Source organism: Rhizobium changzhiense (genome assembly GCF_013087625.1).
In the GTDB taxonomy this organism is placed as follows: Bacteria; Pseudomonadota; Alphaproteobacteria; order Rhizobiales; family Rhizobiaceae; genus Rhizobium; species Rhizobium sophorae.
This window is the reverse complement of sequence record NZ_JABFCQ010000006.1, coordinates 342,747-400,417: the sequence shown is the minus strand read 5'-3', so window position 1 is coordinate 400,417 and position 57,671 is coordinate 342,747. Positions and strand designations below refer to the sequence as shown.

At 61.4% G+C, this 57,671-nt stretch carries 51 protein-coding genes (2 of these 51 cut by a window edge); 28 read left to right on the top strand and 23 right to left on the bottom strand.

Going from position 1 to position 57,671, the window contains the following annotated elements:
- On the bottom strand, window positions 1-245 hold the 5' portion of the coding sequence (locus G9X68_RS27170) for a polysaccharide deacetylase family protein (protein ID WP_171605017.1). Its footprint begins 508 nt before the window's first position; only the first 245 of its 753 coding nucleotides appear in the window; its start codon is at window positions 243-245; its stop codon lies off the left edge, out of view.
- Entirely contained in the window at window positions 245-1,333 is a 1,089-nt protein-coding gene (locus G9X68_RS27165; RefSeq protein WP_171605016.1) for a glycosyltransferase family 4 protein, read from the bottom strand. Before G9X68_RS27165 ends, G9X68_RS27170 begins: the two co-directional genes overlap by 1 nt.
- A 179-nt stretch (window positions 1,334-1,512) precedes the next feature.
- Between G9X68_RS27165 and G9X68_RS27160 the strand changes: the two genes are divergently transcribed.
- Together G9X68_RS27160 and G9X68_RS27155 are read left to right on the top strand one after the other, a co-directional pair.
- A complete protein-coding gene (locus G9X68_RS27160; RefSeq protein ID WP_171605015.1) occupies window positions 1,513-3,231 on the top strand; it encodes an adenylate/guanylate cyclase domain-containing protein in 1,719 nt (572 codons plus the stop codon).
- Window positions 3,231-4,109 (top strand): FkbM family methyltransferase, encoded by an 879-nt coding sequence (locus tag G9X68_RS27155; RefSeq protein ID WP_171605014.1) that lies wholly within the window; start codon window positions 3,231-3,233, stop codon window positions 4,107-4,109. Before G9X68_RS27160 ends, G9X68_RS27155 begins: the two co-directional genes overlap by 1 nt.
- 48 nt (window positions 4,110-4,157) lie before the next feature.
- Here G9X68_RS27155 and G9X68_RS27150 read toward each other — a convergent pair whose 3' ends face one another.
- The 9 genes from G9X68_RS27150 to G9X68_RS27110 form a co-directional block, all read right to left on the bottom strand.
- Window positions 4,158-4,685 (bottom strand): hypothetical protein, encoded by a 528-nt coding sequence (locus G9X68_RS27150; RefSeq protein ID WP_171605013.1) that lies wholly within the window; start codon window positions 4,683-4,685, stop codon window positions 4,158-4,160.
- Window positions 4,686-4,773: 88 nt separating this feature from the next.
- On the bottom strand, window positions 4,774-5,673 hold the full coding sequence (locus G9X68_RS27145) for an RDD family protein (protein WP_171605012.1): 900 nt from the start codon (window positions 5,671-5,673) through the stop codon (window positions 4,774-4,776).
- Window positions 5,670-6,746: a stage II sporulation protein M gene (locus G9X68_RS27140; RefSeq protein WP_171605011.1), complete on the bottom strand. Its 1,077-nt coding sequence runs from the start codon at window positions 6,744-6,746 to the stop codon at window positions 5,670-5,672. Before G9X68_RS27140 ends, G9X68_RS27145 begins: the two co-directional genes overlap by 4 nt.
- Window positions 6,746-8,065: a DUF58 domain-containing protein gene (locus tag G9X68_RS27135; protein ID WP_171605010.1), complete on the bottom strand. Its 1,320-nt coding sequence runs from the start codon at window positions 8,063-8,065 to the stop codon at window positions 6,746-6,748. Before G9X68_RS27135 ends, G9X68_RS27140 begins: the two co-directional genes overlap by 1 nt.
- On the bottom strand, window positions 8,066-9,022 hold the full coding sequence (locus G9X68_RS27130; protein WP_171605009.1) for an AAA family ATPase: 957 nt from the start codon (window positions 9,020-9,022) through the stop codon (window positions 8,066-8,068).
- Window positions 9,023-9,080: 58 nt separating this feature from the next.
- The gene (locus G9X68_RS27125) at window positions 9,081-10,391 is read right to left on the bottom strand and encodes a hypothetical protein (protein WP_171605075.1); all 1,311 of its coding nucleotides are present in this window, start codon (window positions 10,389-10,391) and stop codon (window positions 9,081-9,083) included.
- A gap of 4 nt (window positions 10,392-10,395) precedes the next feature.
- Window positions 10,396-11,151 carry a hypothetical protein gene (locus tag G9X68_RS27120; protein WP_171605008.1) on the bottom strand — a complete coding sequence of 252 codons (756 nt, stop codon included), beginning with the start codon at window positions 11,149-11,151 and terminating at the stop codon, window positions 10,396-10,398.
- A 3-nt stretch (window positions 11,152-11,154) separates the two neighbouring features.
- Complete coding sequence (locus G9X68_RS27115) at window positions 11,155-11,601, bottom strand: DUF805 domain-containing protein (RefSeq protein ID WP_171605007.1); 447 nt, start codon at window positions 11,599-11,601, stop codon at window positions 11,155-11,157.
- Window positions 11,602-11,843: 242 nt separating this feature from the next.
- On the bottom strand, window positions 11,844-12,749 hold the full coding sequence (locus G9X68_RS27110; RefSeq protein ID WP_171605006.1) for an NAD(P)/FAD-dependent oxidoreductase: 906 nt from the start codon (window positions 12,747-12,749) through the stop codon (window positions 11,844-11,846).
- A 129-nt stretch (window positions 12,750-12,878) separates the two neighbouring features.
- Between G9X68_RS27110 and G9X68_RS27105 the strand changes: the two genes are divergently transcribed.
- Together G9X68_RS27105 and G9X68_RS27100 are read left to right on the top strand one after the other, a co-directional pair.
- Window positions 12,879-13,334, top strand: a complete 456-nt coding sequence (locus G9X68_RS27105; RefSeq protein ID WP_171605005.1) for an Rrf2 family transcriptional regulator — start codon at window positions 12,879-12,881, stop codon at window positions 13,332-13,334.
- A 356-nt stretch (window positions 13,335-13,690) separates the two neighbouring features.
- The gene (locus tag G9X68_RS27100; protein ID WP_171605004.1) at window positions 13,691-15,481 is read left to right on the top strand and encodes an ABC transporter ATP-binding protein; all 1,791 of its coding nucleotides are present in this window, start codon (window positions 13,691-13,693) and stop codon (window positions 15,479-15,481) included.
- Window positions 15,482-15,514: 33 nt separating this feature from the next.
- Here the strand turns inward: G9X68_RS27100 and G9X68_RS27095 are convergent, their stop codons facing one another.
- Window positions 15,515-15,994 (bottom strand): class I SAM-dependent methyltransferase, encoded by a 480-nt coding sequence (locus G9X68_RS27095; RefSeq protein ID WP_171605003.1) that lies wholly within the window; start codon window positions 15,992-15,994, stop codon window positions 15,515-15,517.
- Between the two features lie 73 nt (window positions 15,995-16,067).
- Here G9X68_RS27095 and G9X68_RS27090 point away from each other — a divergent pair, with 73 nt between their 5' ends.
- A complete protein-coding gene (locus G9X68_RS27090; protein WP_171605002.1) occupies window positions 16,068-17,294 on the top strand; it encodes a DUF3095 domain-containing protein in 1,227 nt (408 codons plus the stop codon).
- Window positions 17,295-17,364: 70 nt separating this feature from the next.
- On the opposite strand, the gene G9X68_RS27085 is transcribed toward G9X68_RS27090, so the two are convergent.
- From G9X68_RS27085 to G9X68_RS27070, 4 genes are all read right to left on the bottom strand, one after another.
- On the bottom strand, window positions 17,365-17,739 hold the full coding sequence (locus G9X68_RS27085; protein WP_171605001.1) for a tudor domain-containing protein: 375 nt from the start codon (window positions 17,737-17,739) through the stop codon (window positions 17,365-17,367).
- 260 nt (window positions 17,740-17,999) lie between these two features.
- The gene (locus G9X68_RS27080; protein WP_171605000.1) at window positions 18,000-18,272 is read right to left on the bottom strand and encodes a Txe/YoeB family addiction module toxin; all 273 of its coding nucleotides are present in this window, start codon (window positions 18,270-18,272) and stop codon (window positions 18,000-18,002) included.
- A 1-nt stretch (window position 18,273) separates the two neighbouring features.
- Window positions 18,274-18,525 carry a type II toxin-antitoxin system Phd/YefM family antitoxin gene (locus G9X68_RS27075; protein WP_171604999.1) on the bottom strand — a complete coding sequence of 84 codons (252 nt, stop codon included), beginning with the start codon at window positions 18,523-18,525 and terminating at the stop codon, window positions 18,274-18,276.
- Window positions 18,526-18,600: 75 nt separating this feature from the next.
- Window positions 18,601-19,938, bottom strand: a complete 1,338-nt coding sequence (locus G9X68_RS27070) for a nucleotide sugar dehydrogenase (RefSeq protein WP_171604998.1) — start codon at window positions 19,936-19,938, stop codon at window positions 18,601-18,603.
- Window positions 19,939-20,637: 699 nt separating this feature from the next.
- On the opposite strand from G9X68_RS27070, the gene G9X68_RS27065 reads away from it, so the two are divergent.
- The 10 genes from G9X68_RS27065 (at window position 20,638) to G9X68_RS27020 (ending at window position 35,275) form a co-directional block, all read left to right on the top strand.
- Entirely contained in the window at window positions 20,638-21,981 is a 1,344-nt protein-coding gene (locus G9X68_RS27065; protein ID WP_129419344.1) for an adenylate/guanylate cyclase domain-containing protein, read from the top strand.
- 154 nt (window positions 21,982-22,135) lie between these two features.
- A complete protein-coding gene (locus tag G9X68_RS27060; RefSeq protein ID WP_171604997.1) occupies window positions 22,136-24,025 on the top strand; it encodes an ABC transporter ATP-binding protein in 1,890 nt (629 codons plus the stop codon).
- Window positions 24,025-25,932, top strand: coding sequence for an ABC transporter substrate-binding protein (locus tag G9X68_RS27055; RefSeq protein ID WP_171604996.1), 1,908 nt, complete (start codon window positions 24,025-24,027; stop codon window positions 25,930-25,932). Before G9X68_RS27060 ends, G9X68_RS27055 begins: the two co-directional genes overlap by 1 nt.
- Before the next feature lie 3 nt (window positions 25,933-25,935).
- A complete protein-coding gene (locus tag G9X68_RS27050; RefSeq protein ID WP_028755865.1) occupies window positions 25,936-26,934 on the top strand; it encodes an ABC transporter permease in 999 nt (332 codons plus the stop codon).
- Window positions 26,934-28,106: an ABC transporter permease gene (locus tag G9X68_RS27045; protein ID WP_171604995.1), complete on the top strand. Its 1,173-nt coding sequence runs from the start codon at window positions 26,934-26,936 to the stop codon at window positions 28,104-28,106. Before G9X68_RS27050 ends, G9X68_RS27045 begins: the two co-directional genes overlap by 1 nt.
- Before the next feature lie 96 nt (window positions 28,107-28,202).
- Entirely contained in the window at window positions 28,203-29,411 is a 1,209-nt protein-coding gene (locus G9X68_RS27040; protein WP_171604994.1) for a glycosyltransferase family protein, read from the top strand.
- A gap of 9 nt (window positions 29,412-29,420) precedes the next feature.
- Window positions 29,421-30,668 (top strand): glycosyltransferase, encoded by a 1,248-nt coding sequence (locus tag G9X68_RS27035; protein WP_171604993.1) that lies wholly within the window; start codon window positions 29,421-29,423, stop codon window positions 30,666-30,668.
- On the top strand, window positions 30,665-31,810 hold the full coding sequence (locus G9X68_RS27030; RefSeq protein ID WP_244956253.1) for a glycosyltransferase family protein: 1,146 nt from the start codon (window positions 30,665-30,667) through the stop codon (window positions 31,808-31,810). The genes G9X68_RS27035 and G9X68_RS27030 overlap by 4 nt, the downstream gene beginning before the upstream one ends.
- Before the next feature lie 182 nt (window positions 31,811-31,992).
- On the top strand, window positions 31,993-34,707 hold the full coding sequence (locus G9X68_RS27025) for an ABC transporter transmembrane domain-containing protein (RefSeq protein WP_171604991.1): 2,715 nt from the start codon (window positions 31,993-31,995) through the stop codon (window positions 34,705-34,707).
- Window positions 34,708-34,807: 100 nt separating this feature from the next.
- Window positions 34,808-35,275: a cyclic nucleotide-binding domain-containing protein gene (locus G9X68_RS27020; RefSeq protein ID WP_171604990.1), complete on the top strand. Its 468-nt coding sequence runs from the start codon at window positions 34,808-34,810 to the stop codon at window positions 35,273-35,275.
- A gap of 7 nt (window positions 35,276-35,282) precedes the next feature.
- Here the strand turns inward: G9X68_RS27020 and G9X68_RS27015 are convergent, their stop codons facing one another.
- The 3 genes from G9X68_RS27015 to G9X68_RS27005 all read right to left on the bottom strand — a co-directional run bounded on the left by G9X68_RS27015 (window position 35,283) and on the right by G9X68_RS27005 (window position 37,494).
- The gene (locus G9X68_RS27015) at window positions 35,283-35,573 is read right to left on the bottom strand and encodes a type II toxin-antitoxin system mRNA interferase toxin, RelE/StbE family (RefSeq protein ID WP_171604989.1); all 291 of its coding nucleotides are present in this window, start codon (window positions 35,571-35,573) and stop codon (window positions 35,283-35,285) included.
- Window positions 35,570-36,028, bottom strand: a complete 459-nt coding sequence (locus tag G9X68_RS27010; protein ID WP_171604988.1) for a hypothetical protein — start codon at window positions 36,026-36,028, stop codon at window positions 35,570-35,572. Before G9X68_RS27010 ends, G9X68_RS27015 begins: the two co-directional genes overlap by 4 nt.
- A gap of 134 nt (window positions 36,029-36,162) precedes the next feature.
- Complete coding sequence (locus G9X68_RS27005) at window positions 36,163-37,494, bottom strand: MFS transporter (protein WP_171604987.1); 1,332 nt, start codon at window positions 37,492-37,494, stop codon at window positions 36,163-36,165.
- A gap of 378 nt (window positions 37,495-37,872) precedes the next feature.
- Between G9X68_RS27005 and cyoA the strand changes: the two genes are divergently transcribed.
- From cyoA to G9X68_RS26980, 5 genes are read left to right on the top strand one after another with little or no spacing between them, the layout of a single operon-like run.
- Window positions 37,873-39,021 carry a ubiquinol oxidase subunit II gene (gene cyoA / locus G9X68_RS27000; RefSeq protein WP_171604986.1) on the top strand — a complete coding sequence of 383 codons (1,149 nt, stop codon included), beginning with the start codon at window positions 37,873-37,875 and terminating at the stop codon, window positions 39,019-39,021.
- 42 nt (window positions 39,022-39,063) lie between these two features.
- Entirely contained in the window at window positions 39,064-41,067 is a 2,004-nt protein-coding gene (cyoB, locus tag G9X68_RS26995) for a cytochrome o ubiquinol oxidase subunit I (RefSeq protein WP_171604985.1), read from the top strand.
- A gap of 6 nt (window positions 41,068-41,073) precedes the next feature.
- The gene (gene cyoC, locus G9X68_RS26990; RefSeq protein WP_171604984.1) at window positions 41,074-41,694 is read left to right on the top strand and encodes a cytochrome o ubiquinol oxidase subunit III; all 621 of its coding nucleotides are present in this window, start codon (window positions 41,074-41,076) and stop codon (window positions 41,692-41,694) included.
- Entirely contained in the window at window positions 41,691-42,092 is a 402-nt protein-coding gene (gene cyoD / locus G9X68_RS26985; RefSeq protein WP_171604983.1) for a cytochrome o ubiquinol oxidase subunit IV, read from the top strand. The genes cyoC and cyoD overlap by 4 nt, the downstream gene beginning before the upstream one ends.
- The gene (locus G9X68_RS26980; RefSeq protein WP_171604982.1) at window positions 42,089-42,880 is read left to right on the top strand and encodes an SURF1 family cytochrome oxidase biogenesis protein; all 792 of its coding nucleotides are present in this window, start codon (window positions 42,089-42,091) and stop codon (window positions 42,878-42,880) included. The genes cyoD and G9X68_RS26980 overlap by 4 nt, the downstream gene beginning before the upstream one ends.
- Here G9X68_RS26980 and G9X68_RS26975 read toward each other — a convergent pair.
- The 3 genes from G9X68_RS26975 to G9X68_RS26965 all read right to left on the bottom strand — a co-directional run bounded on the left by G9X68_RS26975 (window position 42,861) and on the right by G9X68_RS26965 (window position 47,623).
- Window positions 42,861-44,789, bottom strand: a complete 1,929-nt coding sequence (locus G9X68_RS26975; RefSeq protein ID WP_171604981.1) for a hybrid sensor histidine kinase/response regulator — start codon at window positions 44,787-44,789, stop codon at window positions 42,861-42,863. The genes G9X68_RS26980 and G9X68_RS26975 overlap by 20 nt on opposite strands.
- Before the next feature lie 70 nt (window positions 44,790-44,859).
- Window positions 44,860-46,266, bottom strand: a complete 1,407-nt coding sequence (locus G9X68_RS26970; protein WP_171604980.1) for an FAD/NAD(P)-binding protein — start codon at window positions 46,264-46,266, stop codon at window positions 44,860-44,862.
- Window positions 46,267-46,726: 460 nt separating this feature from the next.
- A complete protein-coding gene (locus tag G9X68_RS26965; protein ID WP_171604979.1) occupies window positions 46,727-47,623 on the bottom strand; it encodes a LysR family transcriptional regulator in 897 nt (298 codons plus the stop codon).
- 114 nt (window positions 47,624-47,737) lie between these two features.
- On the opposite strand from G9X68_RS26965, the gene G9X68_RS26960 reads away from it, so the two are divergent.
- The 4 genes from G9X68_RS26960 to G9X68_RS26945 are packed head-to-tail and all read left to right on the top strand — an operon-like array spanning window position 47,738 to window position 51,470.
- Entirely contained in the window at window positions 47,738-48,820 is a 1,083-nt protein-coding gene (locus G9X68_RS26960; protein ID WP_171604978.1) for a 4-oxalomesaconate tautomerase, read from the top strand.
- A 48-nt stretch (window positions 48,821-48,868) separates the two neighbouring features.
- A complete protein-coding gene (locus G9X68_RS26955) occupies window positions 48,869-49,870 on the top strand; it encodes an ABC transporter substrate-binding protein (protein ID WP_171604977.1) in 1,002 nt (333 codons plus the stop codon).
- A gap of 12 nt (window positions 49,871-49,882) precedes the next feature.
- Window positions 49,883-50,713, top strand: coding sequence for an ABC transporter ATP-binding protein (locus tag G9X68_RS26950; protein WP_171604976.1), 831 nt, complete (start codon window positions 49,883-49,885; stop codon window positions 50,711-50,713).
- Entirely contained in the window at window positions 50,697-51,470 is a 774-nt protein-coding gene (locus G9X68_RS26945; protein ID WP_171604975.1) for an ABC transporter permease, read from the top strand. The genes G9X68_RS26950 and G9X68_RS26945 overlap by 17 nt, the downstream gene beginning before the upstream one ends.
- A 267-nt stretch (window positions 51,471-51,737) precedes the next feature.
- On the opposite strand, the gene G9X68_RS26940 is transcribed toward G9X68_RS26945, so the two are convergent.
- The gene (locus G9X68_RS26940) at window positions 51,738-52,355 is read right to left on the bottom strand and encodes a flavodoxin family protein (protein ID WP_171604974.1); all 618 of its coding nucleotides are present in this window, start codon (window positions 52,353-52,355) and stop codon (window positions 51,738-51,740) included.
- Between the two features lie 121 nt (window positions 52,356-52,476).
- On the opposite strand from G9X68_RS26940, the gene G9X68_RS26935 reads away from it, so the two are divergent.
- The 4 genes from G9X68_RS26935 to G9X68_RS26920 form a co-directional block, all read left to right on the top strand.
- Entirely contained in the window at window positions 52,477-54,438 is a 1,962-nt protein-coding gene (locus G9X68_RS26935; RefSeq protein WP_171604973.1) for an ABC transporter ATP-binding protein, read from the top strand.
- A gap of 92 nt (window positions 54,439-54,530) precedes the next feature.
- Entirely contained in the window at window positions 54,531-56,429 is a 1,899-nt protein-coding gene (locus G9X68_RS26930; RefSeq protein ID WP_171604972.1) for an ABC transporter ATP-binding protein, read from the top strand.
- Window positions 56,430-56,532: 103 nt separating this feature from the next.
- Entirely contained in the window at window positions 56,533-56,847 is a 315-nt protein-coding gene (locus tag G9X68_RS26925) for a hypothetical protein (RefSeq protein WP_129419325.1), read from the top strand.
- Window positions 56,848-57,056: 209 nt separating this feature from the next.
- Window positions 57,057-57,671, top strand: the 5' portion of a protein-coding gene (locus G9X68_RS26920) for a LacI family DNA-binding transcriptional regulator (protein WP_171604971.1). The gene runs 426 nt beyond the window's last position; only the first 615 of its 1,041 coding nucleotides appear in the window; its start codon is at window positions 57,057-57,059; its stop codon lies beyond the right edge, outside the window.

Here is a 57,671-nt window from a genome sequence, read left to right as displayed (position 1 = left end):
TGCACCGCGACAGCGACGGCTGCGTCTTCCACCAGCCGCGCGGCCAATGCCTCGCCGGTCAGGCCGGGAATGACGGCGAGCGTCAGCGGAACCTCGCTTTGACGGGCGAGCGTCATCAGCGTCTCCAGCGCCTGTGTCGGCTCGACGGCGTCGTCATCGCGCAGCCAGAACCGCGCCACGCGGCCGGCGGCCTGCCAGCGGTCAAGCTCGCGGCGCAGGGGGTCCCAGACTATCCCGTCGGTCATCACGTCACTCCTGTTGCTGCGCTGTCCCGCAAAATTCCGTTCAATAGCTGCGCCGCCATCGCAAGCGAGCGTTGCCCAAGCACGAAGCGCCGCGCCGCCTGTCCCATGGCGTCGCGCCTTTGCCTGTCGCCAAGCAGGCCAGCCACGGCCTCGGCGTAGGCGACGACATCGCCATCCGGCGTCAGCAGGCCGGTCACGCCAGCCTCGACCACCGTTGGCACGCCTGCCGTTTCCTGCGCGACGACAGGCAGGCCGGCGGCCTGGGCCTCCAGATAGGCAAGGCCATAGGCCTCGCCGCAGCCGGGCCAGACATAGATGCCGCCGCGTCCGAGCAGTTCGGCGATCTCGCCGGCATTGCGCTCGCCCAGCCATTCGATGCGGCCGGGAAAGTCGGCAAACAGCGCCTGCACCTCCTGGCGCATCGGACCATCGCCGATGACGGCAAGCGTCCAAGGCCGGTCTTCGATCAGCCGCAACGCTTTTGCAAGCATGACATAACTGTCCATCTTGTCGCCGGCCCGCATCATCGCGACCGTCATCAGCCGGCGCGGATCGGGCGCCGGCGACACCCTCTCGAACAACGCCGTGTCAATGAAGGGTTTCAATCTGGCAAGCCGCGCCTGCGGAAAGGCGGCCTCAAGCCCAGCCTGGTCACGCTCGGTGAAGCTGATATTGACCGCCGCCCGCATGATCGCCTCGCCAACCAGCTTCTGTGACGCTGCCCAGCCGGTTCGATCGCGTTTTGCCGCATAGGAGGCTTCGGCAGTGACATAGGGAATAGCGAATTCGGCTGATATCGCCAGCCCGAAGGGATCGGGCGATTTATAATAGGGGTGATAGCAGAACCAGAGTTCCGGTCGCGGCGCGGATTTCCATCTCAGCCACAGCCGTTCCAGCTCAGCGCCGATTACGGGTTCGAGCGCGGCTGCCGCCTCCGGTGTCGAGGCATAGGTGCGGAATTCGGAGACAATGTCGACCTGATGCCCGCCAAGCTCCAGCGCCCGGATCAACAGCCGCGCCATCAGCCGATCGCCTGACGGCACCGGATGGTTCGGCGATTTCATCGGCGCGTAGAAAGCCACCCGCATTGGGACACCTCAGGTAAGACACACTGTTTACAACTTTCGCGCCTGTCGGGAAAATTCCGCTATTGTCCCTTTGCCGAAAACTTGCGCATAAGCATATGGAATGTGATCGCGATTGAAGCAATTCCGCCTCTTTCCCAATCTCTATGGGCCTGCGGTTACATCGACAAGAACGGGAATGAATGACGACGGTCTCGGCCACAGGGATTTTTTCGGAGCGTACGATCAGAAGCGCGAGGCTCGGTTCCGGCCTCGTCATTTTCATCTTCGTCGTGCTGCATTTGTCGAACCATGCGATTGGCCTGATTTCCGTCGCCGCCGCCGATAAGGCCGCCCACCTCTTTCTGGGGATCTGGCGTAATCCTCTGGGGACCGCCATCTTCTATTCGTCGGTCCTCACACATATCGCGCTGGTACTGCGCGCCATCTATATGCGTCGCAGCCTGGTCATGCCGAAGGGGGAAATGGCGCAGATCGTGCTCGGCCTGATGATTCCGCTGCTGCTTATGGATCATGTCATCGGCACGCGCATCGCCCACGAGTTCTACGGCTACATCGATGATTACGAGACGGTCGTCAGCATGCTCTGGATCCGGAATCCGGCGAACGGCGCGCGGCAGGCGCTCGCCGTCGTCGCCGTCTGGATCCACGGCTGCATCGGCATTCATTTCTGGCTGCGCTACCGCTCCTGGTATCCGGACTTCGCACCGCTCATGCTGGCGCTCGCCATCCTCGTGCCGGTTCTCGCGCTGCTCGGCTTCGTCGAAATGGGCCGGACGCTCGCCGACCCTTCCTACCAGCGGTCAATGACGGTCAGCGCTTACAAGGAGGGCGTCAACACCCGTTACGCCTCGAACCCGGACGTTCGCCGGCAGGTCGCCATGATCCGCGCCGGGCTCTACGGCGCCTTCTCGGCTTCGCTGCTCATCGTCGTCGTCGCCCGCGCCCGGCGCAAGCTGAAAGAGCGGCTCGACCAGGTCGCCGTGCATTATCCGGGCGGCGAGGTGATCCGTGTGCCGCGCGGCTTCTCGGTGCTGGAAGCGAGCCGGCTCGGCGGCCTGCCGCATTATGCCGTCTGCGGCGGCAAGGGCCAGTGCTCCACCTGCCGGGTGCAGATCCTTGGCGATTACGAGAGCCTGCCTGCCCCCGACAAGATGGAACAGACGACTCTGAAGCGCATCAATGCCGGCCCCGATGTCCGGCTCGCCTGCCAGCTTCGTCCGAACCGTGACGTTGCCGTCGCGCCGCTTCTCGTGCCGGCGATCGAGGCGGCGCTTCCGGCCAACAGCCAGGAGACCAGCCCCGGGCGCGAGCGCGAGATCGCCGTGCTCTTCGTCGATATCCGCCATTTCACCACGCTGACGGAAACTCGCCTGCCCTTCGACGTCGTCTTCCTGCTGAACCGCTATTTCGCCATCATCGGCAAGGCGGTGGAGCAGTCCGGCGGTCGGCTCGACAAGTTCATCGGCGACGGCGCCATGGCGCTCTTCGGGCTCAACACGGCGCCGGAGGAAGCCTGCCGCCAGGCGCTTAACGCGGCCGCGGCGATCGTCGCCGAGATCGAGAAACTCGCCGCCGAGCTGGCCGACGAACTGGCGCTGCCGCTGCGCATCGCGATCGGCATTCACACCGGCCCTGCCGTCGTCGGCACGATGGGATATGGCCGGGTACGCAGCATGACGGCGATCGGCGATACCGTTAATGTTGCGAGCCGGTTGGAAAGTGCTGCCAAGGAGTTCGAGGCGGCGATCGTCATCTCCGAACCGGTGGCGAACCTTTCCGGTGCTAATCTCTCCGGCATCGAAAGCCGTGAAATCAGTGTGCGCGGCCGGGCCCTGCCCTTGAAAGTTTATGTCATTCCGAGAGAGAAAGCAGCAGAACCGCTCGAAGGAAAAGTCTGATGCCCGGCAAGCCCTGGTTGACCGCCAAATACTGGAGCCGCCGGCTGCGTAAGGCGCGCAATGCCGCCGCTTCGCGCTTCTTCGACACCCGCTTCGGCCGCCGCCTGCTGATCGAGAATGTCGGCCCGCGCGTCGTCTCGATGACGGTCGATACCGGCGACCACCTGATGACCTTCTCGCCCGCCGACTATATCGGCCGCAAGGTGTTCCGGAAGGGCCATTTCGAGCGCGACGCCGTCGACCGGCTGATCGTCATCCTGCGCGAGCGCGGCCTCTTGCGAAAGGACGCGACGCTGCTCGAGATCGGCGGCAATATCGGCACCCAGACCGTCTATTTCGCCCTCAGCGACACCTACGCCCATATCGTCAGCATCGAGCCAGATCCGCGCAATTTCCCGCTGCTTCAACTTAACATCCGCCAGAACCGGCTGGGGGAAAAGGTCCGGCTTGTCCATTGCGCCGCCGGCGAGAGCGAAGGCGAGATCGACTTTTTCCTCAACCTCAACAATCACGGCAAGAGCAGCGCCATCCGCCAGAGCCCGAGCGACAGGAAGATCAGCGTGCCGGTGAAACCGGTCTCCGAGATCCTGGCCGGGCTGTCGATCGACCCGGCCGCAATCGGCCTCGTCTGGATGGATATCGAGGGCTACGAGCCGGTCGCCTGCCGGTCGATGCAGCCGCTGCTTGCTCGCCGCGTGCCGCTCTACATGGAATTCACGCCGCTCTTCTACGGACCGGAGGGAACGAAAGCCTTCATATCCATGCTGTCCGGCTTCTACGAGGATTGCCTCGTCCTCTTCGAGGACCGCGAGGTGGAGATGAAGGTTCGCGACCTGCCGGGCGAGTTCGATCAGTACAACGTGCTGTTTTTGCCTTAGCTGTTTGATCGCGACGATGACATCTGTTCGCAATGTGCAGGACCGTTGTTAAAATTCTTCGCGCTCCCCCCAACGTCCCCTGACGGCATATAGAGCCAGGAGAGACATTGAGCCTATCAATCCGCTCCACACGCAAGCAAACCAGAACGCGGCATAGTCGAGAGGCCCGAATAGGCTGACGCCAACTTCGCATTTTTGGTTGGAGCAATGGGCGGGGACGTAGGCTGCGCCGCAAATTGCCAACGATGCGGCAGCGAGCCCGCAGATCCCGTATAGAAAAGCTTTTGCGCTAGAGAATTTTGGGTTGCCGATATACTTGACGCGCAGCCTCTGCATGAAAAATAGCGACAAGCAGAGGCAAGGAACTGCTGTTGCCAGTACAGCCACGGACACGGAAGCCGGTGACCTTTTGAAAAAGATGACAAAAATATTGGCATAGAGGTACGCTAAAGCAGGAACGCATGTGACTGCGGAAAACCAGGTCCTTGGATTTTCACGAAACATGATCCAAAGAGCGCCAAGCGCGAAAAACACCGGCACGGGCGGGAAATGCCAATTCAAAAGCAACTTCAACAAGGCGAACCTGATCCTATCTCGGCGTATAAGTCTTGTGCACTCAGGAACGAATGGCCGCTGTCCTAACGAGGCCACCATACAGCTCGCATCAAACGAGTTTCTTCGCCTCTGATCGCGAATGCTCATGATATTTGTTTTCGCGAAGCGTGCCGAAAAGCTTCAAGCTTTCCAGATGCTCGCGCTGGGCGCGGTAGAACTCATTCAGGAAAACCAGTTCCTGGCCGCGCTTCACGGTGTCTTCATACCGGATCCTTCGGGTAATGGTTCGCGCGATCTGTTCGATCTCTTTGTGATTGGACGTCTTTGTCGAGTCGCGAAGCACGTCCTCTAGCGTCTGCAGCTCATATTTGCCGTAGACATCGAGATGCTCGGCCAAGAATTCGAATTCCGCCTGCGACGAGACGGCGGCAGGAGCAGACAGCGCGAGGTCGGAGAGCAGCACGGAGCGCGGAGTGTCGACCACCAGGGTGCCGGCAATGATGTCGCCAAGCCTTTGCCGGCGTCGGTTGGTGAAGGGGACGATGACCACCACCAGAAGCCAGAGGCTCGTCAGACCGTTTTCCCAGGCCGACTGCGTGCCGACCGAAGCCAAAAGGCCCATGGGGGCAAAAATCTCCACCTGTTTCATCAGGTTGCGTGCGGTCACCTGGTGCGGCGTGAGCCGCCGTCCGTCCATGTTGATAACGCGGATGCCCGTGATTCTTTTTCCGAGCGTGCGTCCGTTCCAGATGAGCTCCGAGAGAATGTAATAGGGGGTTTGCACCAAAAAACCGAGCATCATCAAGAGCATCGCCTCCGCCGTCATGGGCAGCACGCCTGTAAAGAGGATGGCGATAGAAACGATGAATATGATGATCGAGGTAAAGACGATGTCGAGGAATTGCGCGCCGAAACGGGTTCCGATCGAGGCAATGGCGAAGGTGATCGGGACGCCCTCCGGCGGGATGAACTGCTCGACCCGCTTGCCGTCCTTGTCTGTCCGGTTCATCGCACGGCCTCACGCGAAGCTGTGCTTTCGCGGCCTCCAAGCAGCAGCCAGCCCACCCAGAAGAGGCCCATCCCCCAGCCGATGACGATGCGCCAGAGCGGATCCTGTATCAGCTGGCGTAGGAACCCTTCGATGAAGGCTGCCACGACGAGCATCAGTGCTGCGAGGATGGCGAGCTTGACGGCATCATGCGCCTGGTGACGCAAGGCTTCCTTTCGCGTTCTGGCACCGGGAAGGAGAACAGCAAGTCCGAGCCTTGCCCCACCCGCGCAGGCAATGGCGATTGCCGCAAGCTCGGTCACGCCATGGATTGAGAGCCAGGCGAAGACGTCGTAACCCAGCCCCCTTTGATCAAACATGGCGAAAAACGCGCCGAGGATCAGACCATTATAAAAGGTCAGGATGAAGCTCGGCACCGACACGAACACACCCAGCGTGAAGATCAGGATGACGATGGTGGTGTTGTGGGAAAAGAGAAAGGCGGAAAATGCGGCCAGCCGGTCGCTGTCATGCCCTTCATCGCCATAGATGGTCGAGCGGAGGTAATCAGTCGAGGCATCAGGTGTGCGCTGGTCGGCCATCTCCGGCGGCACCAAGGTATAGAACCAGCTCGGGTCGTTGGTGCAGAGCCTGTATCCGGCCAGCGCGCCCAAAATGAGCGCCAGGAAGCCGATGAACAAAGGCAGGGCCGAGCGCCGCACGGCCTGGGGAATGCCGTGCAACAGCAGGCGCGACATCAGGCCGCCCAGGCTTTCCTGCGGAGCGTAGACGACGAGATAGGCCCGGGCACAGAGGCTTTCCAGATAGGCGATCAGGGCGCGATCGAGAGAAATATCGCGCGCCACGCTCAACGAGTTCATCGCCTGCCTGTATCCGGTGGCGAGATTGCGGACTTCATCATAGCCGAGCGTGGCCGCGCCCCCTTTCTCGGCACGCGTTACGAGTTCGTCCAGTTGACGCCAGTGCGCCTCGCGTTCCAGCCGGAAACGGGCCGAGCGAAGCGTATCGTTGTGGCTGGCGCTGACATTGACTGTCGCGCCCTTATCCATCCTGCCGTCGATACCGATATCCATTATATCATCTCACGGGATTTGATTTCGATGTAGCGCGCAATGAGATCCGAGGTCAGTGCCTCCGGCGTGCTGTCGAGGCAAAGCACGCCGAGACGCGCCAGCTTTTCCATGACGGCGCGCCTTTCGTGAAGGATCTGGCGCGCCGCGACCGAGCGAGCGACGGCATCGAGAGTCGTTTCCTCTGGTTCGATGAGCTTGGCCAGCATCGGATCGCGCAAGGCGACATAGACGACGAAGTGATGCCGGGCGAGCACCTGTATGTTCTCGATCATCACCTCCGCCGTGATGGTATCGACGAAATCGGAGAATATCACAATCAGCGAACGTCGCTTCAGGCGTCCCGACAGGTGGGTCAGTCCCAAGGTATGGTTGGTCTCCTGAGTTTCGTAGCGCAGCCCGGCGCACACCGTCTGCAGCCGCGGAAAGGCTGCGCGTCCGGGCAAGGCCGGCACGAACAGACGCGGACGGCTGTCGAAGCTGTAAAAACCCACAAGATCGCCGGCAAGGCCTGCGCCCCAGCACATGGCCAGCGCCGCATTGATGGCGCGATCGAGCTTTGTGAAGCCGGCAAGCTGCTCGGCCATCAGCCGTCCGGAATCGACGCAGAGGATGATCTGGTGGTTTCGCTCGGCCCTCATCTCGCGCACGACGAGACTGCGCATGCGCGCCGACCGCTTCCAATCGATGCTGCGCGGATCCATTCCGCTTACAAATTCACGCAGTTGGTGGAACTCCGATCCCTCGCCGCGCAACCGCAAATCCTTCTGGCCGGCCTCCAGCGGCAGGATCTGGGTCTTGATCGCTCCCGACAGCACCGGCGATATGTCGGGCTGGACGGCGATCTCTTTCCCGACGGGCATCTTCGCAATGATCTCGAGCAGCTTCAACCGCGATGGCCACTTCAGCCACAGCTCGTTGACCGCGTATCGTCCTCGCCGGGTCAGATGAAGGTCCAGAGAAGCCTTGACCTCCCCTTCTCCGGCACCCGATGCAGGGTTGAGCCATCTGATTTCGCCGATGACGAGTTCGGGAGCGAGATCGAGCCGGATTTCGATTTTCTGAGGCAGCGCGCCCTTTAGCGGCCGGATGCCGACCGTAAACGCGGTGGTGTGGCCGACAAAGCCTTGCGGCGGCAGATCGAAATCGATCGTCATCCTGCCAGCCAGGTTGGAGATGACCAGATCGGCGACCGTCAGGGCTGCAAGGGCAAGCCACATGAGGAGCAAGAGGTAGCTCATGTCGCGCCACCACACGCTGGTGAAGACCGTCACCGCGGCGGACATCAGAACGAGCGCGATCAGAGTGGAGGATGGCCGCATTTAACGGGGCGCATCCACGCGGTTCATGATATTGCGCAGCACCTCGTCCGGCGTGCGCCCGTCAATTTCCGCCGAGGGCGAAAGCACGATGCGATGGCGCAAGGCAGGCACCAGCAAGGCCTGGACATCGTCCGGCAAGCCGTAATCCCTTCCCTCGAAAGCCGCGCGCACGCGCACTGCCGATGCAACAGCGTCGGCCGCGCGGGTGGACGCGCCGTAGAGAATGTCGGGATCGGAGCGCGTGGCGCGCACAAGGTCGACGATATAGGTCAGGATCGTGCTGTCCAGATGGATGGCATCGATCAGCGCGCGGCCCTCGGCGAGTGCGGCACTCGTGACAAGCGGACGGATGCCAGCATTGCGCAGGTCTGATTTCAGCGCCTGCGTCGCGTGTTTGGACAGAATGGCAATTTCCGTATCGCGGCTGGGAAAATCGACGACAAGCTTGAACAGGAAGCGATCGAGCTGCGCTTCGGGCAGAGGATAGGTGCCTTGCTGCTCGATCGGGTTTTGTGTGGCAAGCACGAAGAAATCCGGCCCCAGGGAATAATCGATTCCATCAAGCGTGACCATCCGCTCGTTCATCGCCTGAAGCAAAGCCGATTGCGTCTTCGGGGGGGCGCGATTGATCTCGTCGGCCAGCAGAATGTCGGTAAAGACTGGGCCCTTGGTCAGGTGGAACTGATTTGTCTGGAAGTTGAAGAGATTGACGCCCAGAACATCACCGGGCATCAGGTCGGGCGTGAACTGGATACGTCGATATTGCAGCGCCATGGCGGCGGAGACAGACCGGGCCAGCAAGGTTTTGGCCGTGCCGGGCGGACCTTCGACAAGGCAGTGCCCGCCAGCGAAGATCGAGATCAGGACGAGATCGATGATCGCATCCTGCCCCTGCACCGCTTTGCCGATTTCACCACGAACCGCGGCGATAAGATCGCGAAATTCACCTAGATCCAAGGTCAATGCTCCCTGGAGCATGATGCCGAAAAGCGTAGGCGCTCTTCGGCATCATGCTCTAATTCTTTGATTTGGAAGAGGATTCAGATTTCAGGCCGACCGGCCTGAAATCATCCTGCTCCAGCGATTTTCTGAATGTCTCGAGATTGCGGTGCAGGCTCGCCCGCGTCATCAGATGTCCACGATCGATCAGCGCCTGCGCCGACGAATGCAATGCCTTCGCCGCCGCCGGATCGCGGCGCGCCAGGCGTTGAAACAGCCGCGCTATGCCGGCCTCGTTTCCGGCTCCGGGGCCGAAGAGCTGCTGCGCCTTGTCCGCAAGCAGATGCAGCACGAACTGCCCGGTCATCCGGCCATCATTGCCCGACAGGCGGAGCAGACGCGCCATCGCTTCGATCGCGGCGGTCTTCGACAGCTCGGTGTTTGCGGATGCCTCGGGCAAAGCCGGCCCGAAGCGATAGGCACCGCGCCAGAAGCAAATGGCCGCAACGACGATCAGCGCTCCCCAGATGACGGACAGCGGATAAGCGAAAAACCGCTTAAAATCGGAGGCCGAGCGCTCGTAAGTCCGGCCCTCATTCACCGGTTTCTCGCTATCCAAAGGCAAGCCGGCCGTATCCAGAAAGACCGGCCGTTTCTCGCCCGCGCCGCGCAACAGCGTGACGAGCGACACGGCAAAGGAGGCGTTATCGGCGAGAGCCAATCCGTGATTGTTCAGCAGGTCCGGATCCGACAGCAGATAGACGTTTGGGTCGTCCTCGCCACGCAGGAGCAGTGCACCCGACGCTGTGCCCGCGAGCTCCTCCCAACCGCTCGGGAGGCTCGATCGTTCGAAGGTTTGCGCCTGATAGAGGGCGATCTTGATGGGCTGGCCCGGTTTCAGCTGCGGCTGCGCCTCTGCAAAATCGGTGCTGCTGCGGGCGAAGCCAAAATCTGAATAACCGATCGTGTCGAGTTCGCCGCCGATATCGGCGAGATCGACCAGTCTCGATGTGCTGGCAACACCATCCGTCGACACGCTGCCGCGCCATTTCGGCAAAATGATCAGCGTCGGCAGCGCATAGCGGTTTGACTCCCGGATCGGGCTTTCCGGGCCTGCGTCATCCGCTTCCTCGTTTGCCTGAGGTGCGACAGCCTCGCCTTGGCCTATCGACAAGGGAATGATCCGCAGCGAGATTTCCGAACGTGCCCGGGCGACATGGGGATCGGATCGGACGACAGGTATACCCTTGGCTTGCAGCCACGATTCCAACCCCTTGTTGCCGAGCGGCGAGCGGTCGAAATCGCTGCCGCGCGACAGCGCAAAGACTGCCAGCGCCGCCAGCGCAAGCACCAGCCCCAGAAACAGAAGAGGCCCCGAGTTACGCATTGAGTTACGCATTGGGGGCCACCCTGCCTGATGACAGCAAGCCGCGCGCGGTCGTCAGAAGGACGCCGAAATGGCTCTCCGCAAGCGTGCGGCCGCCGTAATGAACGAGCTCCACTGCGGTCAGAAAATTTTCGAGGCGATCGCGGTCAGGCATATCGTCAGGCAGGCGGGCGAAAACGGCCCGTTCCGTATCCGAGCGGAAAAGCCGCGTTCCCGTCACGACAGCCGCGTGAAGCAGGCAATGTCTGAGCAGCAGGACCAGCGCCTGCCGGCGATCCGCCATGGCGGCAATGCGCTGCAGGAAGTCGCTCGGCTTTTCCTCGGCTTCGTCTGCGGATGTGCGCCAGCTTTCCGGCGCCTCCCCCTGCCGCTTGATGTCGCGTGGAGCAGACGAGAGCAAGACACCGCCATTTCCGAAGCGTATCCACAAGCCGACGGCCACGATGAGACCGACAAGCACGATGGCAACCGCCAGAGGACCGCTGACGATCGGCTCTCGCGGGATCATCAACGGCTGGCGTTGCGGCGACGATTTTGTCGTGTTCGATGCCGGCTCGGCTTTTGCAGAGGCGTCGCCATAGACGAGCGTGCAGCGCAATCCATTCTGCTGGCACTGCGCGGCATACTCGGCTCCAACGGCGCTCCTTTGATGATCGCCGCCAACCTGCTGACTGTCGCTGTCTTGCGCCCACGCGGGCGAAAGCTGTGCCGAGATGGCGAGCAACAGAGTCACCAGCGGGCCGAGATTGCGGATGATCATACTCTAGGCAAAGACCTCTACTCGCGCTTCAAGACGCAGCGGATCCGGCCCGAATTTGTTCGGACCTTCCGTGCCCGGAAGCAAGCAGATCACCAGGATCGCGATACCTGCAATGACATTGAGGTAAGGAACGAAGCCGCCGACGAACACCGCGAGATACCACCAAGCGGAAATATTTCGATCATGGAAGCGGCGAACCTGAAGAGCCACTTGTGGTAAAAACATTGCGAGCCAAGTCAATCCGCCGATGAACAGGAGGAGGCCGACTGGTGGCGGAACTCCGTCCCGGAAATCGGAAAAGCTCGAGGTAACAAGGCAAACGATTCCGATCGCGAACAGCACCGCGAAATAGAATAAAACAAACCACCAATATTCCGACCGGGAGGCCCTGCCCGAAAAAGTTGCATATTTCTGCACAAGAGCCGTCCCAACAGCTTCAGTGAACCCCAACTCGATGCCCCCGTTCTGCGTGCTGCGCGTCTGCTATTGTCTCACCACGGTCGTCGAGCGACAGTAGCTGCGGCTGAAAAACAGCTACAATTCAAACGTAGAAATTGCAATAAGTCGGTTACGTCGGCTCGTTATTTTCAAAGCAATGATTAACGCGTATTTGTCACCTCGGTGACGAGGTGGACGTGAAGGTCCCCGACCTGCTGGGGAAGAATTCAACCCGTTTAACTTGCTTTTTAGCCTTATGCGGCCGACTGCATGACAAGCGATTGATGGCAGTGCACCCCGGCGAGTACACCTGAGGCGGAGGCGAGCGCGGCATTGTGCATGGCGCTTGCCGCATCGCCGGCGGCGAAGACACCCTTGACGATGGTTTCCTTGTTGTCGCCGATACGGATGACCGGTCCAAACGGCCCGTCGTCGAAGGCGCAGCCGAGCTGTTCGGCAACTGGGCTCGCCATCGTCGTTTTCGGCGCGACGAAGACGGCATCGAGCGGCAGGATGCGGCCATCGGCGAGGCGAACCGCCTCAAGCTTCGGATTGTCGCCCAACAATTCCACGATAGGGCTGCGTTCGATCCGGACGCCACGGGCAGTCAGCTTCACCAATTGCTCTTCATCGGGCTCGAATAGCGCCTGGGTGAAAAAGGTCGTTGCACCCCAATCCGGGATCATCATGGCAGAATGGGCCGAATGCGGATGGTTCGCGAGCACGCCGAGCTTGCCGCCGCTCACCTCAAAACCGTGGCAATAGGGGCAGTGCAGCGCGGAGCGGCCCCATCGCTCCTGCAGCCCGGGAATTTCGGGCAGCGTGTCGCTGACGCCGGTTGCAAGCACGATACGCGCGGCTCGTTCTTCGCCGCCGTCTTCGGTGCCGACGATGAACGCGTCACCATCGCTGTGCGCCCGGACGACTTTTCCCTCGCGGATGGTGATGGTCGGATAAAGCGAAAGCTGCCGTTTTCCCTCCCCCATGATTGCTGCCGGCGTCTGGCCATCCTGGCCGAGGAAGCCATGCGAGGCTTCAGAAAAACGATTGCGCGGCGCGCCGGCATCGACGAGCAGCACGCGCCGCCGCGCTCGGGCCAGCTGCATGGCGGCCGACAGGCCGGCAAAATTTCCGCCGATGACGATGGCTTCGAACGACATGGAACTCTCCTTTGATATAATTCATGCCTCAACATAAGTTACATGAGTTGCCGCCGTCAAGCATCATGTTACTTGTCTTGTTACGATCCGCTTGCGATAATGGCCTGTTCGATCGACAGGAAGAGAACCATGCGCAATGACAGCCGCCTTTCACGCATGCTGCACGTGCTGATCCACATGGATAAGCATCAGCATTCGGCGACCTCCGACATAATTGCAAAGATGCTGAACACCAATCCCGTCGTCGTCCGCCGCACCATGGCCGGCCTTCGCGAACAAGGCTACGTCCGCTCCGAAAAAGGCCATGGCGGCGGCTGGACGCTGGTGCGTCCCTTGTCTGACATTACCCTGCTCGACGTCTACCGCGCCATCGGCGAGCCACATCTCTTCGCCATCGGCCCGGCCGACGACCAGCCGCAATGCCTGGTGGAACAGGCGGTGAATGTCGCCCTCGGCGACGCGATGAAAGAAGCCCAGGCCCTGCTGCTGCGGCGATTGGACAGCGTGACGCTGGACAAAATCGCGGCCGACTTCGAGGCGAAACTGGCCACGCGCCCGGCCACATCCTATTCCTGCGCCTCCTGAGCGGGACGGCCGCGTCTGCTCGCAAGCGCACAAGGTGTGTCGATTCCGCATCACTTTCCGTCAGGTTGCAAATATCCGCTTGGCAACAGCGAATTGGTTCGGTAGAAAACGCTCACCGCTTTAGATCGAACAAGGGAGGCGTTGCATGACACCAGCATTCATCGAAGCCTTCCGATGTGGCATGTCCCGACGCTAGGTCATTGCCATTCGCGGCCCGCCTCGGGGCGCCACATGCGGTTTTCTCTTCCTTCATAGCCCGATTGATCGACGGGATCATTTCGTCTCCCGCTCGGGCTGTGCCGTCTAACTCTCGATTTTGAGGACCGGTTGCCGAAAGACGGGCCGGGCTGGTTAAAATGACTCGCAAGAAGCTCGATTTCCGCGCCGATGCCTATCGCAACGTGCTCGGCTTTGTCTTTCAACACTGGCGCCATCGGCGTGGTTTGGTGAGCCTTATTGTCGTGCTGGTGATATCAAGCACGCTCGCCGAAGTCATGGTGCCGGTGTTCTCAGGCCGGATCGTCGATGCCATCGCCGGCGGCAATGCGGCTGATGAGGCGCTCAGTGCCTTTGTCGTCGTCGTCGCTCTGGGCATGACCAGCGTGGCGCTGCGCTGGTTCATCTTCAACGGCATTATCCGGCTGACGCTGCGCACCATGGCGGATGTGGTCAATAACGGCTTCCACAAGGTGCAGCGGTTCTCGACCGACTGGCACGCCAACAGCTTCGCCGGTTCGACGGTGCGCAAGATCACCCGCGGCATGTGGGCGCTCGACTCGCTCAACGACCTGCTGCTGGTCGCCCTGCTGCCCTCCATCGTCATGCTGGTCGGCGCCAGTATCGTGCTCGGCAGCTACTGGCCGGTCATGGGCCTGATCGTGGCCGCGGGATCGCTGATTTACATCGGCGTGACCGTGGCGCTTTCCATGGGCTTCGTGTCGCCGGCGGCAAGGCTTGCCAATGCCTGGGACACCAAGCTCGGCGGTGCGCTGGCGGATGCCATCAGCTGCAATGCGGTGGTCAAAGCCTTCGGCGCCGAAAACCGCGAAGAGGCACGTTTGCGCCACGTGCTGGCCAAATGGGACAGCCGTACGCGACGGACCTGGAAGCGCGGCACGGCGAGCGGCACGATCCAGGGCTTCATGATGGTTTCCATGCAGGCCGGCATTCTGGGAACGGGCCTGGTCATGTGGCGGCAGGGGCTGGCGACGCCTGGCGACATCACCTTCGTGCTGGCCATGTTCTTCGTTCTGCAAGGCTATCTGCGCAATGTCGGCCAGGACATCCGCAATCTGCAGCGGGCCGTCAACGACATGGAAGAGCTGGTGCTGCTCGACAAGATGCCGCTCGGCATCGAGGACAGGCCGAACGCCACGCCGATCAGGATTGGCGAAGGCGAGATCGTCTTCGATCGCGTCACCTTCCAATATGGCGCTCATCCAACCCCGCTTTATGAGGACTTTTCCGTCACCATCAAGCCGGGTGAGCGCGTGGGGCTTGTGGGGCATTCGGGCTCGGGCAAGACGACTTTCGTCAAGCTGATCCAGCGCCTCCACGACGTGACGTCGGGCTCGATCCGCATCGACGGGCAGGATATTGCGGGGGTCAGGCAATCAAGCCTGCGCGGCCAGATCGCCATCGTGCAGCAGGAGCCCATCCTGTTCCACCGCACGCTGGCTGAGAACATCGCCTATGGCCGGCCGAATGCCTCGCGCCGCGAGATCGAGCAGGCGGCGAAACAGGCGAGCGCCCACGACTTCATTATGGACCTTCCCAAAGGCTATGAGACGATGGTGGGAGAGCGCGGCGTCAAACTGTCGGGCGGCGAGCGGCAGCGTGTCGCCATTGCCCGGGCTTTCCTCGCCGATGCGCCGGTGCTGATCCTTGACGAGGCGACGTCGAGCCTCGACAGCGAGAGCGAAGTTCAGATCCAGCAGGCCATGGAACGCCTGATGAACGGCCGCACCACGCTTGTCATCGCGCACCGGCTGTCGACGGTCAGGGCGCTGGACCGGCTACTGGTCTTCGACAAGGGAAATATTGTCGAAGAAGGCGACCACCAGGCGCTGATCCGGCTTAACAACGGCATCTATCGCCGGCTGTTCGAACGGCAGGCGCTGGAACTGACCAAGGGTCTGGTGGCGTGAACCGTAATACGCCAGGGCTGATGCTCTGGCGTATTACGTCCTGCGATAAAGGAAATAACGGCCTTCCTTGATGCCATCCGGCAGCGGTAGTGCCATCAGCTCGGGATGCTCCAGCGGCAGACCGCTGACGGCGATGCCGTTTTGGGCGAGCACGCCGGCGATCAGCTGTGGCAGCCAGGTCAGCGTCACCGCGTCGATCTCGTCATGACCGGTGCCGATATCGGCATGGGCAAGGGCTGCGCCGATACCGATAAAGGCCTGGCCGGACTCGCGGATATTGCCGGTCACCATGTCTTCTGCCTCTGGTGTCGAAGCCGAATAGGAACGGACTTCCCAGTCGAAGGCGACGATGCGCCGGCCGGGAAAGTTCTCGCGCAGGTGATCATAGGTGCGGCCGTTGCCGAGGCCGAATTCCAGCACCGGGCCTTCGATTTCGCCCACCAGATCGATGATCGAATTCAAAATGTCGCGTTGGGCCGTCAACCGGCGAATGAAGCTGTCGAGGCGGCTCATCGAAATCCGTATCCGTGATGAAAATCGTGAGCGCGTGCTAACACATGAAACCTTGCCAAGTCGATTGCCGTAAATGGGAATTGGCGTTGCAGTGGCAACATGGGTCTGTGCTAAGCTGGACGATATGAAAACCGTGACCGACGAAGATTTCTTTGCCGCCGTGCCGCTCTTCAGCGAATTCGCGGGCGTGACCGATGCTGCCAACTACCGGCCACTGCCGGACGGTTGGGTGCTGGCGCTGGCCGACATCGTCGGCTCGACGCCGGCGATCGCCGCCGGCCGTTACAAGGACGTCAACATGGCGGGCGCCAGCGTCATATCAGCGGTGTTGAATTCCGTCGGCAAGGGCGATTATCCCTTCGTCTTCGGCGGCGACGGCGCGCTGATTGCGCTTCCGGGTTCGCTGGAGAAACAGGCGCGCGACGCCCTTGCCGCCGTGCAGATCTGGGTCGACGAGGATTTGGGCCTGACGCTGCGCATCGCCATCGTGCCGGTCGCAGATACCCGCGCCGAGGGCCTCGACGTCCGCGTCGCGCGTTACTCCGCAAGCCCCCACGTCACCTATGCGATGTTCTGGGGCGGCGGCACCAGCTGGGCCGAAAAACAGATGAAGCTCGGCCGGTACGGCGTTGCCCGCGCAGCCCCGGGAACGCGCCCCGATCTCAACGGCCTTTCCTGCCGCTGGAGCCCGATCGACGCCAGGCACGGCGAGATAGTCTCGATCATCGCGGTTCCCGGCGAAGGCCGGCCGGGGCAGGAATTCCGGGACCTTGTCAACGGCATCGTCGCCATCACCACCGAGCAGAACCGGGACAGCCACCCGGTGCCGGCGGATGGCCCGAACCTTGCCTTCTCGCTGCACGGCATCAACCGCGAGGCCAAGGCCACCGCGCCGGCTGGCCGGCGATTGCGGCAGAAGCTCATCATCTTCCTGCAGCTCGCCATCACGGTCGTGTGCTACAAGCTCGGCATTCCACTCGGCCGCTTCGACGCCCGCCGCTACAAGCGCGACGTCGCCGGCAATTCCGATTTCCGCAAGTTCGATGACGGGCTGAAGATGACAATCGACGTCGACGCCGAACATCTGAAGCGGATCGAGACGCTACTGGAAGCGGCGCGGGCCAAGGGCATCGCCCGCTATGGCCTGCATCGGCAGGCCTCGGCGCTGATGACCTGCTTCGTGCCGACGCCGATCTCGCGCGACCACATGCATTTCATCGACGGTGCATCAGGCGGTTATGCCGTGGCTGCGAGCCGGATGACCGGCAAATCGCTTTCGACAGCGCCGCAGGTCATTTGAGACGCGCAGCGACGGCAAACCCGCCGCTTTGACGGCGGCGGGCTGATCTCATCTTGGTTCATGCAACGATTTATCGGGAACGGCAACGACCGGTGCGTGTGGTTTCCTTGTCGCCGTCATCGTAGGCAATGCCGATCTTCTCGCCGCCAAGCGAGGTGATCTTGCCTGCATACCAATCGCCGGCGCCCTTGTAGTTGCACTCGACCTTCATCCCGATAACCCAGTTGTAAGGGCGCACGTCGCTCAAAGGAACAGTTTCCTTATCGCCGTCATCATATCGGATGGTGACCTTCCCGCCGGAGGTGTTGTCGATAACGCCAGGGAACCAATAACCGGCCCCCTTGTAGTTTCCGAGAACCCAGTCGCCCTTCGTCTGCGCAGATGCAACAGAAGCGCCGGAGCACATAACACCGATGGCGATAGCCGCAGCAACAAAACTCTTCAAGATATTCCTCCCTCGGAACTAGTCCAATCCGCCCCGAAATGGTTGTGGCGAGCTCGGAATGCTTAGAGTGTAGGGATGAAGTTTGCCTTAACGAAAGAAATCTGCGCGGATTAATACTTAGAGTTGCTGTATAATTCCTTAAATCGATTTCGATTAAAGACGCGTCCCGCCATGCTTGATGACGTGATCGGCCGAGAGGCCGAGGCGGTTGAAGACGTTGCGTGTGTCGATGATCTCGATCACCAGCAATCCGCCAGACGCTATTTTTCGTAATGAAATCGGCACTGGATGATTTCCAACTGCTGGTTGGAGCCCTTGCCTGTGACGCAGTACACGAGTCGATGCTCTCCAAGGATGCGCCTTGACCAGAATCCGGAGAGGTCGCCCTTCAGCGGCTCCGGCTTTCCAAGACCTTTAAAGGGTGACCTTTTTGCATCCTTGAGCATTTCGTTGATTTTTTCGACCAACTTCTGGTCGCTCTTCTGCCAGTATTCGTATTCTTCCCAGGAATTCGGGGTCCATAGCAGCTTCATGTCAGAGAGTTGGATCGCTCTCGATCACCTGGCCCTTGCGAAGCTGTCCGATACTTTCGCGCATCCGGGCAGAATTGGCAGGCGTCGAGAGCAGGTGCAGCGTCTCTTGCATACTCTCGTATTCGCTTTCGGCAATGAGGACCATTGCTTCCGAACCTTGACGGGTCACGAGCAAAGGAGCCCGAGAAGACAGGACCTGATCGAAATAGGTTGCAATGTTCTGCCGGAACTCCGTCAAACGAACATGTGCCATCGAGCATCCTTTCCTGGCCACCAATGTACGTATATATGTACATATTCAAAAGTCAAATAGGCCGTCGTGTTTCCGTCACGCCTTGATGACGTGATCGGCCGAAAGGCCGAGCCGGTTGAAGACGTTGCGCGTGTCGATGATCAGCGCGGCGCTTTTTGCGAGCGTCGCATAATCCACCCTGTCGTGATCGGTCGCGACCAGCACCGCATCGTAGCCGGCAATGGTATCAGACGTCAGCGTCACCGATTTGCGGCCCTTCAGCGCCTGGTATTCGCGCGTCGGCGGGATCTCGGCGACGAAGGGATCATGATAATCTGCGTGTCCGCCACGCTCCTCGATGATCTCGATCAGCCGCAGCGACGGGCTCTCGCGGATATCGGCGACGTTCTTCTTGTAGGCGAGCCCGAGCACCAGCACCCTGCTGCGGCTCAATGCCTTGCCGGCTCGGATGTCGAGGGCTTCGGCGAGCTTGCCGACGACATAACGCGGCATTGCCGAATTGATCTCGCCGGCAAGCTCGATGAAGCGGGTCGGCAGCTCGTATTCGCGCGATTTCCAGGTGAGATAGAAGGGATCGATCGGGATACAATGGCCGCCGAGGCCGGGGCCGGGATAGAAGGGCATATAGCCGAAGGGCTTGGTCTTAGCCGCGTCGATGACCTCCCAGACGTCGATGCCCATGGCCGCATAGACGGTCTTCAGCTCGTTGACGAGGGCGATATTGACCGAGCGGAAGATGTTTTCGGTAAGCTTCACGGCCTCGGCCGTCGCATTCGAAGAGACGGGAACGACGGACGATACCGCCGCACCATAGAAGGCCTTCATCAGCGCCAGCGCCTCAGGCCCGTCGCCGGCGACGACCTTCGGGATCGTGGCAGTATGATAATGCTGGTTGCCGGGATCCTCGCGTTCCGGCGAGAAGCCGACGAAGAAGTCCGATCCGGATTTCAACCCGGCGCCTTCGAGAATGACCTTCACCACATCGTCAGTCGTGCCGGGATAGGTGGTCGATTCCAACACGACGAGCTGACCGGGGCGCAGGTGCTGGGCGATCGAGCGCGACGTCGCCTCGACGAAGGAAAGATCGGGATCGCGATGTTTGGTGAGCGGCGTCGGTACGCAGATGATGATGACGTCGCAGGCGGCAAGACCGGCGAAATCGGTCGTCGCCTGGAAGCGTCCCGCATCGATCTCGGCGGCCAGCACCGCGTCGCTGACTGCGTCGATATAGGAGCGGCGGGCATCGAGCGCCACCATCTTCCCGGGATCGATGTCGAAGCCGGTGACCGCAAAGCCGCTGCGCGCCACCGCCATCGCCAGCGGCAGGCCGACATAGCCGAGGCCGATGATGCCGGCGCGAGCCGTGCGGGTTTCGATCTTCTGCAAAAGCGTATCGAAGGAGGAGCTGGCCAAGGCGGGATCTTTCAAACGGAGAAGAGAAGGCTGATCTAATGCATGATCCAGGCAAATTAAACCCGGACGCCGATCTTCCTCTTATCGCCGGCGATGCTGCTGTCCTGTTCGCGCCCGTGGCTGCCCCTCACTCGGCTGCCGCCACCCCCAGTCGGGTCGGTGCCCGTAGGGCGGACGATGGGCTGACGAAGCCCGCGTAAAAATCGCAGCGGCGCTCATATTCCTGGCTGGCCTTGCTCCAGAACTCACCCCACCCTCCGTCTTCCTCGGGCTTGACCCGAGGACACGGCGGCGTGGGGAGCGCGTTTTTGCCAAACTCACCGTTGGCGCAGCGGATGATGCGTCACACCTCCTGGCGCCGATCTGCTAAAAGGACAGCACCCTTAGCCGGGTGTGGCGGAAATGACTCAGGCCGTGCCCTTCGCTGCAACTTGAGCGCACAAAAAAATCCCGATCCCATTGTTTCGCATTTGCAGCATCCCTATTTTGACTTTTGATAAATGAACCACCGAGAAAGGACTTCCCGTCCGATCCCCCAGCCGGGGAGATGAGGGGGCGCCGCTGCCGGGCTCTCGGCAGATCGTTGACAAATAATACCGCTCGTACATCCTGACTTCCTTGTGACCTGCGCATGACAATGTGCCGGCCGAGGGATTTTTTCTCTTGGGGATGGCGTGCCTTATGAGGATCATACCGAGAATGAGCACGATCGAATCCAGCGTGTCCTCCATCCTGTTGGACCGGGTCGCTGAATGGCTGACGAACTCTTCGCTGGCCGGAGACGAGCTTGAAAACATCGTCCGCGGTTTCTGCGAAAGGCTCACCGCTGCGGGCCTGCCGCTCGCGCGCGTGCATCTTTCTTTTTCGATGCTGCATCCGCTCTACGATGCGCTCAGCTTCACCTGGCGGCGCGCCAGCGGCGTCACCATCGAGGGCTTCCGCATGCCCGCCGGGCAAAAGCCGGACCGCTTCCTGCAGAGCCCGTATTATTACCTGCTCGACAACAATCTGCAGCATATCCGCCGCCGGCTGATGCAGGAAGGGCCGAACGAATTCCCGATTTTCGAGGACCTGCGCAAGGACAGCATCACCGATTACCTCGCCTTCGTGCAGCCCTTCGGCGATGGCTCGGTGCAGGGCATGATGGGTTCCTGGTCGACGGACCATAACACCGGCTTTTCCGACGACATGATCGACGCGCTGCTCAGGATGCAGAACCATCTGGCGGTCGCCGCCAAGATGGCAGTGCTCGGCAAGCTCGCCAACAACATGCTGACCACCTATCTCGGCGGCGACGCCGGCAAGCGGGTACTGAACGGCCAGATCCGCCGCGGCGACGGTGAGACGATCCGCGCGGCGCTGGTCATGGGCGACATGCGCGAATCCACCATGTATGCCGAAAAGGAAGGCCGACAGGCCTATATCGACACGCTGAACCAGTTCTTCGACGCGATCGCCGCCCCGTTTAACCGTAATGGCGGCGAGATCCTGAGTTTCCTCGGCGACGGCTTCCTCGCCGTCTATCCCTGTGGACGTCACAAGGACCCATCGAAAATTGCCTGCGAGGCGGCTCTTTCGGCCGTCCATCAGGCGCAGGCGCGGGTCGCCGAGCTCAACAGGGACCGCGAGCAGAAGGGCCTGACCAGGGTCGGCTACGGCATCGGCCTGCATGTCGGCAACGTCATGTTCGGCAATGTCGGCCTCAAGGACCGCCTGACCTTTTCGGCCTTCGGCTCGGCGGTCAACGAGGTGCAACGTCTGCAGATCCTCACCAAGAAATACGGCCGCGAGGTCGTCGCCAGCCAGGCTTTCGCCGGCTATTGCGGCGGCGAATGGACGACGCTCGGCGAAGAGAAGCTGCGCGGCATCCGCCAGAAGGTGACCGTGCTGCAGCCGCGCGCGCCGGCGCCGGCGATCAACGTCGACGAGAGCTTCCGCGAGGCCGTGCAGAACGGACTTTCAGAAGCCGAGCAGGTCATTCTCCTGCATCGCGACGCCAAGAATCAGGTCAAGCGCACCAGCATGGAGAAATTCATCCAGTAAGAGCTTACAACCCCTGTCATAATCTGCGCGTCTCGCCCGGGGAACTTCGGCGGGACGTGGGGGTTTTTCTATGATTGTCATCAACTGGACACCCCGTTTGCGGTACGATAGTGTGCCTTAACGGGAACATAGAAGACTGGGGAATTTCATTGGTATGGCGTCTGCAGCGGATCTGTTGCGTATTGAAAATCTCGACGTCTCCTTCTCGGTTTTCGGTGACCGGCTACGCGTCGTAAAGCAAGCCAATCTTCGCATTCTTCCGGGCAAGGTCACCGCTCTCGTTGGTGAATCCGGCTCGGGAAAATCGGTGATCAGCCAGTCGATCATGGGCATCCTGCCCAATCCGGCCAAGGCCTCGGGCAGCATCCTTTTCACCGATCCGCTCGACGGCAGCACGACCGATATCCTGTCCTTTCCGCGCGACAGCGAGGAAATGCGCGACTTGCGCGGCCGCCGCATGGCGACGATCTTCCAGGAGCCGATGACCTCGCTCTCGCCGCTGCATACGATCGGCAATCAGATCAGCGAAGTGCTGCTGATCCATACCGAAGCCGACAAACAGGAAGCCCGTGAAAAGACCGAGGAGATGCTTGGCCTTGTCGGCTTCTCCAATCCACATCGCACCTACGACATGTATCCGTTCGAACTGTCCGGCGGCATGCGCCAGCGCGCGATGATCGCCATGGCGCTGATCTGCAAGCCGGCGCTGTTGATCGCCGACGAGCCGACGACGGCGCTCGACGTGACGATCCAGGCGCAGATCCTGGAACTGCTCCGCGAGCTGCAGGCCAAGCTCGGCATGGCGATGCTGTTGATCACCCACGATCTCGGCATCGTCGCCAACATGGCCGACGAGGTGGTCGTCATCTATCACGGCGAGATCATGGAAGCCGGGCCGGTCGAGGATATCTTCCGCAATCCGCAGCATCCCTATCTCAAGGGCCTGATGGCCGCCGTTCCGCATTTCGACATGAAACCCGGCGAGCGGCTGAAAGCGCTGCGCGATGTAACGGTCAATCTCGAGTCCCTGGTCGGCAAGAAAAAGCCGCTCCAGGCGGAGGCGCCGGGCATCCTGCTGTCCGTCGCCAATCTCTCGAAGACCTACAAGACGCGCAAGCGCAGTTTCTTCGGCAAGCACGAAGCCACCATCTTGCGCGCCGTCGACGACGTCAGCTTCGACATCCGCCGCGGCGAATGTCTCGGCCTGGTGGGCGAGTCCGGCTGCGGCAAGACGACGCTCAGCAAGATCCTGATGCGCGCCATCACGCCGGACAGCGGCGCGGTGGTGTTCAACGACGGCAAGGAGGTCGTCGACGTCCTCTCCGTCAAAGGCTCAGAATTGCAGGACATGCGGACCAAGATCCAGATGGTGTTCCAGGATCCGGTCTCCTCGCTCTCGCCGCGCATGACGGTGCGCAACATCCTGAGCGAACCTCTCGAGATCCATGACCGCGGCGACAGTGACGAGCGCAAGCGCAAGGTCGAAGGGCTGATGGCGGCAATCGGCCTCGACAAGCGTTATCTCAGCCGTTACCCGCACAGTTTTTCGGGTGGCCAGCGCCAGCGCATCGGTATCGCGCGGGCGCTCGCGCTCGGCCCAAAGCTCGTCATCCTCGACGAGCCGGTCTCGGCGCTTGACGTCTCCGTGCAGGCACAGATCCTCAACCTGTTGAAGGACCTGCAGAAGGAACTGGGGCTTACCTATCTGTTCATTTCGCACAATCTCGCCGTCGTCGACTATATGGCCGACCGCATCGCGGTGATGTGCAAGGGCCGCATCGTCGAGATTGCGCCGCGCGAGATCATCCTGCGCGATCCGGTGCACCCCTATACGAAATCGCTGCTCGCCGCCGTCCCCTTCCCCGATCTCGACCGGCCGCTCGATTTCAAGGCGCTCAGGGAAAACGGCGCCGCCGACAAGCAGAACTGGGGGGCGACCTTCACCGCCGAGCATGACGACGCTTCCGAACTTGCCTATGCCGACCTCGGCGACGGTCATTTGGTGCGCGCCCGCAAGGGCGCCGGTGCCAAGGAGTTGCGCTGATGGTGACGCGTCGCACGTTTCTCGGCGGCCTCGTCGGCGCGGCGATCGCGCCCACGGTGCTTCGCGCCGGACAGGTCGGCGAGCCGGAATTCCTGAAGGAGCGGCTGACATCAGGCAGCTTGCCGCCGATGGCCGAACGCATTCCCGTCCGCCCACGCATCGTCAATCTGAAGGAGATGGGGCTCGAACCCGGGGCCTACGGCGGCACGGTGCGCACCATCATCGGCAGCCAGCGCGACATCCGCTTCATGACGATCTACGGCTATGCCCGCCTCGTCGGTTACGACAAGCACCTGCAGTTCCAGCCGGATATCCTGGCCGGTTTCCAGTCCGAGGACGACACGGTCTTCACCTTCACGCTGCGCGAGGGCCATAAATGGTCCGACGGCCAGCCGTTCACGGCCGACGATTTCCGTTACTGGTGGGAAGACGTCATCCTGAACGACAAGCTGACACCGGGCGGCGGCGCGCTCGAGCTTCGCCCGCACGGCAGCCTGCCGCGCTTCGAGGTGCTCGATCCGCTGACGGTGCGCTACACCTGGGAAAAACCCAACCCGATGTTCCTGCCGACGCTGGCGGGGCCTCTGCCGCTCGTCATCTGCGGCCCCGGTCATTATCTCAAGCAGTTCCACAAGAAATTCCAGCCGGACCAGGCGAAGATGGACGAGCTGATGAAGACCTATCGCGTCAAGAAATGGCAGGATCTGCACATCAAGATGGCACGCTCCTACCGTCCGGAAAATCCCAACCTGCCGACGCTCGATCCCTGGCGCAATACGACGGCGCTGCCGTCCGAGCAGTTCGTCTTCGAGCGCAACCCGTTCTTCCATCGCGTCGACGAGACCGGCAGGCAGCTCCCCTATCTCGACCGTTTCATCCTCAACGTCTCCTCCTCGTCGATCATCGCCGCCAAGGCGGGAGCCGGCGAAGCCGACCTGCAGGCGACCGGCATCGATTTCAACGACTACACATTCCTGAAGGAGGCCGAGAAGCGCTTCCCGGTGAAGGTCGACCTCTGGAAGCTGGCGCGCGGCTCGCGCATCACGCTGCTGCCCAACCTCAACTGCGCCGACGAGGTGTGGCGCGGCCTCTTCCGCGATGTGCGACTGCGCCGGGCGCTGTCGCTGGCAATCGACCGGCACGAGATCAACATGGTCGCCTTCTACGGCCTCGGCACCCCGAGCGCCGATACCGTCCTGCCCGACAGCCCGCTCTTCAAGCAGGAATATGCCGATGCCTATGTGAAGTTCGATGCCGACGAGGCCAATCGCCTGCTCGACGAACTCGGCCTGAGCAAGCGCGGCGACGACGGCATCCGGCTGCTGCCGGACGGGCGGCGCGCCGAGATCACCGTCGAGACCGCCGGCGAGAGCAATCTCGACACCGACGTGCTGGAACTGGTGCACGACCACTGGGCCAATATCGGCCTGGCGCTCTATACGCGCACCTCGCAGCGCGACGTCTTCCGTAACCGCGCCATGAGCGGCTCGATCATGATGTCGATCTGGTACGGCCTCGACAATGGCGTGCCGACGGCCGACATGTCGCCCGCCGGACTTGCGCCGACGCTCGACGATCAGCTGCAATGGCCGCTCTGGGGCATGCACTACCTCTCGGCCGGCCAGGAGGGCGTCGCACCCGACCTGCCGGAGGCAGCCGAACTGGTCGACCTGCTCAGCCAATGGGGGACGGCGGCGAAATTCGAAGAGCGCCAGGTGATCTGGCACAAGATGCTGTCGCTCTATACGCAGCAGGTATTCTCGATCGGCCTCATCAACAGCACGCCGCAGCCGATCCTTCGCGCCGCCAAGCTGCAGAACCTGCCGGCGAGAGCGCTCTACGGCTTCGATCCCACCTCCTATCTCGGCGTCTACATGCCGGATGCATTCTGGTACAAGGAGGCCTGAGGCGTGCTCAGATACATTCTCTGGCGCATCGCCGCCATGGTGCCGACGCTCTTCGTCATTTCGGCGCTGGTCTTCACCATCATCGAGCTGCCGCCGGGCGACTTCTTCGAGAGCCAGATCGCCGAGCTGCGTGCCTCCGGCGAGACCGCCAATCTCCAGGAAATCGAGGAGATGCGCCAGCAATACGGCTTCGACAAGCCGGAGATCGTGCGCTATTTCTATTGGGTCGGCGGCATGCTGCACGGCGATTTCGGCTATTCCTTCGAATACCAGCTGCCGGTCTCCGATGTGGTCGGCGAGCGGCTCTGGCTGACGATCCTCGTCTCCTTCACGACGATCCTGCTCACCTGGCTGATTGCCTTTCCGATCGGCATCTATTCGGCCACGCATCAGTACAGCTGGGGTGATTACGGGCTGACCTTCCTCGGCCTGATGGGCATCGCCATTCCGAATTTCATGCTGGCGCTGATCCTGATGTATTTCGCCAATATCTGGTTCGGCGTTTCGATCGGCCATTTGATGGACCAGCAATATATCTCGGCGCCGATGAGCTGGGAGAAGGCACGATCGATCCTCTCTCACCTCTGGATCCCGGTCATCATCGTCGGCACGGCGGGAACGGCCGGCATGATTCGGCGGCTGCGCGCCAACCTGCTCGACGAGATGCAGAAGCAGTATGTCGTCACCGCTCGCGCCAAGGGCCTGCCACCGCTGAAGGCCCTGGTCAAATATCCGCTGCGCATGGCGCTCAACTTCTTCGTCGCCGATATCGGCTCGATCCTGCCGTCGATCATCTCCGGCGCCGAGATCGTCGCCATCGTGCTGTCGCTCGAGACGACCGGGCCGATGCTCATCAAGGCGCTGCAGAGCCAGGACATGTATCTCGCCGGTTCCTTCCTGATGTTCCTGGCCTTCCTCAATGTCATCGGCGTGCTGATCTCCGACATCGCGCTCGGCTTCCTCGATCCCCGCATCCGTCTGCAAGGCAGGAGCACCAAATAATGTCGCCCCTTCCCGCACCCGGCGCGCCGCTTCCGCACTACGTCTCCACAGCTCCTTTCGATCCGCTTGCGACCGAATCGATGACGGCCGCGCAATCGCGCATCCATCTCGCCTCGCAGAAAAAGCTGATGTGGTGGAAGTTCAAGCAGCACAGGCTCGCCTTGATCTCCGGCATCTTTCTCGCCGTCGTCTACCTGATGATCCTGATCGTCGAGTTCCTGGCGCCCTATGGCCTGCACACCCGCAATGTCGATTTCATCCATGCGCCGCCGCAGCGCGTCCACTTCTTCGACAAGGGCAGCTTCGTCGGTCCCTTCGTCTACGGCCGCAGCATGGCGCTCGATCTCGACACGCTGCACCGGGTCTATACCGACAGGCCGAACGACGTGCAGCCGATCCGTTTCTTCTGCCGCGGCGATGCCTATAAATTCTGGGGCCTCGTCGCTTCGAACTATCATCTCGTTTGCCCGGCGATCGGCGGCCAGATGTTCCTGCTCGGTACCGACCGGCTCGGCCGTGACGTCCTCTCACGCATCCTCTACGGGGCGCGGATATCGCTGACGATCGGTCTGATCGGCATTTCGATCAGCTTCGTGCTCGGCATCGTCATCGGCGGCCTTGCCGGTTATCGGGGCGGCGTTTTCGATCTCATCGTCCAGCGCCTGATCGAAGTGCTGCAATCGCTGCCGAGCCTGCCGCTGTGGATGGCGCTGGCCGCCATCATGCCGGTGACGTGGAGCCCGATCGTCATCTATTTCGGAATCACCGTCATCCTCGGCATCATCGACTGGACGGGGCTGGCGCGTGCCGTGCGCTCCAAGCTCCTGGCGCTGCGCGAGGAGGATTATGTCCAGGCCGCGCAGCTGATGGGCGCCAGCACGCCGCGCATCATCGGCCGGCATCTGGTGCCGGGCTTCATGTCGCATCTCATTGCCTCGGCGACGATTTCGATCCCCGGCATGATCCTTGGAGAGACCGCGCTCTCCTTCCTCGGCCTCGGCCTTCGTCCGCCGATCACCAGCTGGGGCATTCTGCTGACCGAGGCAAAAAGCGTCAGCGTCATCGCCTTCTATCCATGGCTGCTCTATCCGATCATTCCTGTTGTTCTTGTCATTTTGGCGTTCAACTTTCTGGGAGACGGCTTGCGTGATGCGGCAGATCCCTACAAATAGCAGGAAACGCGGCGGCGCATCACGGCACCGCCCCCGCCTCTTGGCCTCCGGACGGTGGGGGTACTAAATATGTTGCTGACCCCAGAAGGGATGCCCATGTCCAGACGTCTCGAAGATGCGCGCATCCTCATGTACAGCCACGATACCTTCGGTCTCGGCCACCTGCGCCGCTGTCGCGCCATCGCCCATGCGCTGGTCGAGGATTATCGCGGCCTCAATATTCTGATCATTTCGGGTGCCACGATCGCCGGCGCCTTCGACTACCGCGCCCGTGTCGACTTCGTGAAGATCCCGAGCGTCATCAAGCTCCGCAACGGCGAATATACCTCGCTCGCCAGCCATATTGACCTGCACGAGACGCTGAAGATGCGCGAATCGAGCATTCGCCACACGGCCGAGACCTTCCAGCCCGATATCTTCATCGTCGACAAGGAACCGATGGGACTGAAAGGCGAAGTCGAGGATACGCTCGCCTATCTCAAGGCCCGCGGCACCGTCCTGGTGCTCGGCCTGCGCGAGATCATGGACGCGCCGCATCTGCTCGAGGCCGAGTGGAAGAAGAACGGTATCATGCAGAAGATCGACCAATATTACGACAGCGTCTGGGTCTACGGTCCGCCGGATTTCTACGATCCGCTGATCGGCCTCGACGTGCCGGCCAGCCTGCGCCGGAAGATGGATTTCGTCGGCTTCCTGCAGCGCAGCGTCTCCAAGGGCAAGACCTCGATCAACGCCCGCAAGGATAATTACATCCTCGTCACCACAGGTGGCGGCGGCGACGGCTCCGATCTCGTCCACGACGTCATGAACGCCTACGAGGCCGACCCGACGCTGACGCAGAAGGCGCTCGTCGTGCTTGGGCCCTATATGCCGGCTGCCGAGCGGGCCAAGCTGGTGCAGAAGGGGGAAGCCATCCCCTATATCGAGGTGATCGAGTTCGACAACCACATGGAAGAGCTGATCGACGGTGCCACCGGCGTCGTTGCCATGGGCGGCTACAACACCTATTGCGAGATCCTCTCCTTCGACAAGCCGGCCCTCATCGTGCCGCGCGTCAAGCCACGCGAGGAACAACTGCTGCGCGCCCAGCGGGCAAGCGCGCTCGGCCTCGTCGACATGCTGCTGCCGGATCAGTCGGTCGACCCCACAATCATGGCCGAGGCGCTGAAGCGCCTGCCGTCCCGCCTGCCGCCGTCGAAGAGCGGCAGCAATATGCATCTCGAAGGGCTGGACCACATCTCACAGACCGTCGGCCGATGGATCGACGGCCGCGGCAGCCACCTCTCCCTCGTCGGCGCGGAATAGGGCACAGCCTTGCCACCACGCCGCAAGATCCTCGTCGTGCTGAAAGGCTATCCCCGCCTTTCGGAGACCTTCATCGCCCAGGAGCTGCTCGGTCTTGAGAAGGCCGGTTTCGACCTCACGCTGATTTCGATGCGCCGGCCGACCGACAAGAAGCGCCATCCCGTGCATGACGAGATCAAGGCTCGCGTCGTCTACCTGCCGGAATATCTGCACGAGGAGCCGATCCGCGTGCTGAAGGGCCTCATCGCCGGTTTCTCCAAACCCGGCTTCAAGGCACTGATGAAACGCTTCCTCGCCGACCTGCCGCGCGACCTCTCCCGCAACCGCTTCCGCCGTCTCGGCCAGGCGCTGGTGCTGGGGCGCGAATGGCCGGACGAGGGTGAATGGCTGCATGCCCATTTCATCCACACGCCGGCCTCGGTGACGGAATATGCGAGCATCCTCACGGGCACGCCCTGGACCTGTTCGGCGCACGCCAAAGACATATGGACGTCGCCGGACTGGGAGCTGCACGAGAAGCTCGCCAGCGCCCGCTGGGCGGTTACCTGCACCAGGACGGGCTACGAGCACATGCAGACGCTGACATCACGCAAGGACGCCGTACATCTGAGTTACCACGGTCTCGATCTTGCCCGCTTCGGCCATTTTGCCGGCGAGCGCTCGAACCGGACCGGCAGCGACCCCGACGATCCGGCCTTCATTCTCAGCGTCGGACGTGCCGTCGAGAAGAAGGGCTATGACGTGCTGCTGCGCGCCCTCGCTTTGCTGCCCAATGACCTCCACTGGCGCATGGACCATATCGGCGGCGGCGAGGAGCTTGCGAAACTGAAGGCGCTCGCCACCGAACTCGGCATCTCCGGCCGCATCATCTGGAAGGGCGCCATGGCACAAGAAGACGTGCTCGACCATTATCGCCGCGCCGACCTCTTCGCGCTTGCCTGCCGCATCGCCGCCAACGGCGACCGCGACGGCCTGCCGAACGTCCTGGTCGAAGCCTCCAGCCAGCGGCTCGTCTGCCTCTCGACCGACGTATCCGGCGTCCCGGAGCTTTTAAAGAACGGTGAAAACGGCCTCGTCGTGCCGCCTGAGGACCCGGCGCTGCTGGCCGGAGCGCTGGAGGCGGCAATCCGCGACCCGGCACTGCGCAAGCGGCTCGGCGACGCCGCTGAAAGCCAGGTGCGCCAACATTTCGACTATCACTCCAGCATCAGACAGCTCACCGGCCTGTTCGAGGCTGAATGGCAGAAGGCGTCATGACGGCACCGCGTATTTTCTTCTACGTCCAGCATCTGCTCGGCATCGGTCACATAGCCCGCGCCAGCCGCATCGCCAATGCTCTGGTCAAGGACGGTTTTGATGTCACTGTCGTGACCGGCGGCCTGCCGGTGCCGGGCTTTCCGGGCGAAGGCGTGAAGACCGTCGCCTTGCCGGCGGTCGTTGCCAGCAATGCCGGTTTCTCCGGTCTCGCCGATGCAGATGGCCGGCCGGCGGGCGAGGATTTCCTCAACGCCCGCCGCCAGCTGCTGCTTGATGCCTTCCATGCAGCAAGGCCCGATGTCGTGATTATCGAAGCCTTCCCCTTCGGCCGGCGACAGATGCGCTTCGAATTGCTGCCATTGCTTGAGGCCATCGAACAGGCCGAACCGCGGCCGAAACTCGTAAGTTCTGTGCGCGATATCCTGCAGGAAAACCGCAAGGCCGGACGCGACGCGGAGACGGTCATGCTGGTCAGGGATCATTTCGATGCCGTGCTCGTCCATGGCGATCCCGGTTTCGTCAGGCTCGAGGACACCTTCCCGCTGACACCCCAGATCGCCGACAGGCTGCGTTATACCGGCCTCGTCGCAGCCCCGCCGGCGCCGGAACCGACCGAGACATTCGACATCATCGCATCGGCGGGCGGCGGTGCGGTCGGCGCCGCGCTGATCGGCGCGGCAAAAGAGGCCGCAGCGCTGCTGCCGGACAGTCTTCGCTGGCTGCTGGTCGCCGGCCCGAACCTGCCGGGGGCCGATTTCGCCACGCTGTCCGAGGACGCGGCTCCGAATGTGACGCTGGTGCGCTTCCGCAAGGATTTTCCCTCGCTGCTGCGCGGTGCGAAAGTCTCGATCTCGCAAGCAGGCTACAACACCGTCGGCGACCTGCTGCGCACCGAATGCCGGGCGATCCTCATCCCCTTCGTCGCCGGCGGCGAAACCGAGCAAACGGTGCGCGCCGAACGGCTGCAGGCACTCGGCCTCGCCGATATCCTGCCGGAAGACGGACTGACGGCGGGCCATGTGAAGGAGGCGGTCGAAAGGGCGCTCGCCGCACAGCTACGGGGGCCGGTCTTGCTCGACCTCGACGGTGCGGAGAAAACCGCCCTCATCATTCGCTCCATGATTGCCGAATCCCTCGCCTAATCCAAAATTCCTGTGATATAAGCAATGTTCCGGCGAGAATCGGCATTTTTGCAGCCGGTCGCTTCGCCTTGTTTTCATTGCGATATCGGCGGTCCGGCTGCATGATCCTGTTCTTAAGATTCCTCCCCGCCCCGGCGCCCGGATCGCGCCCCCGGAATTTCCCAGCAAGCTGACGGTTAGCCATGGAAAAAAGCCTCGCCCGCTACATCTGGAAGAACACGCGGCTGCAGCAGCTGTGGATTCTGGCTGTCGTCGCCGCATCGATGGTGCCCTACTTCCTGTCCTTCGACCTGCCGAAGCAGATCGTCAACGGACCGATCCAGGGTGACGGCTTCGAAGGTCCGGGCGCGACGCAGACTTTCATGCACATTGCCTACGACCTGCCGCTGATCGGCCATGTCGAATTCTTTCAAGGGTTGCAGCTCAACCGCTTCCAGATGCTGATGGCTCTCAGCCTGGTGTTTCTGGCGCTGGTGGTGCTGAACGGCCTCTTCAAGTTCTACATCAACACCTATAAGGGCCGGCTCGGCGAGCGCATGCTGCGCCGCATCCGCTTCGAGCTGATCGACCGCGTGCTGCGCTTTCCGCCCATTCACTTCAAGCGGGTGAAATCAGCCGAAATCGCCACCATGATCAAGGACGAGGTGGAGCCGATGGGCGGCTTCACCGGCGATGCCTTCGTCTCCCCTGCCCTTCTCGGCGGCCAGGCCATCACGGCTCTCGCCTTCATCATCGTCCAGAATTTCTGGCTCGGCATGATCGCCGCCGGCATCGTCGGCGTCCAGGCGGTCGTCATTCCCCGCATGCGCAAGCGCCTGCTGGATCTCGGCCGCCAGCGGCAACTGACGGCGCGCGAGCTTTCCGGCCGCGTCGGCGAAATCGTCGAGGGCATCGGCACGATCCACGGCAACGACACGTCCAACCTCGAACGCGCCGACATCGCCTCGCGGCTCGGCCGAATTTTCTCGATCCGCTACGACCTTTACCAGTGGAAGTTCCTGGTAAAGTTCATCAACAATTTCCTCGCCCAGGTCACGCCCTTCCTGTTCTACGCGATCGGCGGCTACCTGGCGCTACAGGGCCGGCTCGACATCGGCCAGCTCGTCGCCGTCATATCAGCCTACAAGGACCTGCCCGGCCCGCTGAAGGAACTGATCGACTGGGATCAGATGCGCCAGGACGTGCAGGTGAAGTACCAGCAGGTCTACGAGCAGTTCAATGTCGAGCCGCTGATCGACAGCCGTATCCAGGAACTTGCGACCGCCCCGGTCGGCGCGCTGACGAGCGCGCTCGTCGTCACCAACCTGTCGCTCTCCGACGACAGCGGCGCCCGCCTCGTCGACCACGTCTCCGTCGAGATCAAGCCGAACGAGACGGTGGCGATCGTCGGGCCGAACGGCAGCGGCGCGGAAGCCTTCGCCGAAGCGCTCGGCCGCATGGTCTGGCCGGACTCGGGCCGTATCACCATCGACGGCCGCGATCTCCTGGACCTGCCGGAATCGATTACCGGCCGGCGGATCTCCTATGCCTCGGCCGACACCTTCTTCTTCCATGGCACGCTCGCCAGCAATCTGCTCTACGGCCTGAAACATGCGCCGATGACCGATCCGATTTACGACGAGCGGGAAGCGCTGGAGTATAAATGGCATTCCGCCGAGGCGGAGAAGGCCGGCAATCCGACGCTCGACCTCAACAGCGACTGGGTGGACTACAAGGCAGCCGGCGCCAGCGGTCCGGAAGATCTGCTGAAGGCGATCCGCCCGGTGCTCGACGCCGTGTTGATCTCGCAGGACATCCTCGATTTGGCGCTGCGCTCGACCGTCAACACCGACGTGCATGTGGCGCTCGGCGATCACGTCGTCGCTCTGCGCGCCTCGCTCAGGGACCGGCTGCGCGACGAAGGGCTCGACACGATTGTCGTGCCTTTCGATTTCGACGCCTATAACGGCCAGGCGACGGTGGGTGAGAACCTGCTCTTCGGCACGATGAAGCGGCCTTTGATGACCAACCGCAGGCTGGCCGCGCATCCCTATTTCCAGCAGCTCTTTCGTGAGACCGGCCTCAGCACCGATCTCTACGCCATGGGCCTCGAGATCGCCGAGAACGCGGTGGAACTCTTCCACGACCTACCGCCGGACCATCCTTTCTTCCAGCAGCTGACCTTCATGACGGCGGACGACATTCCGACCTACCAGGCGCTGTTGCAGAAGCTGCAAAGCCGCCGCTTCGAGGATGCCACGCCGGAAGAACGATCGGCCATCATACGGCTGAGTTTTGCCTATATTGAGCCGCGGCATCGCTTCGGCTTGCTGACCGACGAGCTCATGGACAAGATCGTGAGCGCCCGCAAGCAGTTCCACGAGCATATTCCGGCCGATCTCGCCGAGCTGATCGAGCGCTACGACGCGGAGCGCTTCACCCCGTCGGCAAGCCTGATGGACAATGTGCTCTTCGGCCGTATCGCCTATCAGCAGGCCGACGCTTCCGACCGCATCCGCGGCATTATGGGCGAACTCTTCGACGCGCTCGATCTTTATGACGACGTACTGTCGATCGGCCTCGAATTCGACGTCGGCTCCGGCGGCAAGCGACTGACCATGGTGCAGCGGCAGAAGCTGAATCTAGCCCGCGCGCTGTTGAAGCGCTCGGACTATTTCATCTTCAATCGGCCGCTGTCGGCGCTCGACCAGCGCGTTCAGGATCAGATCACTCACAACATCATCGAAGGCCTGCACGAAGAAGGCCATCGGCCGGCGATCATCTGGGTGCTCTCCAATGCCCGGCTGGCAGAGATGTTCGACCGGATCCTGCTCTTCGACCGCGGCGGATTGGCCGAAGCCGGAAACTATCCGGAACTTTCCGAGAAAAACGGGATGTTCAAGGAACTGTTATCGTAATATTCTATAGGAGCGGCGATAATGGGCGTTCCCGGCGGGACGCCTCGGAGTTTGAAGACGCCTGGTCCCGCGGACCCTGCGTCAGGGGGTTGAAACGCTCATGCTGTTGAGAGACGAAGTCGAAATGCTGCGAAGGGTGCCGATCTTTTCACGGATCGCGCCAGCAAAGCTCAAGCTTTTGGCCTTTACCTCCGATCGCATGACCTACAAGGCCGGGCAGAACCTCTTCCATCAGGGCGATGTCGGTGATGCCGCCTACGTCATCCTCTCGGGTACCGCCGATATCGTCGTTTCCTCGCCGGCCGGCGAGATCAAGGTCGCCGACGTCGAACCCAATTCCATCGTCGGCGAAATCGCCATCCTCTGCGATGTCTCGCGCACGGCGACGGTCCGCGCCACCTCGTCGCTAGAGGTGCTGCGCATCAGCAAGGAGCACTTCCTGAAGCTGCTCAGCGATTTCCCCGAAATGGCCGTGGAAATCATGCGGGTGCTGGCCGACCGCCTGAACCACACCACCGCGGAACTAACCGCAGCCCGCGCGGCAAAGCAGCCGCAGATGGCACAGTAGAACGCATTCAGCGTTTCGGCGGCCATTGTTGGGCACCATGCAGGAAATGCAGTATTTCGATCGTGTCGCTCTTCGGCAGATAGCGATAGACGACAAGGAACGGCGTTCGAGCGATGATGAATTCGCGCGTTCCCTGCCTTCGCCCTTTTCGTCTCATTTCCGGATGATCTCGCAACAGGATCGTTTGTCGCGAAACTTCGTCCAGAACATCCAAGGCAGCCGCACGGTTTTGCGCTGCAATATATGCGGTCGCCTGCTGCCTGGCTCTGCGGGCCGTCTCAGTCCAGATGATCCTCACTTGCCCTCATTCTTAAGCAAGGCAAGCAATTCGGTACGCTCGCGCGCCATCTCCTCCTCAACGACCTCGTGAGGAATCCAGACGGTATTGGGATCATCGGCTTCCCGGATCGCTTCCTCGACCTGTTCGCGGAACCACTTGTCGTATTCCGCCGCCTCATGGGTACGACGCAGAGCTGCGGCGCGATCCGGCCGCGGTGCCGCTTCAGGAGCGTAATCGGCAGCGTCGACATCGAACTGCGAAATGCCGACATCCTTCAGATAAGAAACCAAGGTATCCATGCGCTTGAACACACGCACCTGACGGCTGCGTTGGGCGGCGAGCGGGCGCTCGGCCTTGCCGTAGCGAATGACGACGGACCAGCCGCCGGTCTTGCCGACGACGTGAGCGGCATCGACCGCTCCTGCTTCGACAAGACGGGAAAGGGTCGAATGATCGATGGTCTCTGCGGTCATGGCATATCCTCGTTCAGGCCGACAAGGATATGCATTTAATTATAGATTGCAATGCATTCAATAATTGGAATTGCGCAGTCCGAAAAATGAAAGCCTGCATGGTTTCCCATGCAGGCCCGTGTGTTCAAGTCCGTCTATTCGCGCTGTTCCAGCGCCCTGCTGAAGGCGAGCGCTGCAAGCGTGCAGATGGCGCCGGAAAGCAGGTAGTAACCGACGAAGGTCAGGCCGAAGCGGCTGGAGAGGCTGAGCGCCACCAGCGGCGCAAAACCCGCGCCGATCAGCCAGGCCAGATCCGAAGTGAAGGCCGCGCCCGTGTAGCGGTAGCCGCGGCCGAAGCGGGATGAGATCGAGCCGGTCGCCTGGCCGAACGAAAGGCCGAGCACGCCGAAGCCGATGATGACGAAAGCGTCATGGCCGCTATTGCCGGACGCGATCAGGCTCGGCCCGATAAAGCTGAAGACGGCGATGATGACGGCGCAGATGGCAAGCTGGGCGCGCCGGCCGATACGGTCGGCGATCAGGCCCGAGGCGATGATCGTGAGGATGCCGACGGCGGCGCCGATCACCTGCACCACCATGAAGGCGCCGATCGGCTGGTCGCCGTAAAGGCTCATCCAGCCGAGCGGGAAGATGGTGACCAGGTGGAACATGGCAAAACTCGCCAGCGGCACAAAGGCGCCGATCAGGATGTCGCGGCCGTGAACGCGCAGCACGTCGAGGATGGGAGCTGCTTCCAGCTCATGCTGCTCCAGCAGCGTGCCAAACTCCTTGGTCATGACGAGCCGCAAACGCGCAAACAGCGCCACGACGTTGATCGCGAAGGCGACGAAGAAGGGATAACGCCAGCCCCAGGAGAGGAAATCCTCACTAGAAAGATTGGCGACGAAATAACCGAACAGGGTGCTGGCCAGCGCAAAGCCGATCGGCGCCCCAAGCTGCGGGATCATCGCATACCAGCCGCGGTGCTTGGCCGGCGCATTCAGCGCAAGCAGCGAGGCAAGGCCGTCCCAGGCGCCGCCGAGCGCGAAGCCTTGGCCGAGACGGAAGAGCGCCAGAAGCGCGATCGACCATACGCCGATCTCGTTATATCCCGGCAGGAAGGCGATCGAGGCGGTGGAGCCGCCGAGCAGGAAAAGCGCGATCGTCAGCTTTGTGCCACGGCCGTACAGCCGGTCGATCGTCATGAAGACGACGGAGCCGACGGGGCGGGCCAGGAAGGCCAGCGAGAAGATGGCGAAGGAATAGAGCGTTCCCGTCAGCCTGTCCGGCGCGAAGGGGAAAATCAGCTGTGGAAAGACCAGGACCGAGGCGAGGCCGTAGACGAAGAAATCGAAGAATTCCGACATGCGGCCGATCACCACGCCAATGGCGATGCTGCCCGGCGAAACCGGCTTGTCGTCGTGAATGCGCCGCGCGTCGCGTTCCAGCGACGACGATGACGGTCCGTAATTCGATGTTGTAGCCATAAAACGCCTCCCTCGTTGAAGCGCTTTCGCCAAGGCGCCTCAGCGTGATCTTGATCAAACCTGCAGGCTTATCAAGTCCGTAAGACGTAAATAGTTCATCATCGCGGCTCAAAATGAGGCGCGGGCGGGAAAAATAGCGTGATCACGAGCGCGATTTTCCCATGGGACGCTGGCATGGGCGGCTCTCGCGGATATATTGATTGAAACATGCGCTGGCGAAAGAATCCTTCTTGATTTCATCAGGATTTCAAAGCTGTAGTGCACCATGATTTGTGCCGCAGTGCGGCATACTTGCTGCACTGCGACCAAACACCTCATGTCGCTATCGGGTTCAGTGCTTTAGTCGCGGAACGAACGAAACAACAAGAGCTTAGAGACGTGCCAAAACTCGTGAAGTTTTCCCGCCTTCTATCCGTCTTGCCGCTGCTTTTCCTGGCAGGATGCAACATGGTGGTCATGGCGCCCTCCGGCGACATCGCCGTGCAACAGCGCGATCTCATCGTCATCTCGACGGTGCTGATGCTGTTGATCATCATCCCGGTGATCTTCCTGACGCTGTACTTCGCCTGGCGCTACCGCCGCTCCAATACGGCCGCCACCTACGCGCCGGAATGGCACCATTCGACCCGTCTCGAAATCGTGATCTGGGCAGCACCGCTGGCGATCATCATTGCGCTCGGAGCCGTGACCTGGATTTCCACCCATAAGCTCGATCCCTATCGCCCGCTCGACCGCCTCGATGCGGAGCGCGCCATTCCGGCCGATACCAAGCCGTTGACCGTCGAGGTCGTGGCGCTCGACTGGAAGTGGCTGTTCTTCTATCCCGAACTCGGCATTGCCACCGTCAACGAGCTCGCTGCCCCAGTCGACATGCCGATCAATTTCAAGATCACCGCCTCCTCGGTGATGAACTCCTTCTACATCCCTGCCCTTGCCGGCCAGATCTATGCGATGCCCGGCATGGAGACGAAGCTTCACGCCGTCATTAACAGGCAAGGCGAATATGAGGGCTTCTCCGCCAACTACAGCGGAAGCGGCTTCTCGCATATGCGCTTCAAATTCCACGGCCTCGACCAAGCGGGCTTTGACGCCTGGGTGGCGCAGGTCAAGCAGCAGGGCACGATGCTCAACCGCGACGCCTATCTGAAGCTTGAGAAGCCGAGCGAGAAGGAACCGGTGCGTTATTATGCCGGCGCCGATGCCGACCTTTACAACGCCATCCTCAACATGTGCGCCACTCCGGGCAAGATGTGCATGAACGAGATGATGCACATCGACATGATGGGCGGCGGCGGCAAGGAAAGTGCGGAGAACCGCGAGAAGCTGCAATACGACAACCGTCATGCCGAGGAAGGCATCGTGGCGCCAGCGGCCACCGTGCCGGCGACCGGGGCTCCGGCACGCAGCGAGCCTGCCGAGCGGACCGACGACATGCCCGGCATGGACATGCAGCATGAGGGTCATTCCATGCCCGGCACGGACAACGGCGCCAATCCGGCGCCGGCGCAGCTCAACAACAACAATTAACCTGGCGCTTTGCGTCGCAAGACATAATGAACGGGTTGTTCCATGTTTTCCAATCCTGACCTCCTGAAGTTCGTCTTCGGCCGGTTGACCCTCGATGCCATCCCCTATCACGAGCCGATCCTGGTCGTGACCTTCATCGGCGTCGTCATCGGCGGTCTCGCTCTGCTCGGCATCATCACCTATTTCAAATTCTGGGGTCCGCTCTGGCGCGACTGGATCTGCAGCGTCGATCACAAGAAGATCGGTATCATGTATGTGATCCTCGCCGTCATCATGCTCTTGCGCGGCTTCTCCGACGCGATCATGATGCGCGTCCAGCAGGCGATCGCCTTCAACGGCTCGGAGGGCTATCTGCCGCCGCACCATTACGACCAGGTCTTCACCGCCCACGGCGTCATCATGATCTTCTTCGTGGCGATGCCCTTCGTCACCGGTCTGATGAACTTCGTGGTGCCGCTGCAGATCGGCGCGCGCGACGTCTCCTTCCCCTTCCTCAACAACTTCTCTTTCTGGATGACCACCGCCGGCGCGATCATCATCATGCTGTCGCTGTTCATCGGCGAATTCGCCCAGACCGGCTGGCTCGCCTACCCGCCGCTGTCGGGCGCAGCCTACAGTCCGGGCGTCGGCGTCGATTATTATATCTGGGGCCTGCAGGTGGCCGGTGTCGGAACGACGCTTTCGGGCATCAACCTAATCGCCACCATCGTCAAGATGCGTGCGCCGGGCATGACCTTCATGAAGATGCCGGTCTTCACCTGGACAGCGCTCTGCACCAACGTGCTGATCGTCGCCTCCTTCCCGATCCTGACGGCAACGCTGGCGCTTCTGTCGCTCGACCGCTATGCAGGCACGAACTTCTTTACCAACGACCTCGGCGGCAATCCGATGATGTACATCAACCTCATCTGGATCTGGGGTCATCCGGAAGTCTACATTCTCGTGCTGCCGGCCTTCGGCATCTTCTCGGAAGTCGTCGCCACCTTCTCCGGCAAACGCCTCTTCGGCTACGCCTCAATGGTCTACGCGACCTGCGTGATCATGATTCTCTCCTACATCGTCTGGCTGCACCACTTCTTCACGATGGGTTCGGGCGCTAGCGTCAATTCCTTCTTCGGCATCACCACGATGATCATCTCGATCCCCACGGGAGCGAAGATGTTCAACTGGCTCTTCACCATGTATCGCGGCCGCATCCGCTATGAGGTGCCGATGCTGTGGACGGTCGGCTTCATGGTGACCTTCGTCATCGGCGGCATGACCGGCGTCATGCTTGCCGTGCCGCCTGCCGACTTCGTGCTGCACAATTCGCTGTTCCTCATCGCCCATTTCCACAACGTCATCATCGGCGGCGTTCTCTTCGGCATGTTCGCCGGCGTGAACTACTGGTTCCCCAAGGCCTTCGGCTTCAAGCTCGATCCCTTCTGGGGCAAGATGAGCTTCTGGTTCTGGCAGATCGGCTTCTGGTTCGCCTTCATGCCGCTCTACGTGCTAGGCCTGATGGGCGTTACCCGCCGCCTGAGCCAATTCGAGGATCCGTCGCTGCAGATCTGGTTCATCATCGCCGCCTTCGGCGTCGGCCTGATCGCGCTTGGCATTGCCGCCTTCCTGATCCAGATCGTCGTCAGCTTCATGAAACGCGAGGAATTGCGCGACGACAGCGGCGACCCCTGGGACGGCCGTACGCTGGAATGGTCGACCTCTTCGCCGCCGCCGGAATACAACTTCGCCTTGACGCCCGTCGTGCACGATCATGACGGCTGGTACGACATGAAGAACCGCGGCTACGCGCGTCCGCTGGAAGGTTTCCGGCCGATCCACATGCCGAAGAACACGGGCACCGGCGCAATCCTGTCGGGCATCAGCGTCGCACTCGCCTTCGGCCTGATCTGGTACATGTGGTGGTTGGTCGTCGTCTCCTTCGTCGCCATGCTGGTGGTCGCGATCGGCCATACTTTCAACTACAGACGCGACTTCTACATCCCCGCTGAAGAGGTAACCGAAACGGAAGGCAAGCGCACCGCGCTGCTTGCCGAGCAGGTGTAAGAGACAATGAGCGATCACACCATCGACGCGGCCGAAAAGCCTGAATTCTACCTGACGGAAGACCATCATCCGGAAAACAGCACCAATCTCGGCTTCTGGCTCTACCTGATGAGCGACTGCCTGATCTTCGCGGTGCTGTTTGCCACACACGGCGTGCTCGGCCGCAATTATGCCGCCGGCCCGTCGCCGGCCGATCTCTTCGATCTGCCGATCGTTGCCCTCAACACCTCGATGCTGCTGTTCTCCTCGATCACCTACGGCTTCGCGATGCTGCAGATGGAGCGCAACGCCAAGGCGGAAACGCTGTTCTGGCTTGGTGTGACCGGCCTGTTCGGCGCGGCTTTCATCGGGCTCGAGCTCTACGAGTTCATCCACCTGATCCATGAAGGCGCCGGGCCGACGCGCAGCGCCTTCCTCTCCTCCTTCTTCACCCTGGTCGGCACGCACGGGCTGCACGTCACCTTCGGCATCATCTGGCTGATCACGCTGATGGTGCAGGTATCGATGCACGGGCTGATCGAGGCCAACCGCCGCCGCCTGATGTGCCTTTCGATGTTCTGGCACTTCCTCGACGTCGTCTGGATCGGCGTCTTTTCCTTCGTCTACCTGTTGGGAGTTCTCGGATGAGTTCGCAAGCCCCTGCACATGAGGATGCCCACGAGGCTCACCACGGTCACAGCCACGGCCATCAGGCTGGCCACGGCACGTTCCGCAGCTACATGACGGGTTTCGTGCTTTCAGTCATCCTGACCGCCATTCCCTTCTGGCTTGTCATGGCCGGCGTCTTCGCCAGCCCGACGCTGACGGCTGTTCTGGTGATGGGCCTGGGCGCGATCCAGATCGTCGTCCACATGGTCTTCTTCCTGCACATGAATACCAGGAGCGAGGGCGGCTGGACAGTCATGGCGCTGATCTTCACCCTCATCATCGTCGCCATCGCGCTCTCTGGTTCGCTCTGGGTCATGCATCATCTCAACACCAACATGATGCCGATGAGCCCCGAGATGATGAAGAACATGCCGTGACGGTCACGAAGGGGCGGCGGCAGCGTCACCCGCAGGCTCCCTCGGAAAAATCGGATAGACGGCGTTATCGGGCAAAACGTGCCATCTTCGCCGTCTGTCTGGTGCTGCTTGCCGCGGCACTCGCCGCGCTCGGCACCTGGCAGGTCGAGCGCCTGACCTGGAAACGCGACCTCATCGCCCGCATCGACCAGCGTGTGCATGCGTCACCCGTTCCGGCGCCGGCACGCGCCGACTGGAACAAGGTCAATGCCACTGATGACGAATATCGGCGGGTGACGGCAGCCGGAACGCTGGCGAATGACAAGGAAACGCTGGTCTATGCCTCGACGGCGCTCGGTCCGGGATATTGGGTGATGGCGCCGCTGACGCTTGCCGACGGGACATCGATCCTCATCAATCGTGGTTTCGTGTCGACCGACCGGCGCGACCCGGCCTCGCGCCGCGAGGGTGAACTATCTGGCCCGGTCGAGATCACCGGGCTGATGCGGATGACGGAGCCGAAGGGATCGCTGCTGCAATCCAATGACGTCGCCGCCGACCGCTGGTATTCGCGCGATGTCGCGGCGATCGCTGAAAAGCGCGGCGTCGGTGCGGTTGCACCCTATTTCATCGACGCCGATGCCACTCCCAATCCAGGCGGCCTGCCGGTGGGCGGCCTGACCGTCATCGCTTTCCCCAACAACCATCTCGTCTACGCGATCACCTGGTACGGCCTGGCGGCAATGGTGCTGGCATTGCTGGTGTTCATTCTTCGCGGCGAGAAAGCCGCTATGAAGCGATCCGGCTGATCGCCTCGGCGAGTTGCGCCTGCGAGAAGGGCTTGCCGAGGCGCGGCAGGTCGACGATGCCGGCCCCTTCGGGGATTTCAGCGTAACCGGTTGCGAGGATGATCGGCATATCAGGCCATTCGCTGCGGATCGCCTGGGCGAGCTGCGCGCCCGTCATGCGCGGCATGGCATGGTCGCAAATCACCAGGTCGACCTGATGTTTGCGCAGGATGTCGAGTGCCTCGGGACCCGCCATCGCCTCGAACACGGTATGGCCGAGATCCTCCAGCATCAGCGTTGTATTCATCAGCACCAGACCATCGTCATCGACGGCAACGATGCGCAGCCGGCGCGGCGCATTTTCCTCCTGCTGCGGCCAATCGGCAGCGGCCTCGGTCACTTGTTCGCCAACTACGACCGGGAACCACAATTCTACTGTCGTGCCTTCGCCGAGGCTGCTATTCATCATGAGGCGGCCGCCGGACTGGGACGCAAGGCCCTGCACCATGGAAAGGCCGAGACCGGTGCCCTTGCCGACACCCTTGGTGGTGAAGAACGGCGTGATGGCCTGCTCCAGCGTCTTGGCATCCATGCCCTCGCCTTCGTCGATCACCGCAATACGGACATAACGGCCAGGCGGCAACGGGCTTTTGCCTGATGGCAGCGACTCTTCGGAAGCGCGAAGCACGATCCGGCCGCCGGACGGCATGGCGTCGCGGGCGTTGACGACGAGGTTCAGGATCGCCATCTCCAGCTGGTTCGGATCGGTGAGGATCGTCGGCAGCCTGACAGGGAAAGAGGTCTCGATCACGGTCAGCGGGCCGAGCGAACGGCTCAGCATATCCATCATGCCACGGACCAGGCCGGAGACGTCGATCGGCTCCATGTGCAGTTCCTGCCGGCGGGAAAAGGCCAGCATGCGCTGCGTCAGCGCAGCACCCCGCTGGGCGCCCTGCATGGCATTATCAACAAGCGATGTCAGGGAGAGATCCTGCGGCATGCGTTTTTTCAGGATTTCGAGACTGCCGAGGACAGCCATCAAAAGATTGTTGAAATCATGGGCGATACCGCCGGTCAATTGACCGATCGCCTCCATCTTCTGCGATTGGAAAAGCTCTTCGCGCGCCTGCTCCAGTGCCCGCTGGGTCTCCATCTTCTCGGTGATATCGCGGGTGATCTTCGCGAAACCGAGCACATCGCCTTCGTCGTCCCGAATGACGTCGATGACGACGCTGGCCCAAAAACGGCTGCCGTCCTTGCGGACGCGCCAGCCTTCCCTTTCGAACCGGCCCTCGGCGCGCGCAATGTCCAGCGCGGTCTGCGGCACGCCCGCTTCGCGATCCTCGGGGGTATAGAAGGTCGAGAAATGCCGGCCGATGATTTCGTGCGGTCGATAGCCCTTGATACGCTCGGCGCCGAAATTCCAACTGCTGACATTGCCGTCGGGATCGAGCATGTAGATCGCATAATCCGAGACGCCCTGGACGAGCCGGCGGAATTGTTCCTCGCTCTGGCGGATCGTTTGTTCAGCTGCTCTGCGTTCGGTTAGGTCGCGGGTGATCTTGGCATAGCCGATGAGCTCGCCGGAGGGACGACGGATCGGATCGATGATCACATGCGCCCAGAAGCGGCTTCCATCCTTGCGCTGGCGCCAGCCTTCCCCCTCGAACCGGCCCTGCTCCGCCGCCGTGGCGAGCGCGCGCGCCGGCATTCCCGCAGCGCGATCCTCTTCCAGATAGAAACGGGAAAAATGCTCGCCGAGAATTTCGGAAGGCTTGTAACCTTTGAAGCGCTGAGCGCCGGTATTCCAGCTGGTTATGATGCCTTCGGGGCTCAGCATATAGATGGCGTAGTCGGTGATAGCATCGACCAGAAGGCGAAAGCGTCCCTCTTCGTTAAGAGACGTATCATGTCGATTTAACACTTCCATCGGCCCCTCGGAGTCACCAGCGCTTTATAACGCGGCGGCAGGCGGATGGTTCCGATTCAGCCTCAAATTTTCAGACGGCCTTGACCTGCGGGTAGAACCTCTCGCCGACGCGCTCGGCGGCGGCATAGGCCTGCGAGACGATCTCCGGCACGAGATCGATATCGGGCAGGCTGCCGAGGCCCAGCGGTCCGACGGCAAAGAGCCCGGCGACCGTCGAACCATCCTCCAGGAAGGGCTCGCCGCGCGCGTTGACCGCGAGCCCCAGCGAGAGCTCGTCCGGCATGGCGAGGCCGGCGGAAAGCAGGCTCTGCATCAAGGGCGCTGAAAGATCCGGCGCCTGACAGCGGCAATCGATGATGCGCTCGGTATGGATGACTTCCTCGACAGAGGAACCGGCCGGTGTGAAGAACAGGCCGCTCAGGCCCCGGCGGCCGGCCCGGCCGCGGCGCAGCACCGTGCGGCCTTCGGCAAGTTCGCGTCTCAGGCGCAGGTACATGGCTTCCGGCAAGCGATTGCGGTGGCTGTCGTAGATCGCCCTGAGATGCCGGTTGAACTGATGCTTGTCGCGGGCCGGCAGCGAGCGCCAGAGCGAGCGGGCATGGTTTCTGAGGCCGTTCATCACCGATTGCCAGCTTCGGCCCGCTTCCTCCGCCTCGCGACAGGCTTCACGGATGAAGCGCACGATCTCCGGCAGGCTCTGAGGCAGCGCTTCAGCCGGGAACACCGGATCGGCGGAATTCGGCGTATGGCTCTGGGGCAGGAAGCCGCGCCGGGAAATGATCGTCACCTGGCCGGCATAACCGGAATCGCGCAGCTGCAGCAACTGGTCGACGACGCGGATGCCGCTGCCGAGAAGCACTGCATGCGGCCGCGCGACGAGGCGTTGGGCCCGGACCGGCGAAGCGTCCTGTTCGCCTGAATCCGGCGCCGTCAGGCCGTAGCCGGTGGCGAGGATGACGGTATCAAACAGCGGATTGGCGGGATTGGCGCTTTCGAGCAGGAAGCGGTTGCCGTGGCTCTTTCGGATCGCCACGACCGGATCGTTGCAGACCTGAACGGTGATGTCCCTGCGCGCGGCGAGTGCTTCCGAAAAGCGCTGGTAGACATAATCGCTGAAGATTTCCTTCGGCACGAAGATCTGCCGGAATCCGGGAATGGCGGCCGGCACGGCGGCGCGGAAGGCGGCGTTGCTGCAGAGCCAGTCGTTGAAATCGTCATTGTCGCCGACCGAGACCGAGAGATCGCGGACGCGGGTGTTGAGGATAGTCGAGGAACGGACCGAGGCCAGCGCCTGCCCACCGCTGACCGACGAATTCGGATCGAACAGCTGCAGATGGAAGGGTGCACGCACTGTCTTCATCAGCGCGATCGCCGTCATCATGCCGGAAAAGCCGCGCCCGACGATCGCAATGCGCGGGACGGCAGAGATCTGCGCCGCCGCATTGGCTCTCGCCGAAAAAAGTCCCTGAACCGTCATCGCAACTCCTCTGCGGCTTCGGCCGCACCTGTGCAGATTGAGGTTCAACGCATAAACAGCGGATCATGCGTTGATGAGGTTCATGCGGCCATTCACAAACATATGCCGCAGGATCGGGTCCGTATGAGCGGCCCGCAGGGCTTTGAGAAGGGCAAGGCCGCCCCACCCATAGTCTATCAAACTAGTCGTGTATGAAAGCGCTAAAAACCGGCAGTGGCAAGGGGTTTATTAGGCGCGATGCTTAAGTTGTCGGAATCACGGCATATTTTCGATCAAACAGCCTCGCGCCGCAGGGCCGCGACTCGTCATCAGCCTTGGCCCGGTACCACCTCGTCTCCAACAGATTTGCCAGATCCGCCGATTTGCGGGTCAATATCGGAGGTTTCGGCCATCTACTTTCTGCGCTTCTTCTTAGCGTATCTTCAACCCGGCCACGTTTGCGTTGCGCCGAGCCTTTCAATCACGCTCCCCATACGCCTATCAGCATCTCAAGAAACCGCTCTGCCGCCGGCGACAAGGTGCCGCCGCGACGTCGAACCACACCGATTGTGCGGGATATCTCGGGATTGCGGATGGGGCGGGTGATCAGGAATGGGTGATCTTCTCGCGGGGTTGCCATTCGTGGCAGCACCGAGATCCCGAGGCCCGCCTCCACCAACCCGAGGGAGGTAGACAGATGTGTTACCTCGTAGAACCAGCGAAGTTTGATGTTGGATTTTGCCAGTGCCGCGTCCAGCAGCGTTCTGTTGCCGCTCGACCGATGAACCGTAATCAAATGATAGGGCTCTAGTTCCACCCACTCGACCCATTGTTTTGTCGCAAGAGGATGATCCTTTCGCGCCGCAAGCACGAATGGATCTTCCGCAAGCCGCTCGAAGGTGAGGTCGGGGTCGGAAGTGCCCATGATGTTTATGCCGAACTCCACCTCCCCACTTGCCACGGCGCGAAGACCGTCCGTGGCAGGCAGATCGAGGATACGAAAGCGGATGTTCGGATAGTCTTCATTGAACTGGCGGATGACCGTAGGCAGGAAGTAGAATGCCGCGGTTGGAAGGCATGCAATCGTCACCAATCCGCCTCGATTGGGTCCAACGTCACGGACAGCAAAGAGAGAGCCATCAAATTCCTCGAGCATGCGTCGGACGAGCGGCACGAGTTCCGTACCGAGAGCCGTCGCGGATACGTGCCTGGTCGTCCGTTCCAAGAGCGGCGCCCCGATAACCTGCTCCAATTTTTGAATGCGGCGGCTCAACGCAGGCTGGGACATATGCAGAGCGTCCGCAGCGCGATTAAAGCTCTCCAACTCTACAACCCCCAGGAAGGCTCGAAGGTCAAGAATTTCGCAATTAATGCTCATTGTGCATCAATCCTGTGATTCTTAGCATTTCACAAATAAACGCTTTCTCCGATAATTGGATCAAAGAGCGACGATTGATACGGCGATGACATAATTCCGATGGAAGCACAAGCAATGAACGACCTGACGGCTATCCCTTGCGTTCTGATGAGAGGCGGCACATCAAAAGGCCCGTTCTTCCTTGCGAGCGACCTTCCCGCGGCTGCCGATCAGCGTGACCAAATCCTGCTCTCGATCATGGGCTCGGGCCATCCGTTGCAAATCGATGGGATTGGTGGCGGCAACCCGGTCACGAGCAAGGTGGCCATCGTTGGACCTGCCACCGTTCCTGGCGCGGACGTGGATTATCTCTTTGCTCAGGTGCGGGTCGATCAACAGATAGTCGACACCTCGCCGAACTGCGGCAACATGCTTGCGGCAGTCGGACCGTTTGCCATCGAAGCTGGACTTGTCCCGGTTCGTGGAGACACCACGCTCGTAAGGATCCATAACGTCAACACCGGCAAGCTGATCGAGGCCGAAGTCCCTACCCCAAATGGCGGCGTCTCCTATCTCGGGGAAGCTGCGATTGACGGCGTGCCCGGCCGTGCAGCACCGATCGCGCTGACTTTCATGGACGCAGCCGGGGCTCGTACCGGACAGCTCTTTCCCACCGGCAAACCCATCGACCTGATCGATGGCGTCGCTGTCACCTGCATCGACTGCGCCATGCCGATGATCTTGATCGAGGCAGTTTCGATCGGCACAACCGGCTTGGAATCAGCGGCAGAACTCAACGCTGATAAGGAATTGCTTGAACGCCTGGAAAAGTTGCGCATCGCCGCTGGCGAACGAATGGGCCTTGGAGACGTGCGCAATCAGGTAACGCCAAAGCCGGTGCTCATATCCCATCCAAAGACCGGAGGCGACATCAGCGTGCGGTATTTCATGCCGCATCAATGTCATCCATCCTTGGCGACCACGGGCGCCGTTGGGATCGCCACGGCCTGTATCAGCCAGGATACGGTCGCTTCGCTTCTGATCGGCAGGCAAGCTCCCCCGGTTGTTCTTTCCATCGAGCACCCCAGCGGCCACCTGGATGTCAAACTGTATGAGCGGGACAGCAAGGTCGTCGCCGGAATTCTTCGCACTGCCCGCCGGCTGTTCGAAGGACATGTGTTAGCAAAACCTGTCACGCAACTGGGTTGCGCGGCATAATAGCTCTGGCCGCCGGGAGGGCGCCACCAACAGGAGGAGAATATCATCATGCGCAAGTTTATGCTCGCCCTCGCGGCAACTGTCGCGTTTACCGGCTCCGCATTGGCGGATCCAGTCCGTATCAGTGTCGGATCCTACAACCTCAACAATCTTCCCTTTCCCGTCGCCCAAGGGCTCGGCCTTTATGAAAAGGAGGGGCTGGAGGTGACCGTGGAAAACTTTGCGTCGGGCGGCTCGAAGACGCTTCAGGCGCTTGTTGCAGGCTCAACGGACATCGCCGTCGGCTTCTACGACCATACGATCCAGATGCAATCGCAGAAGAAGGCCGTCGTGGCGTTCGTGCAGCTCGCCCGCAATTCAGGGCTCGTTCTGGCTGGGGGCAAGGATAGTAAATTCGATCCGGCAAAGCCGGAAACGATCAAAGGTGCAAAAGTCGGGATCACCTCGCCGGGTTCGTCTTCCGACTTCTTTGTCCGCTACTACGTACAACGCAACGGCTTGTCCGCAAACGACGTTTCTCTGATCGGTGTCGGCTCCGGGTCGGCCGCTGTCGCAGCGCTTGAACAGGGCAAAGTCGACCTACTCGTCAATTACGACCCGGCTGCCACCTTCATCGAGGCCAAGGGTGTCGGCAAGATCCTGATCGACGGTCGCAGCGACGACGGCGCCAGAGCGATCTATGGCGGGATTTACCCAACCTCCGTCCTCTACGCTACACAGCACTATATCGATGAAAACCCCGAGACCATTCAGAAGGTCACCAATGCGACCGTCAAAGCGCTCGAATGGATGAATAGCCATTCCGCTGAAGAGATCGTCGAAAAACTCCCGAAGGAGTTCATTTCCGGCGATCGTGACACTTACATCAAGGCAGTGGAGAACGCGAAGGCGATCTTCTCCAAGGACGGGCGCATAAACGAGGAAGACATCAAGATTCCGCTCGCCGTCCTGAAGAGCTTCAACGAAAAAGTCGCCGCAGATGAAATCGACCTTACGAAAACCTACACGAACGAGTTCGTCGACAAGGTCCCCGACGCCGCTGCCAACTGACAGGAGGAGGTCATGGAATTGGCCGTATTGAAAACCGCACCCCCGACGAACAATCCGAGTCAAGCAAAGCCGATGGTTTCCATCGACTCGGTCACCATGTCCTTCGGCGCCTATGTTGCCGTCCAGGATGTCAACCTTAGTGTCTCCGATGGCGAGTTCCTCGCCATCGTCGGACCTACTGGATGCGGCAAGAGCACCATACTCAATGCCATTGCCGGTCTCCTGAAACCTGCAAGTGGCATTGTTTCCATCGATGGACAGCCCGTGCGCGGGATCCAGAACGACATCGGTTATTTGTTCCAGCAGGATGCATTGCTTCCGTGGAAGACCGCAATCGAAAACGTTGAGCTCGGCCCCATGTTCAAAGGTGTCGGCGCTGCCGAGCGCCGCGAGCGGTCGATGAGATGGCTGGCGAAAGTCGGGCTCAAAGGGTTCGAGCATCGCTATCCACATCAGCTTTCCGGCGGTCAGCGCAAGCGCGTCCAGATGGCCCAGGCGCTGATTACCGGCCCCAAGGTCATCCTTATGGACGAGCCCTTCTCCGCGCTCGACATCCATACCCGTCACCTGATGCAGAACGAGCTGTTGCGTCTTTGGCAGGAGGAACGGCGCGCCGTGGTGATGATAACGCACGACCTCGAAGAGGCCATTGCTCTCGGAGATCGGGTCGTCGTGCTTGCCGCCGGACCGCGCTCGCGCGTGATCGACAGCTTCCCTGTCGACCTCGAACGTCCGCGTGATGTCGCTGAAATCAAGCTCGATCCGCGCTTCATGGATCTTTATCGCAACATCTGGTCATCGCTGCGCGGCGAAGTGGAGAAAAGCTATGAACGTCATGACTGAACGCCTTATCCAAATCGTGCTGCTTGTGGCAATTGTCGGCGGCTGGCAGCTCGGTGTCGCGGCAGGCGTCATTGACGTCTTCTTTTTTCCGGCACCGGTCGACATCTTCAACCAGGTCGTATCCTGGGTCGCGGACGTCAGCTTTTATAGCCATGTGGCGATCACGTTGACGGAAACCGTGCTCGGCTATCTGGTCGGAACGGCACTTGGCGTGGCGGCAGGCGTTTGGCTCGGCCTCAGCCGCTCGGCGGCGCGCATCCTGGACCCTTTTATCAAAGGCTTGAACGCGATCCCTCGAGTCGTGCTTGCGCCAATCTTCGTGCTTTGGCTCGGCCTCGGTCTGTGGTCCAAAGTGGCGCTCGCCGTGACGCTCGTTTTTTTCGTCACCTTCTTCAACGCCATGCAAGGCGTCCGCGAAGTCAACCCGGTGGTGCTGTCGAACGCTCGCATTTTAGGGGCCAAGCGGTCGGACCTGCTCCGCCATGTCTATTTCCCGGCAGCGGCAAGCTGGATTCTGTCGTCCTTGCGCACTTCGGTCGGCTTCGCCGTTGTGGGGGCAATCATCGGCGAGTATCTCGGCTCCTCTGCCGGGCTCGGCTATCTGATCGCTCAGGCCGAAGGCAATTTCGATGCGGTTGGAGTCTTCGCGGGCATCCTGATCCTCGCGATCTTCGTCTTGATTATCGACAGCATTCTGGACATCGCCGAGAAGCGCCTCATCAAGTGGCGAGCAAGCGATTCCGAACGGCCGGCGTGACGATCGCAATGCGCGGCACGGCAGAGATCTGCGCCGCCGCATCGGCTCTCGCCGAAAAAAGTCCCTGAACCGTCATCGCAACTCCTCTGCGGCTTCGGCCGCACCTGTGCAGATTGAGGTTCAACGCATAAACAGCGGATCGTGCATTGATGAGGTTCATGCGGCCATTCACAAACATATGCCGCAGGATCGGGTCCTACGAGCGGCCCGCAGGCGACCTGGAAGGGCAAAGCCGCCCCGCCCTAGGCCGCGTTTCACCGCATTTCTTCAGTCGCCTTCGCCCGGATATTGCTTCGCCTTCAATAGGCCGGCCAGATGCGCCGTGTTGCGCGCCAGCATGTCGACGGCTGTCGTCACGACCTTCGGCACCCTGTAGAGATCGACGAAATTGGTGGAGCCCATCGCCTCGCCGACCCAGTAGGCAACGGCATTTGCCGGAATGGTGAAACCGACATCGTTCAGCGCCTGATAGAGCTCGGCCGAGACATGATGGGCGCCGTCCTCATTGCCGACGACGGCGACGGCAGCCACCCTTCCGTAAGACACCATCCGGCCCTGATCGTCGGTCTCGTCGAGGAAGGCGTCCATGCGCTCGAGCGCCCGCTTGCAGACACTGGATGGCTGGCCGAGCCAGATCGGCGTCGCCATCAGCAGGATATCGGCGGAGAGCACCTTGGCGCGAATATCGGGCCAGTCATCGCCGGCGCCTTCGTCGGAGGTGACGCCCGGCTTGACGTTGAAATCGGCCAGCCGGAGCACTTCGGTCTCAACGCCATAAGCGGACATCGCCTTGTCGATGAGACCGATCATTCGGTCGGTCGAGGACGCGTCCTTGGCGTCGCTGGTCTTCAGCGTGGCGTTGAGGGCGAGGGCTTTCAGCGGCATGGGTCTCTCCGGCACCGTCGGCGGTTGGCATTCGCCTGCTGCAACCCGTGCGCGCGCAGATTGTTCCTGTCGGGATGCGAGGAGACCTCACGTAAAAATAACCAACTGGTGAATTCTTTACTTGAACCCCCAAATGGAATCGGCAAAAGTGTCGGTGCTATCAATCCCTTCATGGATTTGCCGTCTTTTCGGGCCAGCGTCCGACCACACATCTATTGGAAAAAATACCGTGAGCAGCGATGCGTTAATACGCGCGACGAAGCCTTCGGCTTCGATGGCGCTTGCAACTGCGGCAGGCTGGGGCCGAGGCCTCTACACACTGGTGCGCATCACCATGATGGCCTTCCGCCACCCCTGGCAATCCGGCTTTGCGATCGGCGCCACGCTTGTTGCCTCCACCTTCCAGCTGATGATCCCGCGCCTTCTCGGCCAAGCCGTCGACCATACGCAGATGGCGATGAGCGGCGGTGCAGCCGGCCAGGCGGCCCAGGACGCGCTTCTGACCACGGCGCTGCTGCTGCTCGGCGCCAGTGTGTTGCGCGGCCTCTTTACCATGGTTCAGAACTATTACAGCGAAGCCGTCGGCCATCACATCGGCTACGAGTTGCGGCTGGCCTGCTACGAGAAGATCCAGCGACTGTCCTTCAGCTTTCATGACACCGTGCATTCCGGCGACCTGATCACCGTCGGCCTGCTCGATCTCGAAGGCGTGCGCATGTATTTTTCCACCGCGCTCGTCCGGATGATCCTGCTGTCGATCCTGATCGGCATCGGCGCCTATATGCTGCTGTCGACCGATATCGTGCTCGGTCTCCTGGCGCTGAGTTTCGTGCCCTTCGTCGGCTGGCGCTCGTCGGTGACGCAGCTCAGGCTGCGCGCCACCTGGCTCGACCTGCAGGAGCGGCTTTCGGTGCTGACCCGCATCATGGAGGAAAATCTCGGCGGCATCCGCGTCGTGCGCGCCTTTGCCGCCCACGAACACGAGATTTCGAAATTCGAGGCGGCGTCGAAGAGCGCGCTCGCGCTCGCGCATCAGCGCGTCGGCATCCGCGTCACCAACACCAGCGCCATGACCTTCTCCTTCTTCGCGGCGATGGGCCTGGTGCTCTGGGTCGGCGGCGGCAAGGTGATGTCGGGCGAAATCACCGTCGGCACGCTGGCCTCGTTCCTGACCTTCATGACCATCCTGCAGATGCCGGTGCGCCAGCTCGGCCTGATGGTCAATGCCTTTGCCCGCGCCTCCACCTGCGGCTCGCGCCTCTTTGCCCTTCTCGACCTCGACATCGCGATCAAGGATGCGCCGGATGCCAAGCAATTGGCGGTGACGGACGGCGTGCTGCGCTTCGAGAATGTCAGCTTCGCCTATCCCGGTTCGGAAAAGCGCACCGTGCTCGACGATGTCTCCTTCGAAGCCCGCCGCGGCCAGACGATCGGCATCGTCGGGCCTCCGGGCAGCGGCAAGTCGACGATCGCCCATCTCATTCCCCGCTTCTACGACGTCAGCGGCGGCAAGATCACGATCGACGGCCAGGACATCCGCAAGGCGACGCTGCAATCGCTGCGTCGGGCGGTTGCCGTCGTGCAGCAGGATTCCTTCCTATTCACGACGACGATCGAGAACAACATCGCCTATGGCGACCCTTGGGCGAAGGAAGGCCGCATCGAACGCGCCAGTGAAAGCGCCCAGCTGCACAATTACGTGCTCGGCCTTCCCATAGGTTACGGCACCGTCGTCGGCGAGCGCGGCGTTTCGCTGTCCGGCGGCCAGCGCCAGCGTCTTTCGATCGCCCGTGCGTTGATGCTGAAACCGGCGGTGATGGTGTTCGACGATTCGACGGCGGCTATCGACGCCGCCACCGAGCAGCGCATCCGCGGCGCCATGCGCCGCTATGCGGCCGACCGCGTGACGATCATCGTCGCCCACCGCCTGAGTTCGCTGATGCATGCCGACCAGATCCTGTTCGTCGAAGACGGCCGGATCGTCGAGCGCGGAACGCATGAAGCGCTGCTTTCGCTCGGCGGGCGCTACAAGGCACTCTACGACCTGCAGGTGCGGCCGGGCGACGAGGTCCTGAGCGCCTAACAATGGATTCCCTTCTTCTGCCCACCGGGGAGAAGAGCGGACAAGCAATGACTATGCAGGCCACCGGACGTGATGGCCGCGGGAGGAATGGCATGGCCGAGGAACTGGAAACCGAGCGTCCCGACGTTCGCGAGGATGGACGCCGCCCGCCGCGGGCGGTGGTCGGTTCGCATCGCGTCGAGGAGGAGATGTTCGGCAAGGCCTTCGACGGCAATATCGTCAAGCGCATCTGGGTTTTCGTTCACCCCTATCGCCGCCAGGTTCTGTGGTCCGTCGTCGCCGTTATGACCTTCACGATGATGCAGCTCACCATCCCGCTGATCATCCGCTATGCCATCGACCATGGCATGTCGCCGGGCGGCAACCATTCGGCCCTGGTCTGGTCGATCATCGCCTTCACCATCGCCATCCTCATCAACTATGCGGCAAGCTATGCGCAGGAGACGCTGGTTGGCGGCGTGGCGGAGGACGTGCTCTTCGATATCCGCAAGGCGATGTTTTCGCATCTCCAACGCGTCTCGCTCTCCTTCATGGACAAGACCGAGGTCGGCCGGCTGATGTCGCGGCTGCAGGGCGACGTCAACTCGATGCAGGAATTCCTCGAAACCTCGGTGCTCTCCGTCGGCGACATCGTGCTGCTCTTCGGCATCGTCTTCGTGATGCTCTATCTCGATTTCAAATTGGGGCTGCTGACGCTCTCGGTGCTGCCGGTGCTGTTCATCGTCCGGCTGTTCTGGCTCCCGCTGGCGCGCAAATCCTTCATGGCCGCGCACGAGACCAATTCGGTCGCGAACGGTGCGCTTGCAGAAGCGATCCATGGCGTGCGCGCCGTCCAGAGCATGGACAGGCAGGGCGTCAACTTCACGCTTTACGACGACAAGGCGCATGCCAACCTCAAGACGCATCTGACGGCGGCGCGCTATGCGCAGGTGATGGTGCCGATCGTCGACAGCCTGACCGGCGTGGCGATGGCGCTCGTCATCGTCGTCGGCGGCGCCCGCGTTCTCAATCAGGCGCTCGATGTCGGCGTGCTCGTCGCCTTCCTGTTCTACATCCAGCGCTTCTTCGACCCGATCCGTTCGCTGACCCTGCAATATTCGGTGATGCAGCGCGCCATGGCGTCGGGCCAGCGGCTGACCGAAGTGCTCGACGTGCCTGTCGACATCAAGGACGCGCCCGATGCCAAAGCCTTGTCGCGCGACATGGACGGATCGGTGGAATTCAAGGACGTCGTCTTCGGCTACAATCCGAAACATCCGGTGCTGAAGCACGTCAGCTTCAAGGTCAATCCTGGCGAGACGGTGGCGCTGGTCGGGCCGACGGGATCCGGCAAATCGAGCTGCATGTCGCTGATCCATCGCTTCTACGACGTGCAGCAGGGCCAGGTGCTGGTCGGCGGCAACGATGTGCGAGCGCTGACGCAGGATTCGCTCGGAGCGCAGATCGCCATGGTGCTGCAGGAACCCTTCCTCTTTACCGGCACCGTCTTCGAAAACATCCGCTACCACAAGCTGGAGGCGACGCGCGAACAGGTGATCGAGGCGGCGAAGGCCGTCGGCGCACACGACTTCATCATGCGCCTGCCGGAGGGCTACGACAGTGTCCTCGGCGAGCGCGGCGGCAACCTGTCGCTCGGCCAGCGCCAGCTTTTAAGCTTTGCCCGTGCCCTGGTGGCGGACGCGAAGATCCTCGTGCTCGACGAGGCGACTGCCAATATCGACAGCTATACCGAGATGCTGATCCAGAAGGCGCTGGTAAAATTGCTCGAAAACCGCACCGGCCTTGTCATTGCCCATCGGCTGGCGACGATCCGCGAGGCGGACCGCATCATCGTGCTGCAGAACGGCGAAATCATCGAAAGCGGCGACCACCGCCAGCTGATGAAGAACGGCAAGCTCTATTCCAAGCTCTATAATCTCAACTACTCCTCCTTCGATGATATTCCCGAAGACGTGCTGGAAGAGACGACGGCGGCGGATTCAGCGACTTGATCTCAGGACATGCATTAATGCTTGTCGCAAAGTTTGAACGAACAAACGCCTTGCTGCCGCATTTATTTCCTATCGGGGGATCAGTGCCACTGAGGAGAATGTTATGAAGAGAGTTATTAGCAGCCTGTTGATCGCAACGGCCCTTGTTGGATCGGCCATTCAGCCCGCTGCCGCGCGTGATCGCCATCATCACGATGACACGGGTCGGGCTATCGCTGGCGGCGTTGCCGCAGGCGTCGTCGGCGGTCTGATCGGTGGCGCGATCGCCAATAGCGGCCCTCGCTACGTCGATGGTCCGCGTTATGTCGATGGTCCCCGCTATGTCGAACCGGCGCCGAGATGCTGGTATGAGGACCGCGATGTTCGCAACCGCTATGACGGCGGCTATCATACCGAAACCGTGCAGGTCTGCGAGTAGCGGGCGGACCTGACCTTCCTATGGCGTCGCGGATCTGATTCGTCGCCGCCGCTGATTTTCGCCCATCAACCGAGGCTGCATCCGCCAGCCTCGGTTTTTTCTGTTTGGGCCAATGCAGTTGGTTCGCAGTCACTCCCCACAGCAAAAATTTCTGGCTGCTTCGTCCGCCTGTCATCCGGCTGTTAGAGACGATCAATAGCTGAAAGCCGATGAATGATGGTCCAGTGAATGGCGCCAAGACGCCAAAGAAAGAACGTATGCGCTTCGTCAGCGCCGAGCAGGTAGCGCAATTGGCGGGCGTTTCGCGCTCCGCCGTCTCGCGTACCTTCACGCCGGGCACCAGCGTGGCGCCAGCAACGCGCGAAAAGGTGCTGCGGGCGGCCGAAGCACTCGGCTATCATGTCAACGACCTGGCGCGCGGCGTGCTTGCCAATCAGAGCCGCCTTGTCGGCATCGTCGCCACCCGGCCGGAAGTGGGTTTTCGCGCACATCTGGCCGCAGCGCTTGCCAAATGCCTGATCAAACGCGGCAGCATCCCGATTCTCATCAATACCGGGCAGACGGAAGACGAGCTGCTCGCCGCCCAGAAAATGCTGATCGGCCATCGTGCCGAAGCGATCATCATCCTGTCCGGCTCGCCACCGGCGAGTTTCTTCGAACTCGCGCAGCGAAATGGCCAGCCGCTCGTGGTGATCGGTCGCTCGGAACCCGACGCCGACCATGTGCGCGCCGGCAACTCCGAGGCCTCCCGCAAGGCGGCAACGGCCTTTTACGAAAGCGGCAGACGGCGGCTGGCGGTCATCGGCTCCAACACCGGAACGCCT

Bases quoted from the DNA above. Each gene is read 5' to 3' on its own strand.
- G9X68_RS26930 (WP_171604972.1), top strand. From the start codon at position 54,531: ATGGCCGAGGAACTGGAAACCGAGCGTCCCGACGTTCGCGAGGATGGA.
- G9X68_RS27095 (WP_171605003.1), bottom strand. From the start codon at position 15,994: ATGAGCCGCCTCGACAGCTTCATTCGCCGGTTGACGGCCCAACGCGAC.
- G9X68_RS27090 (WP_171605002.1), top strand. From the start codon at position 16,068: ATGGGAATTGGCGTTGCAGTGGCAACATGGGTCTGTGCTAAGCTGGAC.
- G9X68_RS27155 (WP_171605014.1), top strand. From the start codon at position 3,231: ATGCCCGGCAAGCCCTGGTTGACCGCCAAATACTGGAGCCGCCGGCTG.
- cyoB (WP_171604985.1), top strand. From the start codon at position 39,064: ATGTTTTCCAATCCTGACCTCCTGAAGTTCGTCTTCGGCCGGTTGACC.
- G9X68_RS27140 (WP_171605011.1), bottom strand. From the start codon at position 6,746: ATGGATATCGGTATCGACGGCAGGATGGATAAGGGCGCGACAGTCAAT.
- G9X68_RS27020 (WP_171604990.1), top strand. From the start codon at position 34,808: ATGCTGTTGAGAGACGAAGTCGAAATGCTGCGAAGGGTGCCGATCTTT.
- G9X68_RS27080 (WP_171605000.1), bottom strand. From the start codon at position 18,272: ATGAAGCTGCTATGGACCCCGAATTCCTGGGAAGAATACGAATACTGG.
- G9X68_RS26950 (WP_171604976.1), top strand. From the start codon at position 49,883: ATGGAATTGGCCGTATTGAAAACCGCACCCCCGACGAACAATCCGAGT.
- G9X68_RS27005 (WP_171604987.1), bottom strand. From the start codon at position 37,494: ATGGCTACAACATCGAATTACGGACCGTCATCGTCGTCGCTGGAACGC.
- G9X68_RS27075 (WP_171604999.1), bottom strand. From the start codon at position 18,525: ATGGCACATGTTCGTTTGACGGAGTTCCGGCAGAACATTGCAACCTAT.
- G9X68_RS27165 (WP_171605016.1), bottom strand. From the start codon at position 1,333: ATGCGGGTGGCTTTCTACGCGCCGATGAAATCGCCGAACCATCCGGTG.
- G9X68_RS26940 (WP_171604974.1), bottom strand. From the start codon at position 52,355: ATGCCGCTGAAAGCCCTCGCCCTCAACGCCACGCTGAAGACCAGCGAC.
- cyoC (WP_171604984.1), top strand. From the start codon at position 41,074: ATGAGCGATCACACCATCGACGCGGCCGAAAAGCCTGAATTCTACCTG.
- G9X68_RS26925 (WP_129419325.1), top strand. From the start codon at position 56,533: ATGAAGAGAGTTATTAGCAGCCTGTTGATCGCAACGGCCCTTGTTGGA.
- cyoD (WP_171604983.1), top strand. From the start codon at position 41,691: ATGAGTTCGCAAGCCCCTGCACATGAGGATGCCCACGAGGCTCACCAC.
- G9X68_RS27125 (WP_171605075.1), bottom strand. From the start codon at position 10,391: ATGCGTAACTCGGGGCCTCTTCTGTTTCTGGGGCTGGTGCTTGCGCTG.
- G9X68_RS27105 (WP_171605005.1), top strand. From the start codon at position 12,879: ATGCGCAATGACAGCCGCCTTTCACGCATGCTGCACGTGCTGATCCAC.
- G9X68_RS26955 (WP_171604977.1), top strand. From the start codon at position 48,869: ATGCGCAAGTTTATGCTCGCCCTCGCGGCAACTGTCGCGTTTACCGGC.
- G9X68_RS27160 (WP_171605015.1), top strand. From the start codon at position 1,513: ATGACGACGGTCTCGGCCACAGGGATTTTTTCGGAGCGTACGATCAGA.
- G9X68_RS27110 (WP_171605006.1), bottom strand. From the start codon at position 12,749: ATGTCGTTCGAAGCCATCGTCATCGGCGGAAATTTTGCCGGCCTGTCG.
- G9X68_RS27055 (WP_171604996.1), top strand. From the start codon at position 24,025: ATGGTGACGCGTCGCACGTTTCTCGGCGGCCTCGTCGGCGCGGCGATC.
- G9X68_RS26975 (WP_171604981.1), bottom strand. From the start codon at position 44,789: ATGGAAGTGTTAAATCGACATGATACGTCTCTTAACGAAGAGGGACGC.
- G9X68_RS27045 (WP_171604995.1), top strand. From the start codon at position 26,934: ATGTCGCCCCTTCCCGCACCCGGCGCGCCGCTTCCGCACTACGTCTCC.
- G9X68_RS26970 (WP_171604980.1), bottom strand. From the start codon at position 46,266: ATGACGGTTCAGGGACTTTTTTCGGCGAGAGCCAATGCGGCGGCGCAG.
- G9X68_RS26960 (WP_171604978.1), top strand. From the start codon at position 47,738: ATGAACGACCTGACGGCTATCCCTTGCGTTCTGATGAGAGGCGGCACA.
- G9X68_RS27025 (WP_171604991.1), top strand. From the start codon at position 31,993: ATGGAAAAAAGCCTCGCCCGCTACATCTGGAAGAACACGCGGCTGCAG.
- G9X68_RS26945 (WP_171604975.1), top strand. From the start codon at position 50,697: ATGAACGTCATGACTGAACGCCTTATCCAAATCGTGCTGCTTGTGGCA.
- G9X68_RS27145 (WP_171605012.1), bottom strand. From the start codon at position 5,673: ATGAACCGGACAGACAAGGACGGCAAGCGGGTCGAGCAGTTCATCCCG.
- G9X68_RS27065 (WP_129419344.1), top strand. From the start codon at position 20,638: ATGAGCACGATCGAATCCAGCGTGTCCTCCATCCTGTTGGACCGGGTC.
- G9X68_RS27135 (WP_171605010.1), bottom strand. From the start codon at position 8,065: ATGCGGCCATCCTCCACTCTGATCGCGCTCGTTCTGATGTCCGCCGCG.
- G9X68_RS27010 (WP_171604988.1), bottom strand. From the start codon at position 36,028: ATGACCGCAGAGACCATCGATCATTCGACCCTTTCCCGTCTTGTCGAA.
- G9X68_RS27030 (WP_244956253.1), top strand. From the start codon at position 30,665: ATGACGGCACCGCGTATTTTCTTCTACGTCCAGCATCTGCTCGGCATC.
- G9X68_RS26965 (WP_171604979.1), bottom strand. From the start codon at position 47,623: ATGAGCATTAATTGCGAAATTCTTGACCTTCGAGCCTTCCTGGGGGTT.
- G9X68_RS27120 (WP_171605008.1), bottom strand. From the start codon at position 11,151: ATGATCATCCGCAATCTCGGCCCGCTGGTGACTCTGTTGCTCGCCATC.
- G9X68_RS27060 (WP_171604997.1), top strand. From the start codon at position 22,136: ATGGCGTCTGCAGCGGATCTGTTGCGTATTGAAAATCTCGACGTCTCC.
- G9X68_RS27040 (WP_171604994.1), top strand. From the start codon at position 28,203: ATGTCCAGACGTCTCGAAGATGCGCGCATCCTCATGTACAGCCACGAT.
- G9X68_RS27100 (WP_171605004.1), top strand. From the start codon at position 13,691: ATGACTCGCAAGAAGCTCGATTTCCGCGCCGATGCCTATCGCAACGTG.